At 66.8% G+C, this 56,752-nt stretch carries 51 protein-coding genes and 1 riboswitch (2 of these 52 only partly in view); of the genes, 22 read left to right on the top strand and 29 right to left on the bottom strand.

From position 1 onward, the window contains the following. From LC066_RS02385 to LC066_RS02375, 3 genes are all read right to left on the bottom strand, one after another. Positions 1 to 470, bottom strand: the 5' end (the start) of a protein-coding gene (locus LC066_RS02385; protein WP_224896381.1) for a fused MFS/spermidine synthase. It extends 940 nt beyond the left edge of the window; 470 of the gene's 1,410 nt are visible here — the first part of the coding sequence; it begins with the start codon at positions 468 to 470; its stop codon lies off the left edge, out of view. A gap of 199 nt (positions 471 to 669) precedes the next feature. Further along, positions 670 to 3,000 carry a beta strand repeat-containing protein gene (locus LC066_RS02380; RefSeq protein ID WP_224896380.1) on the bottom strand — a complete coding sequence of 777 codons (2,331 nt, stop codon included), beginning with the start codon at positions 2,998 to 3,000 and terminating at the stop codon, positions 670 to 672. 453 nt (positions 3,001 to 3,453) lie between these two features. Continuing rightward, positions 3,454 to 4,674 (bottom strand): NtaA/DmoA family FMN-dependent monooxygenase, encoded by a 1,221-nt coding sequence (locus LC066_RS02375; RefSeq protein ID WP_224896379.1) that lies wholly within the window; start codon positions 4,672 to 4,674, stop codon positions 3,454 to 3,456. Between the two features lie 141 nt (positions 4,675 to 4,815). After that, positions 4,816 to 4,925: riboswitch (TPP riboswitch) on the bottom strand. A 424-nt stretch (positions 4,926 to 5,349) separates the two neighbouring features. Here LC066_RS02375 and LC066_RS02370 point away from each other — a divergent pair. After that, positions 5,350 to 6,117, top strand: coding sequence for a glucose 1-dehydrogenase (locus tag LC066_RS02370; RefSeq protein WP_224896378.1), 768 nt, complete (start codon positions 5,350 to 5,352; stop codon positions 6,115 to 6,117). A 551-nt stretch (positions 6,118 to 6,668) separates the two neighbouring features. Here LC066_RS02370 and LC066_RS02365 read toward each other — a convergent pair. Continuing rightward, complete coding sequence (locus tag LC066_RS02365) at positions 6,669 to 7,631, bottom strand: helix-turn-helix domain-containing protein (protein WP_224896377.1); 963 nt, start codon at positions 7,629 to 7,631, stop codon at positions 6,669 to 6,671. Positions 7,632 to 7,780: 149 nt separating this feature from the next. Here LC066_RS02365 and LC066_RS02360 point away from each other — a divergent pair, with 149 nt between their 5' ends. From LC066_RS02360 to LC066_RS02350, 3 genes are read left to right on the top strand one after another with little or no spacing between them, the layout of a single operon-like run. Continuing rightward, the gene (locus tag LC066_RS02360; RefSeq protein ID WP_224896376.1) at positions 7,781 to 10,000 is read left to right on the top strand and encodes a TonB-dependent receptor; all 2,220 of its coding nucleotides are present in this window, start codon (positions 7,781 to 7,783) and stop codon (positions 9,998 to 10,000) included. Between the two features lie 2 nt (positions 10,001 to 10,002). Beyond that, entirely contained in the window at positions 10,003 to 10,401 is a 399-nt protein-coding gene (locus LC066_RS02355; protein ID WP_224896375.1) for a hypothetical protein, read from the top strand. Beyond that, a complete protein-coding gene (locus LC066_RS02350; RefSeq protein ID WP_224896374.1) occupies positions 10,398 to 11,627 on the top strand; it encodes an MFS transporter in 1,230 nt (409 codons plus the stop codon). Before LC066_RS02355 ends, LC066_RS02350 begins: the two co-directional genes overlap by 4 nt. 47 nt (positions 11,628 to 11,674) lie before the next feature. Here the strand turns inward: LC066_RS02350 and LC066_RS02345 are convergent, their stop codons facing one another. Both LC066_RS02345 and LC066_RS02340 read right to left on the bottom strand, forming a co-directional pair. Then, positions 11,675 to 13,378, bottom strand: coding sequence for an ABC transporter ATP-binding protein (locus LC066_RS02345; RefSeq protein WP_224896373.1), 1,704 nt, complete (start codon positions 13,376 to 13,378; stop codon positions 11,675 to 11,677). A gap of 96 nt (positions 13,379 to 13,474) precedes the next feature. Next, positions 13,475 to 14,374, bottom strand: a complete 900-nt coding sequence (locus LC066_RS02340) for a siderophore ABC transporter substrate-binding protein (RefSeq protein ID WP_224896372.1) — start codon at positions 14,372 to 14,374, stop codon at positions 13,475 to 13,477. 71 nt (positions 14,375 to 14,445) lie between these two features. Here LC066_RS02340 and LC066_RS02335 point away from each other — a divergent pair, with 71 nt between their 5' ends. Further along, positions 14,446 to 14,925, top strand: coding sequence for a MarR family winged helix-turn-helix transcriptional regulator (locus tag LC066_RS02335; protein WP_224896371.1), 480 nt, complete (start codon positions 14,446 to 14,448; stop codon positions 14,923 to 14,925). Between the two features lie 71 nt (positions 14,926 to 14,996). Here the strand turns inward: LC066_RS02335 and LC066_RS02330 are convergent, their stop codons facing one another. Both LC066_RS02330 and LC066_RS02325 read right to left on the bottom strand, forming a co-directional pair. Beyond that, on the bottom strand, positions 14,997 to 16,955 hold the full coding sequence (locus LC066_RS02330; protein ID WP_224896370.1) for a TonB-dependent receptor plug domain-containing protein: 1,959 nt from the start codon (positions 16,953 to 16,955) through the stop codon (positions 14,997 to 14,999). Between the two features lie 219 nt (positions 16,956 to 17,174). Then, complete coding sequence (locus LC066_RS02325) at positions 17,175 to 17,669, bottom strand: LysR substrate-binding domain-containing protein (protein ID WP_224896718.1); 495 nt, start codon at positions 17,667 to 17,669, stop codon at positions 17,175 to 17,177. Positions 17,670 to 17,811: 142 nt separating this feature from the next. Between LC066_RS02325 and LC066_RS02320 the strand changes: the two genes are divergently transcribed. Further along, entirely contained in the window at positions 17,812 to 18,336 is a 525-nt protein-coding gene (locus LC066_RS02320; RefSeq protein ID WP_224896369.1) for an NAD(P)-dependent oxidoreductase, read from the top strand. Positions 18,337 to 18,464: 128 nt separating this feature from the next. On the opposite strand, the gene LC066_RS02315 is transcribed toward LC066_RS02320, so the two are convergent. The 7 genes from LC066_RS02315 to LC066_RS02285 form a co-directional block, all read right to left on the bottom strand. Continuing rightward, positions 18,465 to 19,082: a M20/M25/M40 family metallo-hydrolase gene (locus LC066_RS02315; protein ID WP_224896368.1), complete on the bottom strand. Its 618-nt coding sequence runs from the start codon at positions 19,080 to 19,082 to the stop codon at positions 18,465 to 18,467. A gap of 9 nt (positions 19,083 to 19,091) precedes the next feature. Next, positions 19,092 to 19,487, bottom strand: a complete 396-nt coding sequence (locus LC066_RS02310) for a M20/M25/M40 family metallo-hydrolase (RefSeq protein WP_224896367.1) — start codon at positions 19,485 to 19,487, stop codon at positions 19,092 to 19,094. Between the two features lie 203 nt (positions 19,488 to 19,690). Further along, positions 19,691 to 20,506, bottom strand: a complete 816-nt coding sequence (gene allE, locus LC066_RS02305; protein WP_224896366.1) for a (S)-ureidoglycine aminohydrolase — start codon at positions 20,504 to 20,506, stop codon at positions 19,691 to 19,693. A gap of 43 nt (positions 20,507 to 20,549) precedes the next feature. Beyond that, positions 20,550 to 21,257, bottom strand: coding sequence for an amidohydrolase family protein (locus LC066_RS02300; protein WP_224896365.1), 708 nt, complete (start codon positions 21,255 to 21,257; stop codon positions 20,550 to 20,552). Between the two features lie 501 nt (positions 21,258 to 21,758). Further along, positions 21,759 to 22,034 (bottom strand): creatininase family protein, encoded by a 276-nt coding sequence (locus LC066_RS02295; protein WP_224896364.1) that lies wholly within the window; start codon positions 22,032 to 22,034, stop codon positions 21,759 to 21,761. 10 nt (positions 22,035 to 22,044) lie between these two features. Continuing rightward, entirely contained in the window at positions 22,045 to 22,206 is a 162-nt protein-coding gene (locus LC066_RS21555; protein ID WP_224896363.1) for an oligopeptide/dipeptide ABC transporter ATP-binding protein, read from the bottom strand. 6 nt (positions 22,207 to 22,212) lie between these two features. Further along, positions 22,213 to 22,803, bottom strand: a complete 591-nt coding sequence (locus LC066_RS02285) for an ATP-binding cassette domain-containing protein (RefSeq protein ID WP_224896362.1) — start codon at positions 22,801 to 22,803, stop codon at positions 22,213 to 22,215. Positions 22,804 to 23,160: 357 nt separating this feature from the next. Here LC066_RS02285 and LC066_RS02280 point away from each other — a divergent pair, with 357 nt between their 5' ends. Next, positions 23,161 to 23,628: a GNAT family N-acetyltransferase gene (locus tag LC066_RS02280; RefSeq protein ID WP_224896361.1), complete on the top strand. Its 468-nt coding sequence runs from the start codon at positions 23,161 to 23,163 to the stop codon at positions 23,626 to 23,628. Positions 23,629 to 23,638: 10 nt separating this feature from the next. Here LC066_RS02280 and LC066_RS02275 read toward each other — a convergent pair whose 3' ends face one another. From LC066_RS02275 to LC066_RS02240, 8 genes are all read right to left on the bottom strand, one after another. Further along, complete coding sequence (locus tag LC066_RS02275; protein ID WP_224896360.1) at positions 23,639 to 24,655, bottom strand: zinc-dependent alcohol dehydrogenase; 1,017 nt, start codon at positions 24,653 to 24,655, stop codon at positions 23,639 to 23,641. Between the two features lie 2 nt (positions 24,656 to 24,657). After that, positions 24,658 to 25,659, bottom strand: coding sequence for a branched-chain amino acid ABC transporter permease (locus tag LC066_RS02270; RefSeq protein ID WP_224896359.1), 1,002 nt, complete (start codon positions 25,657 to 25,659; stop codon positions 24,658 to 24,660). Between the two features lie 9 nt (positions 25,660 to 25,668). Beyond that, positions 25,669 to 26,529, bottom strand: a complete 861-nt coding sequence (locus LC066_RS02265; protein ID WP_222474472.1) for a branched-chain amino acid ABC transporter permease — start codon at positions 26,527 to 26,529, stop codon at positions 25,669 to 25,671. Continuing rightward, positions 26,516 to 27,247, bottom strand: a complete 732-nt coding sequence (locus LC066_RS02260; protein ID WP_224896358.1) for an ABC transporter ATP-binding protein — start codon at positions 27,245 to 27,247, stop codon at positions 26,516 to 26,518. The genes LC066_RS02265 and LC066_RS02260 overlap by 14 nt, the downstream gene beginning before the upstream one ends. After that, positions 27,244 to 27,972, bottom strand: a complete 729-nt coding sequence (locus LC066_RS02255; RefSeq protein ID WP_224896357.1) for an ABC transporter ATP-binding protein — start codon at positions 27,970 to 27,972, stop codon at positions 27,244 to 27,246. The genes LC066_RS02260 and LC066_RS02255 overlap by 4 nt, the downstream gene beginning before the upstream one ends. An 8-nt stretch (positions 27,973 to 27,980) precedes the next feature. Beyond that, positions 27,981 to 29,279, bottom strand: a complete 1,299-nt coding sequence (locus LC066_RS02250) for an ABC transporter substrate-binding protein (RefSeq protein ID WP_224896356.1) — start codon at positions 29,277 to 29,279, stop codon at positions 27,981 to 27,983. 93 nt (positions 29,280 to 29,372) lie between these two features. Further along, positions 29,373 to 30,209 (bottom strand): SDR family NAD(P)-dependent oxidoreductase, encoded by an 837-nt coding sequence (locus LC066_RS02245; protein ID WP_224896355.1) that lies wholly within the window; start codon positions 30,207 to 30,209, stop codon positions 29,373 to 29,375. Between the two features lie 30 nt (positions 30,210 to 30,239). Next, positions 30,240 to 30,755, bottom strand: a complete 516-nt coding sequence (locus LC066_RS02240) for a 2,4'-dihydroxyacetophenone dioxygenase family protein (RefSeq protein WP_222474468.1) — start codon at positions 30,753 to 30,755, stop codon at positions 30,240 to 30,242. 242 nt (positions 30,756 to 30,997) lie between these two features. Between LC066_RS02240 and LC066_RS02235 the strand changes: the two genes are divergently transcribed. Further along, a complete protein-coding gene (locus LC066_RS02235; RefSeq protein ID WP_224896354.1) occupies positions 30,998 to 32,620 on the top strand; it encodes a XylR N-terminal domain-containing protein in 1,623 nt (540 codons plus the stop codon). A 22-nt stretch (positions 32,621 to 32,642) separates the two neighbouring features. Here LC066_RS02235 and LC066_RS02230 read toward each other — a convergent pair whose 3' ends face one another. After that, positions 32,643 to 33,650, bottom strand: coding sequence for a GlxA family transcriptional regulator (locus LC066_RS02230; protein ID WP_224896353.1), 1,008 nt, complete (start codon positions 33,648 to 33,650; stop codon positions 32,643 to 32,645). A gap of 184 nt (positions 33,651 to 33,834) precedes the next feature. On the opposite strand from LC066_RS02230, the gene LC066_RS02225 reads away from it, so the two are divergent. Continuing rightward, the gene (locus LC066_RS02225) at positions 33,835 to 35,202 is read left to right on the top strand and encodes a class II 3-deoxy-7-phosphoheptulonate synthase (RefSeq protein ID WP_224896352.1); all 1,368 of its coding nucleotides are present in this window, start codon (positions 33,835 to 33,837) and stop codon (positions 35,200 to 35,202) included. Positions 35,203 to 35,319: 117 nt separating this feature from the next. Here LC066_RS02225 and LC066_RS02220 read toward each other — a convergent pair whose 3' ends face one another. Then, positions 35,320 to 36,084, bottom strand: coding sequence for a PAS domain-containing protein (locus LC066_RS02220; RefSeq protein WP_318246699.1), 765 nt, complete (start codon positions 36,082 to 36,084; stop codon positions 35,320 to 35,322). A 317-nt stretch (positions 36,085 to 36,401) separates the two neighbouring features. On the opposite strand from LC066_RS02220, the gene LC066_RS02215 reads away from it, so the two are divergent. The 10 genes from LC066_RS02215 to phoB all read left to right on the top strand — a co-directional run bounded on the left by LC066_RS02215 (position 36,402) and on the right by phoB (position 46,130). After that, positions 36,402 to 37,280 carry a YicC/YloC family endoribonuclease gene (locus tag LC066_RS02215; RefSeq protein WP_263624946.1) on the top strand — a complete coding sequence of 293 codons (879 nt, stop codon included), beginning with the start codon at positions 36,402 to 36,404 and terminating at the stop codon, positions 37,278 to 37,280. A gap of 107 nt (positions 37,281 to 37,387) precedes the next feature. Beyond that, a complete protein-coding gene (gene gmk, locus LC066_RS02210) occupies positions 37,388 to 38,035 on the top strand; it encodes a guanylate kinase (RefSeq protein ID WP_224896350.1) in 648 nt (215 codons plus the stop codon). After that, positions 38,032 to 38,553 (top strand): gamma carbonic anhydrase family protein, encoded by a 522-nt coding sequence (locus LC066_RS02205; protein WP_222474461.1) that lies wholly within the window; start codon positions 38,032 to 38,034, stop codon positions 38,551 to 38,553. Before gmk ends, LC066_RS02205 begins: the two co-directional genes overlap by 4 nt. A gap of 111 nt (positions 38,554 to 38,664) precedes the next feature. Next, positions 38,665 to 39,705 carry an ATP-binding protein gene (locus tag LC066_RS02200; RefSeq protein WP_224896349.1) on the top strand — a complete coding sequence of 347 codons (1,041 nt, stop codon included), beginning with the start codon at positions 38,665 to 38,667 and terminating at the stop codon, positions 39,703 to 39,705. A gap of 221 nt (positions 39,706 to 39,926) precedes the next feature. Further along, positions 39,927 to 40,961: a substrate-binding domain-containing protein gene (locus LC066_RS02195; protein ID WP_224896348.1), complete on the top strand. Its 1,035-nt coding sequence runs from the start codon at positions 39,927 to 39,929 to the stop codon at positions 40,959 to 40,961. Positions 40,962 to 41,057: 96 nt separating this feature from the next. After that, positions 41,058 to 42,518, top strand: a complete 1,461-nt coding sequence (gene pstC / locus LC066_RS02190; RefSeq protein WP_224896347.1) for a phosphate ABC transporter permease subunit PstC — start codon at positions 41,058 to 41,060, stop codon at positions 42,516 to 42,518. Then, positions 42,518 to 43,846: a phosphate ABC transporter permease PstA gene (gene pstA, locus LC066_RS02185; RefSeq protein WP_224896346.1), complete on the top strand. Its 1,329-nt coding sequence runs from the start codon at positions 42,518 to 42,520 to the stop codon at positions 43,844 to 43,846. The genes pstC and pstA overlap by 1 nt, the downstream gene beginning before the upstream one ends. Positions 43,847 to 43,869: 23 nt before the next feature. Further along, a complete protein-coding gene (gene pstB / locus LC066_RS02180) occupies positions 43,870 to 44,667 on the top strand; it encodes a phosphate ABC transporter ATP-binding protein PstB (RefSeq protein WP_222474456.1) in 798 nt (265 codons plus the stop codon). Positions 44,668 to 44,698: 31 nt separating this feature from the next. Next, positions 44,699 to 45,436, top strand: coding sequence for a phosphate signaling complex protein PhoU (gene phoU, locus LC066_RS02175; RefSeq protein WP_085887260.1), 738 nt, complete (start codon positions 44,699 to 44,701; stop codon positions 45,434 to 45,436). Position 45,437: 1 nt separating this feature from the next. Beyond that, a complete protein-coding gene (gene phoB, locus LC066_RS02170; RefSeq protein ID WP_085886770.1) occupies positions 45,438 to 46,130 on the top strand; it encodes a phosphate regulon transcriptional regulator PhoB in 693 nt (230 codons plus the stop codon). Between the two features lie 876 nt (positions 46,131 to 47,006). Here phoB and LC066_RS02165 read toward each other — a convergent pair. From LC066_RS02165 to LC066_RS02150, 4 genes are all read right to left on the bottom strand, one after another. Next, positions 47,007 to 47,462, bottom strand: coding sequence for a chemotaxis protein CheD (locus LC066_RS02165; protein WP_222474447.1), 456 nt, complete (start codon positions 47,460 to 47,462; stop codon positions 47,007 to 47,009). Between the two features lie 89 nt (positions 47,463 to 47,551). Beyond that, positions 47,552 to 48,637: a protein-glutamate methylesterase/protein-glutamine glutaminase gene (locus LC066_RS02160; RefSeq protein ID WP_224896345.1), complete on the bottom strand. Its 1,086-nt coding sequence runs from the start codon at positions 48,635 to 48,637 to the stop codon at positions 47,552 to 47,554. An 89-nt stretch (positions 48,638 to 48,726) separates the two neighbouring features. After that, entirely contained in the window at positions 48,727 to 51,771 is a 3,045-nt protein-coding gene (locus LC066_RS02155) for a methyl-accepting chemotaxis protein (protein WP_224896344.1), read from the bottom strand. Between the two features lie 207 nt (positions 51,772 to 51,978). Further along, the gene (locus tag LC066_RS02150) at positions 51,979 to 52,578 is read right to left on the bottom strand and encodes a response regulator transcription factor (protein WP_224896343.1); all 600 of its coding nucleotides are present in this window, start codon (positions 52,576 to 52,578) and stop codon (positions 51,979 to 51,981) included. A 175-nt stretch (positions 52,579 to 52,753) separates the two neighbouring features. Here LC066_RS02150 and LC066_RS02145 point away from each other — a divergent pair, with 175 nt between their 5' ends. The 3 genes from LC066_RS02145 to LC066_RS02135 all read left to right on the top strand — a co-directional run. Next, the gene (locus LC066_RS02145; RefSeq protein WP_224896342.1) at positions 52,754 to 53,284 is read left to right on the top strand and encodes a molybdopterin-dependent oxidoreductase; all 531 of its coding nucleotides are present in this window, start codon (positions 52,754 to 52,756) and stop codon (positions 53,282 to 53,284) included. Between the two features lie 52 nt (positions 53,285 to 53,336). Continuing rightward, a complete protein-coding gene (locus LC066_RS02140; protein ID WP_224896341.1) occupies positions 53,337 to 55,715 on the top strand; it encodes an ATP-binding protein in 2,379 nt (792 codons plus the stop codon). Between the two features lie 320 nt (positions 55,716 to 56,035). Further along, positions 56,036 to 56,752, top strand: the 5' portion of a protein-coding gene (locus LC066_RS02135) for a hypothetical protein (RefSeq protein WP_224896340.1). Its footprint extends 459 nt past the window's final position; the window shows 717 of its 1,176 coding nt (coding positions 1-717); it begins with the start codon at positions 56,036 to 56,038; the stop codon falls past the right edge of the window.

Below are 56,752 nucleotides of genomic sequence, written 5' to 3'. Positions count from 1 at the left end.
CCGATCAGCGGCAGCGCGACGAAGCCGGACAGGATCGAGCCGAAGATCGCCCCGATCGACCCGGCGGCCATGACGAACCCGAGGGACGATCCTTCGTGGCCCGGGCGTGCCTCGATCGCGAGCTTGGCCAGCAGCGGCGAGGGCAGGGTGATGAAGACCGAGGCGGGGAAGAAGACGACGATCACGCTGAGGACCATGCCGCCGGTGCCCCGCGCGCCCCAGGAATGCAGCATGCCCAGCACCGCCGGAGAGACGGTCATCAGGACCGCCGTCGTCACCAGCGCGCCGCGCACCCTGCGAAGCGCCTGGTCCCGGGGCCGTTCGGCCACCATACCGCCCAGGGCGCTGCCGAGGGAAAACCCGCCCAGCACGGTGGCGATCACCGTGGTCCAGGTCAGCAGCGACGTGCCGAAGAAGGGGGCGAGGACGCGCCCGGCGGCGATCTCGTAGGTCAGGCCGACGGCGGACATGACCAGCGTGAGGGCAATTGCGACGGAGAAGCGGATGGGAGGGTCCTACTCTGTTGAAGGGCTTTGGATCTGGTAGTGACGCAGAATGTGCCGGGGGACCAGCGGGGCCTCTTCACAAATCTGCGGAAAGGCGACCGGAATGCAAAAAAGGGCGGCCCTGTGCGGGCCGCCCTTTCCTGTGTCTTGTGGTCTTCTGACCTCAGAAGGCCATGCCGAAGCTGACGATGCCGGTGGTGTCGCCGTTGTCGTCGAACTGGCCTTCGACCTTGGCGGTCCAGCCGGCGGACCCGCCCAGTTCGGCGCCGAGGCGCAGCATGGTCAGATCGTCGCCGCTGGTGCTGAAGCTCGTCGAGCCGGGGGCATTCGAGTTGTTCGTCCCCTGTGCGGACATGGTCACGTCATCTCCGTTGGAGAACAGCGCCACGGCCCCCAGGAAGGGACGGATGGTGTTTCCGCCCGACAGGGAAAGGCTGTAGCCGGTTTCCAGCGACACGTAGGAGGCGGTCAGGTCGCGTTCCTCGATGGTCGCATCGGCCAGACCCGAGGGGTCGAAGCTGTCGAAGGTGATGCGGCTGGCGCCTGCTTCGGCGGAGAAGCCCAGACCTTCGCCGCTTGCAGGCTTCAGGTCATAGCGGGCCGCCATGCCGAAGGAGGTGTCATCGACGGCGGCCTGGCCGGTCACGTCCATGGCGCTCTTGATGTCACCATCGCCGCGGCCGATGTAGGCGATGCCGCTGACCACGCCTGCGCCCATCGGGGTGAAGCCCTTGACGCCCAGCAGGAAGTTGTGACGTTCGAAGTCGCTGTCGGAGATGTCCGCGTCGGCGTCTGCCTTCGAGAAGGACAGGAAGCCACCGAAGGTCTCGGCGTTGTAGCCGATCAGCACGTCGCCACCGTTGAACTCGGCATCGCCGCCGAAGATGGAGCCGCTGCCGTACCAGCCGGGGGTCGCCGAGGCGCTCATGATGCTGGTGCTCTGCTGGTAGGTCTGGCGCGTGGCCAGGGCGTCCTGGCCGGCAAAGACCGTCCGGTCCGCGACGATCAGGAAGTCGCCGGTGAAGAGCGCGGTGTCGGGCGCTTCGTCGTCATCATAGACCTCGACGTTGTCGGAGAAGGCGATGACGCCCGGCCCGATGTCGCCCAGCACCCGCAGGGTGTCGGTCGCGCCGCCGGAGCCCATGTCCACGGTGCCGGACACGTTGATCGAGTTGAGGATCAACGTATCGGTGGCCACGCCCATGTCGATGTCACCATCGACGGAGGACCCGAACTCGAGCTCCAGCGTGTCACTGCCCTGGGCCATGTCGATGTTGCCATCGACAGTCGACCCAGCCGCCAGCAGCAGGCTGTCGGAGCCCGAGCCCATGTTGACGTCGCCCGTGATCGTGCCGCGGTTCACCACTTCGTCGCTGCCGCTGCCGAGGTTGAGCGCGGTGCCACCGGTCCCGGTGATGCTGCCCCAGTTTTCGATGTCGGCGTTCGCGCCGGTGGTGGTGACCCCGGTGGTGCCCTCGATCTCGCCGTAGTTCGTCAGATCAAGGCCGGTGCCTGCGAAGATACCGTTCGCGCTGCCGGTGATGGACGCGGCCGGATCGGACGCATCGGAGCTGCCGTTGGTGACAACGGCGTTGTTGCCCAGGTGCAGGCCGTCGCCGTTGGCCCCTGTGATGCTGCCGAAGTTGTCGATCGTGGCGTCGTCGGTGGCCTGCACACCGCTTGCGTTTTCACCCTCGATTTCGTCGTGGTTGGTGAGGGTCAGGTCGGCGCCGGCAAGGATGCCGATCGAGGCGCCGGTGACGCTCGCGTCGGGATCGCTGTCGTCTGCGGTGCCGTTGGTGATGGTGACGAAATTGCCGACGGAAATGCCGTGGCTGATCGTGCCGTCGATGCTGCCGGTGTTGGTGATGGTGGCGCGATCGGCGTCGGTGCCGCTGCCGCCGAAGATGCCGTTGCCGCCTTCGATGCTGCCGTCGTTTTCCACGTCGAAGCCGTTGCCGAGGTGGAGGCCGTCGCCCATGCCGCCGGTGATGCTGCCGAAGTTGTCGATCGAGGCGTCGTCGGTGGCGAAGACACCACTGCCCATCGTGCCCTCGATGTCATCGTGGTTGGTCAGGGTCAGGTTGCTGCCGGCCAGGATACCATGCGCGCCGCCAGTGATGCTGGCCGCTGCGTCACCGTCGGCCGCGGTGCCATTGGTGATCGTGACGTAATCGTCGACGTCGATCGCATTGGCCGGCGTGCCGGTGATGCTGCCGGTGTTGTCGATGGTGGCCCGATCGGCGTCGGTGCCGCTGCCGCCCATGATCCCGGTGCCGCCGGTGATCGATCCGTCGTTGTCGATCTCGAAGCCGTCCCCGGCCGCGACGCCATTGGCGCCCGAGAATACGACGCCGTTCTCTTCGACGGTGAGTGAGGTGTTGTCGCCGAAGAGGATCGCGTCACCCGGCGGGGAGACGGTTGCCCCGTCCCGGACGATGATCGTACCGTCATTGAAACCGGCATCGCTGAATCCGCCCGTCCCGGGGGCCACACATTCAACGCTGGTAGGCGAAGTCGGCGTACAATCAGCGAGCGCCGGCGTGGTGAGAATGGCCAGCGTAGAAGCGCCTGCAAGTAGTTTTTTCATGAATTCCCCGCATGGATTATTATTTGGCGTCCACGCCCCGTCGCCGCCGCGCTTCCGGAAAAATGAAGCGACGATCTCAATCTTCGAAATCATGTGCCACAAGAGCGTGTATGCCTCAGGAAGACTTACACAAGGCTTAGTCCAAGATGCAATTGATTTCGAACCGAATTCGTCGTGCCTTCCGACTCTTTTTTCGCTTCACGGCGCCCTGGATTGCGCGCATCGGGTCGCTCGCCTGCGAAACGGGGAGGGCAGGCAGGGGCGAAGTGACTTGTCAGTAATGCAGCGCGGGGACAGGTCTTCTATGGCATGCTAAACCATCCGGCAGGCTGGGCCATTCTTCCTTCGCGTGCGGGATCAGATCCGGCCAACGGTGGGAACCAGCTGTCCAAACCTCTCGATCCCTTGGGGGAGAAGGGGCGGCATCACGTTGAAACCGTCGGCCGCGCCGGCCTCGACCCACTGTCGCATGACTCCGGCGACCTGCTCTCCCGTCCCGACGACAAGGAGGTGGCCGCGCCCGGCGGCGAACCGGGCCAGCAACTGGCGAAGCGTCAGGGCCTTTTGCCGTGCCTCGCCAAGCAGGACGTGGGCGCGGGAGTTGCTGAAGGCATTGGGCGCCAGGTCGCCCGGCCCGAAAGGCACCGGCGCGTCGAGGGTAAGACCGGCCAGGGACAGCCCCAGGAACCGCTCCAGCTTGGTCGTGGCGTGATCAAGGTTCAGGCGCTGCGTGAGCGTTGCCAATTCCGCCTCGGCGGCCTCCGCCGTTTCGGCCACGAAGGGAATGAGGCCGGGCAGCACCGCGATCTCGTCGGGGTCTCTTCCGGCGGCTGCGGCCAGGGCCCTTGCGCGATCCCGGAACGCCCTGGCTGCGGCCATGTCGGACTGCACGGTAAACACCTGGTCGGCGTGGCGCGCCGCGAAGGCCAGACCAGCGGGCGATGACCCGGCCTGCGCCAGCAGCGGCCGGTCCCAGGGGGCGGGGGAGAGGTTCAGCGCGCCATGGATGGCGCCGAACCTGCCCGTGGCGTCCACCCGCGGCGGCGTCGTGTCAAGCCAGCGCCCCGCCGCCTGATCGGCAAGCCGGGTGATCCCGTCCCAGCCGCCCCAGAGGGCGCGGACGGCCCCCACCACCTCCTCAGCGCGGGCGTAGCGGTCTTCGGTGCCAGGCATCTCGGACCAGCCGAAGTTCTCCGCCTCCTGCGGATAGGAGGATGTGACGATGTTCCAGCCCGCCCGACCTGCGCTCAGGTGATGCAGGGACAGGATGCGCCGGGCCAGGTGCCAGGGATGGTTGAAGCTGGTCGAGGCGGTGCCGGTCAACCTCAGCCGGCTGGTTGCGCCAGCGACTGCGGCCAGAACCATGAAGGGGTCGAGCGCTTCCGAGGGGTGATCCTCGGGCCGGTCCTGCAGGCAGAGGATGTCCCCGAGGAAGAGCCCGTCGAACCCGGCGGCCTCTGCCTGTTGGGCGCACTGGATCCAGTGAGGCAGGGTCAGAGGCGCTGTCGGCTCCATGTCAGGATGGCGCCAGGCGGCCTCATGGCTGCCGTAACCGAAGACCACGGCATTGAGGATCATTGCGCCACCTCGCCGCGAACGAGGACCTCTCCCGGCACCCATGGGGTTTGGCCCTTCGCCGGTTGCGGGGGCAGGGGCGCGGGGCCCCGCACCAGGGCGTCCAGCGCGCTCGACAGCATTAAGGGATGCGACATCAGAGTGTCGTGAAACATGGGACCTCGCTCCGCCGGCATTATCCGGATCAGCTTTGAAAGGGTTCGCGCCGCGCCGCGCATCTCAGCCCCCGTGTCGGAGCACCCCTGGTTGTGCTCGCACCGTGCAGGCGGCTGGTGGCGGTGTCAATGCGCAGACGCTTTCGAGCGGACCGGGGGCTTTCGAGAACTGTCCGGTTTCGGCCCGCACGGCACAGGTTCTCGGAATGAACGGGGTCGCCAACACCGGGCCGCGTGTTCCGAGAGGCGGATGCCTGAAACGCAATGGCTCGTCGGAGAGCGCAGATTGATCGCGCAGCGCATTTTCCCCCTCGACCGTGCAATCTCGGGCTGGGTGGGCAGAAAACCGGGGGGAGGCCCGCAGGGAATTCGCGACCGGCCACAAATCAGATCAACCCGCTGATCCCCTTTCACCTTTCGGAGAGGCCACGGTCATCCGCGCCGCGCACGCTTGTTCCTTCGCACCTTTGTGGTACGCATCAACTCATATTAGTCGCAACACGTAGATCAAGGAGCCTGTCCTATGCAACGTTTTGAAAACAAGGTCGTCATTATCACGGGTGCGGCCTCGGGCCTTGGCGCGGCCACGGCCGAGCGTCTGTCGCAGGAGGGGGCGAAACTGGTCCTCGTCGATCTGAACGAGGACGCCCTGGCCGAGGTCGCCGGCAAGCTGGGCGGCGAGGTCCTGACGGTGAAGGCCAATGTCGCCTCGCTGGATGACGTGAAGGCCTATGTCGCCAAAACGGTGGAGAAATTCGGTCGCATCGACGGCTTCTTCAACAATGCCGGGATCGAGGGGAAGCAGAACCTGACCGAGGATTTCGGCGCGGAGGAATTCCACAAGGTCGTGTCGATCAACCTCGACGGTGTGTTCTTCGGCATGGCCGAGGTGCTGAAGGTCATGCGCGCGCAGGGCTCCGGCTCGATCGTGAACACGGCCTCCGTCGGGGGGATCCGTGGCGTCGGCAACCAGTCGGGCTATGCGGCCAGCAAGCACGGCGTCGTCGGGCTGACCCGCAACAGCGCGGTGGAGTACGGCCAGTACGGGATCCAGATCAACGCCATTGCCCCCGGTGCGATCATGACCGCGATGGTCGAAGGGTCGCTGCGCCAGATGGGCGGCGACGACTGGGAAAAGGTCGGGGAAGAGTTCGTTTCCGTCAACCCGATGAAGCGTTTCGGCAAGGTCGAAGAAGTGGCCGCCCTGACCGCCTTCCTGCTGTCCGGCGAGTCCGTCTTCGTCAACGGCGCGGTGATCAACATCGACGGTGGGCAGTCCTACAAGTACTGACCCGAGTTACCCCCGCCGCACAGCGCGGCGGGGGCCGTTCGGGACCCGGCAGCTCGCGCGTTCCGAGCCGGAGATGCGACCTCCGACACAAATCGCTCCCTCGAAACTCCGGCAGAGACGTCGTGGACCTCCTGCGCGGGGGGGCAACGCTGCTCAGAACCTGCGGTCTGCCCCGAGGTGCCAGGCGGTCAGGGTTGTTCCGACGGCTGGGCTGCGGACCGGCTGGCCTCGCGTCTTTGGCGGTCTTCCCGTTCCCCCTCCCGCTGCGATCTGACGCAGAGCACGAAGGTGGCAGCGACGATGCTGACCTTGAAAACACCGAAGAGAATGGGGACCCAGGTCATTTGCGGAGTTCCTTGAATTCGCTTGATCTTTCGGGGCGCACTGATGCCGAGCTGGCGGGCGTACAGTGGGCTCCCCGACGTCCAGGCGATACCGGGCGCCGTGCCGGACATCAAGGATGACAGCCGGCCTCAGGGGCCTCGCGAAGTCCTTCGCGACGATCTGCCGCTGTGTGCGGGCGCGGGCCTGTCGCGCGGTCGGGCCCGGGTTCAGGCCTCGCCGTTCCGGCTCTTCGCGTCCTCTGCCGGGTTCGCCTGCGCAAGGGCCGCCCGACGGCAGGCGGTCGGGCTGATCCCGAACCGGGCGCGGAAGCACTTGCTGAAATAGGACGCATCCTTGAACCCGCTGTCGAACCCGACCTGGGCCACCTTGAGGTCGGCGCCCCCGTCACACAGCGCGCGGCGGGCCCGGTCCAGCCGCTTGTCCCGCAGCACGTCGGAGAAGGTCAGTCCACTGGCCGCGAAGACCGCCTGCACCTTCCGGCTGCTCATGCCGACCTGGCGGGCGAAACTGGTCAGGGTCAGGTCCCGGTCGCCAAGCGCGGCCTCCATGCTGAAGCTGAGGCGCTCGATCTCTGTGGGGAAGGCCCAGTCACGGGAGAGGTGATCCATCGCCATCTGAAGGGTCTCGATGAACTGGCGTTGCAGCATCTGCGCATCGGAGCGTCGGTGCGGCGCGGCGCGCAGGAGGTAGCCGCCGAAGTAAATCAGCATCTTAACCGAGGCCAGCGACAGGGGCAGGACGGCCAGAGGCGCCTCGGCCCGTGGGCCGGGCCCTTTCAGCAGGACAACGTCCAGCCGTCCGCCGGTCTCCAGCAGGACCGTGGTCGTCGCGCGCGGAGAGATCATGGCGATGTCACCGCCGGTGAAGCTCTGCGGGGCGATCTTCTGCGCTGACAGCGCCATGCCGTTGGCGGGCGCGCGCAGCAGCAGGGCGGAAGCCGTGGACGGCTCGACAGTCAGGCGCACCGGGTGGCTGCGGAACCGCAGCGACAGCAGCTGCAGCCGCCCCAGGTCAAGGGTCGTGGCATCAACCTCGCCCGCGCCCTCGACACACAGCGGAAGATCCTGCGCGCGCAACACCTCGGCCAGCCGCGCGGGTTTGAGGCGCCGCAGAAGCGTCGCGTGCAGCAGGTCTTCGCTAGGGTCGAACGGGGGCGCGTCCTGGCGCATGCGCGGTCCTTCCGGTCTTATGCGCGAGATTTACAGTCGCGTGAATTGCAGCTCCGGCATAAAGGCGACAATTTTACTTAGCAATTGATTTCCGCACGCCGTCGCCAGCGGATTCTTTCCTCCTGCCGCCATCAAGAGAGAGACCGACCGTGCCCTTGCCCCTGCGTCCCCGCCGCCCCGTTCTTGCTGCCCTGCTGCTGACGGCTGCCGCCTTGCCTCACCGGACCGAGGCGCAGGCCTTCGAGCTGGAGCCGATCACGATCTTCTCTGCCACCCGCAGCGAGCGCGAGATCGGCAGCATCCCCGGCGCCGTACAGGTGATCGAGGGCGACCGGATCCGCGAGCAACTGACGCGTGGTAATGACCCCACGGCGCTGCTGGCGCGGCTGGTGCCGGGGTTCTCGGCCCCGAACCAGTCGCTGTCCGGCGCCTCCGAAACCTTCCGCGGACGCGGCCTTCTGGTGATGGTCGACGGGGTGCCGCGCAACACGCCGCTGCGGGACGTCTCGCGCATCCTGTCGGTGATCGACCTGAACAGTGTCGACCGGATCGAAGTGGTGTCCGGGGCCTCCAGCCTCTACGGCCCCGGGGCTACGGGCGGCACGATCAACATCATCACCGAAAGCGGCCACAACGCGGGCACCGCCCCTGTCGTCACGCTGAACAGCCGCCTGAAGGCCTATACCGAGGATCCGGGCGGCTCGCTGCGCAGCGAACTGTCGCTGGGGATCTCGCAGGACCTGGGCGCCTTCGATTATGCGGCCACGCTCAGCGGATCGCGGTCGAACCGGACCTATGGCGGGGACGGGGCCGAGCTGCCGTCGGACCCGATGCTGGGACAGGGCGGGCTCGATCGGGCGGACAACCTATCGGGCAGCCTCGTGCTGGGCTGGGACCTGGCCGAGGGGCGGCGCCTGGAATACGGGTTTGAGGCGGTCCGCTACACCCAGTCGCCGGACTACTTCAGCCGCTATTCGGCCGATGCGGTGACCCAGGATCCTTCCGCACCCTACACGGGCGAGGACATCACCGAGACCTCGGACTACCACCGGCTGAGCTATTTCGACGACACGCTGGCGATCGGCGCGCTCAGCGCAACGCTCAGCTTTGCGGATATCGAGAAGGGCTTCGGCTTCACGCCCTACAGCAGCTACAACAGCCAAGTCTACTATTCGGGCGATCCTGCCGATCCCATCGCCGATTTCAACCAGACCACGTTGACCAGCAAGCGCACCGCGCTGACGGTGGCCATCGACACGCCGCTGAACTTCGGCGCGCGGGATGGCGCCTCGCTGAGCTGGGGCATCGACTGGAGCCATGACGAAACCGGCCAGACCCTGGTCAATGGCGCCGATGCCATCGCGCCGATGGAACAGACCACCCGCGCCGCCTTCGCGCAGCTGACCCTGCCGGTTGGCGAGCGGCTGACCCTGTCGGGCGGCGCGCGCTACGAGCGGTTCGATCTGACGGTGCGCGACTTCATCCGGCCCGACGCCTATGTGGCCGGCAGCGTCTTCCCGGCAATCTCGGTCACCGGGGGCGACTTTGACTATGACCAGTGGACGTTCAACGCCGGGGCGACCTTTGATCTGACCGAGGAAACCCAGCTGTTCGGCGGGTTCAGTCAGGGCTATTCGCTGACCGACATCGGCAGCTTCACCCGGCGCGCGGGGCTGAACTCCGTGGCCGAGGCCTGTGCGGCCTACGGCACGCTCTACAGCCCGGCCTGCGGCACGCCGCCGACCTTCGCGCTGGCCTATGGCGACATCGCGCCGGAACCGCAGCTGGTGGACACCTACCAGCTTGGCCTGCGCCACCGCGGTGCCAGCTGGAGCGGGCAGGCCACGGCCTTCTACTCGGTGTCGGAAAATGGCGTGACCTATGATTTCGCGAGCAACCGCGTGCAGCAGCAGCGCGAGGAGATCTGGGGCGTCGAACTGTCGGGCTCCGTCGATCTGGGCGCCGCGACGACCTTCGACGGTCTTCTGGCCTGGCGCGAGGGCAAGTTCGACAGCGACGACAGCGGCTCGGTCGACGAATGGCTGCCCAACAACCGCATCGCCACGCCGCTGCGCGCGGTGCTGGGGCTGGCCCACCAGTTCGACAACGGGCTGAGCCTGCGTGGCGAGGCCGTCTACCTCGGCGGGCGCGACAGGCAGGCAGAGCGCGCAGGGGCCACCACCGAGCTGGAGGACGTCACGCTGGTGAACCTGCAGGCGTCGATGCCCCTGGGGCGCGGCGATCTTTCGGTGGCCGTCGAGAACCTCTTCGACGAGGATTACCTCAACCCCACGGCCACCGCGACGCGCAACCTGCCGGTGCGCGGCGACGGGCGCACGGTCAGCGTCGGCTACGCGATGACCTTCTGAGGATGATCACCCTGGAGATCCGACCCGACGCCCGGCCGGGCCTCGCGCTGATGCACCTGGCCTTTCGCCCGCCACGGGTCGACGAAGACGCCGCGCGCTACCTTGCCGCGCTGGAACGGATCGGCGCCCAGGAGGCGCCCTTCCTGCTTCTGCTCGACCTGGCCGGCGCCGGCATGGCCCCACCGGAGCTGCGGCGGCAGGAGGCGCGCTGGCTGAAGAAGAACCGCGACGGATTGCGCGCCAGGCTCTGCGCCGCGGCGGTGGTGATGTCCCGCCCGACGCCGCGGGCCGAGCAGTCCTTCGCGCGCCTGTTCGATGCGCCCGTCCTGCTGAGCGACAGCCGCGCGGCGGCGCTGTCCTTCCTGCTGTCCCCGACCGTCGAAACGGAGGCTCGCCCATGACCGCTGCCCGCGCTGCGCATCCCTGGCGCCTCTATGGCGTTCTGGCCGCCCTCTACCTGGCGCAGGGCGTGCCGACCTATCTCTTTGCCGCCGCCATCCCGCCGATCCTGCGCGAGCAGGGTGTGTCGCGCGCGTCCATCGGCATGCTGTCGCTGCTGGCCCTGCCGCTGGTGTTCAAGTTCCTCTGGGCGCCGCTGGTCGACCGCATCGCGCCGCTGGCGCGTCTCGGTCAACGCAGCGGCTGGATCCTGCTGTGCCAGGGCATCTCGGTGCTGGCGGTGGCATCGCTGGCCTTCTTCCCTCCGGAGAACCTGCTGGCGATCTTTCTGACCGGGCTTGCCGTCGCCCTGGCCCTGGCGACGCAGGATGTCGCCACCGACGGCTATGCCACGCTGCGTCTGGCGCCGCGCCAGCGCGAGATCGGCAATGCGATCCAGGCCGGCAGCGTCGCGCTTGGGGTTCTGGCGGGTGGTTCGGCCTCGCTGCTTCTGTACTCCGTGGCCGGCTGGCAGGTGATGATGCTGGCTGCTGCCGGGGTGATGTGCCTGCCCCTGCTGGCGCTGCCCTTCATGGGCGAGGCGCCGGTGGCACGCGACGCCGCACCCCGCCGCCGGCCGTCGCTGCGCGCTTTCTTCGCCCGGCCCGGCATGTTCGGCATTCTCGCGCTCGCGCTGATCTATCGCGCCTCCGAAGGGCTGGTGAAGGCGATGGAAGGGCCCTACCTGGTGGACATCGGCCTGGACCTGGACACCATCGGCCTGCTGTCCGGCGGCTCTGCCGCCACGGCGGGGCTGATCGGGGCCGCCGTCGCTGCCCTGGCCCAGCGTCGCCTGGGGGCCGGGGGGCTGCTGATCACCCTGGGCTGCGCCCGGACGCTGGTCTTCGCGCTCTTTGCCGCCCATGCGACCGGGCTCTTGGGGACGGCGGCTGCACCGGCCATGGCGGCGGCGGTGGCGCAGACCCTGATCCGCTACATGGAGATCGTGGCGCTCTACAGCCTGTTCATGGCGGCCTGCAGTTCCGATCAGCCGGGGACGGATTTCACCATCCTCGCCAGCGCGCAGCTGCTGGTCTATCAGCTGGGCGCGGTGCTGGCCGGGCAGATCGCCGATGCGGCGGGTTACGCAGTGCTGTTCTGGCTGGCGGTGGCGATCTCCGGCCTTGCGGTGAGCTGGGTCATTCTTCACCTGCGCCGCCGTCCGCAGGCCGCAGCCCCCGCCGCCTGACCGTGATCCCGGAGCGACGGCGCCAACGCGCCCTCGCCCCCGGCGCCTCAGACGCCGTTCAGGCTGGCGTAGCGCCCGGCGCGGGCGCGCAGTTCGGCATCGGTGCCCATCTCGACGATCCGGCCGTGGTCCATCACGACGATGCGGTCGGCCTCGCGGATCGTGTCCAGGCGGTGCGCAATGACCAGGGTCGTGCGATGTCGCGCCAGCTCGGTCAGGGCGGCCTGGATCTGGCGTTCCGTCTCGGTGTCCAGCGCCGAGGTCGCCTCGTCCAGCACCAGGATCGGCGGGTTCTTCAGGAAGGCGCGGGCAATCGCCACCCGTTGCTTCTGCCCGCCCGACAGCATCACGCCGCGTTCCCCGACCACCGTGTGCAGCCCCTCGGGCATGGCGTCGATCATCGCCCCCAACTGGGCGCGCTCCGCGGCCTCGCGGATCTCCGCCTCGCTCGCGTCCAGGCGGCCATAGGCGATGTTTTCCATCAGGGTGCCGCCGAAAAGGAAGACATCCTGGCTGACCAGCCCGATCTGGCGGCGCAGCGAGGACAGGGTGACGTCGCGGATGTCGGTGCCGTCGATCAGGATCCGCCCCTCGGTCGCGTCGTAGAACCGCGGCAGCAGGGACAGAAGCGTGGTCTTGCCCGCGCCGGAGGGGCCGACGAAGGCCACCGTCTGGCCGGCGGGCACCGTCAGGGAGATGTCGCGGACCACCGGCCGCTCGTCGCCGTAGTCGAAGTGGACCCGCTCGAAGCTGACCTCGCCCCGGAATGGCGCGGCGGGCCGCGCGTCAGGGGCATTGGCCACCTCGGGCTGCGTGCCCATCAGGTCGAGGTAACGGCGGAACCCGGCGATGCCGCGCGGATAGACCTCGATCACCGCCGCGATCTTGTCCAGCGGGCGGAAGAACACCCCGACCAGCAGCAGGAAGGCGACGAAACCCCCGGTGGAAAGCGATCCGTTCAGCACGAAGATCGCCCCGGCCACCATCACGATCACCTGGATCAGGCGCATGCCCATGTAGTTGAGAGAGCTGGAGGCGGCCATCACCTTGTAGGCCGACAGCTTGGTATCGCGGTAGGCGGCGTTGTCGCGGGCGAAGAGCGCGCTTTCATGCTCTTCGTTGGCGAAGGCCTGAACGACACGCATGCCGCCGACGTTCTCTTCCAGCCGCACATTGAAGGCCGCGACGCGGGCATAGATATCGCGCCAGGTCCGGGTCATGCGCCCGCCGTAGATCGCGACGATGGCCACGCAGGCGGGCACCACGGCGGCGGTGATCAGCGCCAGTTCCAGGTTGATCGTCAGCATCAGCAGGAAGGCCCCGACGAAGGTCATCACGGCGATGAACAGATCCTCGGGCCCGTGGTGGGCGACCTCGCCGATCTCCTCCAGGTCGCGGGTCACCCGCGCCACCAGCTTGCCCGTGCGGACCCGGTCGAAATAGGAGAACGACAGTTTCTGCAGGTGATCGAAAGCGCGGCGCCGCATCTCCGTCTCGATGTTGATGCCCAGCATGTGACCCCAGTAGATCACCACCGCCATCAGCCCGGCGTTCAGCAGGTAGATCGCCATCAGCCCCAGGGCCGCAAGCACCGTCAGGGACATGTTGCCCGAAGGCAGCAGCCGGTCGATGAAGGCCTGCACGGCCAGCGGAAAGGCCAGTTCCAGCAGACCGGAGAGCACGGCACAGCCGAAGTCGAGGAAGAACAGACGCTTCCACGGGCGATAGTAGTCGAAGAATTGGCGGAGCATCTGGCCTCGGGCGCTGGTGTCGGTCTGGCAATAGCAGGGCAGGGCGAGGGGCGACAGTCCGGCGCACGACGTGGCGCCGGCCGCCCCTCAGTCCCCTCAGTCTCCGCCGGCGGCGAGGGCGCTGCGCAGGGTTTCCAGGGTCTGCAGGGTTGACTGGATGCCACCCCCGGCGATGTAGAGCGGCCCGGCGTCGAGGTAGATCACCTGGTCCGACTGCCAGGCCTTGGTTTCGTGCATCAACGCGTTGTCCAGCGTGGCGCGGGCGTTCGGGCCTTCACCGCCGATCGCCGCCATCCGGTCGATGACCAGCAGCCAGTCCGGGTCGATCTCGCGCAGGTACTCGAAAGACACGGCCTCGCCGTGGGTCTCGGCGGTCAGATCGCCGGCGGCCTCCTCCAGCCCGGTCAGGTCATGTAGCCAGCCAAAGCGCGACCCGCGCCCGTAGACCGAGACCTTGGGGCCGTTGGTCAACACGATGAGCGCGTCGCCCTTGCCCTCCGCGGCCCGTGTCGCGGCGGCAATGGCATCTTCCACCTGCTGGTGCAGGGCGGCGGCCTCGTCTTCCAGGCCCCAGATCCGGCCATAGGCCTGCAGCCGTTCCAGACCCTGGCCAATGATGTCATCGCCCCAGATGGTCATGTCGATGGCCGGAACGATGCGCTGCACGTCCTCCAGGTGCGGCTGCGACCGGCCCCCGAGGATCACTAGCTCCGGCTGGGCGGCGTTGATCGCTTCGAAGTCGGGCTCGAAGAGGGTGCCGATGTCTCCCGCGTAGTCCGAAAGGTACGGCAAGTAGGTGTCGCTGATCGCGGTCAGGCCGGGCACGCCGAGTGCGTCCAGCGTGTCCAGCGCCGCCATGTCGTAGACGAAGGTCGTCTCGGGCATGGTTTCCACCTCGACGGGACCGGGAAAGGTCCGCACGGAGATGGTTTCGGCCTGTGCGGCGGTAGCAAGGCCGAGGCAGGTGGAAAGGGCAAGCATGGCGACGCGTGTCATGTGGTCCTCCTATGGTGTTGGGGCAGTGGTCGGGGTAGGTAAGGTGCGGAACTAGGAACGGGCGACCCGACATGGCAGCTGACAGTCAGGACACGGAGCTGGATCCCTTTGCGGGGGATGACGATCCGCGCATGGGGGCGAACCGTGTCTGGTTCAACCTGCTGCGGGTGCAGCGCAGTGTCGGGGCCCGGATCGCCAGTCGGCTGCGCGCCGAGGGGATCGGCGACCCGATCTGGTACGAGATCCTGCTGGAACTGGAACGCGCCGGGCCGCAGGGCATGGTGATGGCGGACCTGGAGCGCAAGCTGTTCACCCGGCAATATGCCCTGTCGCGCCACGCGTCGCGGATCGAGGCCCAGGGCTGGATCCGCAGCGAGGCCTCGCCGGGGCCGGGGCGCAGCAAGCGGCTGGTGCTGACCGATGCGGGCCTGGGCATGCACGACCGTATCTGGGAGGTCTACAGCGAGGTCATCGCGGAGGAGCTGGGCGCACGGATGAGCACGGAAGAGGCCTATGCGCTGGCCCGTCATCTGATCCGTCTCTATCCCTGACGCACCGGTGACGCCGCCGACCCCGGGGGACCGGCGACGTCGGTTGGGGCCATGGGCTGGCCCGGCCCGCATCAGAAGCGCGAGACCGCCACGAGGGATACGGTGCGCCCCGGCTCCTTCAGCGTGGTGATCGAGCCGTATTCGGCGCCGTAGGTCGCGCGGTCGGCGTATTCCTCATCGAAGAGGTTGTTGACCCCGAGGCGCAGCGTCAGGTTCGGCAGGCGCGGGGGGACATACTCCGCCCAGGCATTGACCACGGTGTAGCCCTCGTAGTCGTTCAGGCTGTCATCCGGCGCGTCCTCGTCCAGGGCGATGTCCAGCCCGCCGCCGACGGTCAGCCCCTCGACGCCGGTCTGCTGTTCGAACTCGACGGCCATGATGGTGCCCAGGGGCGCGCCGAAGTCCTGTGCCTCGTAGCTGCCGGCGGTTTCCCCGTCGACCTCGACCGTGCTGTGCGACAGGGTGGCCCGGGCAAAGCCGCTGGACCAGCCGTAGGTGGCACCCAGGTTGAAGCCGCGGCTTTCGAAATCGAAGGTGGAGGTGCCGGACCGGGCGTTGGACATCTCGGTGACGAAGACCTCGCCCGACAGGGTCAGATCGCCCCGGGTCCAGTCGAAGCCCAGGGTGGCGTTGTCGGCCCGCACGGCCTTCAGGTCGTCATAGGCGGTGGCGCCGCGCAGCCCCTCGAACAGGTAGTTGTCCTCGATCACCAGCCCGCCGAAGACGGAGGAAACGCCGCCGCGCAGAGCCAGCTCCTCGGTCAGCTGGTAGGTCAGCGAGGCATTGCCCGAGACCCCGTCGAAGGTTTCCTTGGCGCCGTTGACCCCGGTGAACCGCTGACGGTCGTAGCGCGCGCCGAAGGACACCTTCAGCCGGTCCGTGGGCTGCAGGCGCGCCTGGGCGAAGAGGCCGAAGTTGCGAGAGGTCTCCCTGTCATCGCCCGGGTAGGTGGCATCCTCGCTGTAGTAGTGGCCCGACTTGCGCTGGAAGTCGATCCCGGCGGTCACCCTCTCCTCGGCGTTGAGGTTGAACGTATTCTCGATGGTCGCGGAGGTCGTATCGGAGGTGCCGTTGCTGTCCCAGGGTTCGGGCTTGTCGATCTGGCTTTCCGAATAGCCCAGGTGCACCCGCGGATCCCAGAGGCCGGTGGCTTCGGGGGTTTCATAGGTGAAGGCGTAGCTTTCGCGCGTGGTGTCGTACGGCAGCAGCGCATCGGTGACACCGCCGCGGCCGCCGAAGTTTGCCCGTTCCTGGCGCAGCGTGCTGTCTTCCAGGCGCTGTGCCGAAAACTCGAACCGGTGGTCGCCGGCCTGGTAGGCGGCCTTGGCGAGGTAGCTTTGCAGGTCGGCGCGCGTGCCGTAAATGCGCTCGCCCGCGCCGGAGTCGTAGTCCGACCCATCCGCGATCTTGCCGTAGAGCAGCCATTCGAACCCGCCGCCCTGGCCCGCCAGCGTCAGCCCCGATTGCAGGGTCTCGCCGTTGTCCGAAAAGGACAGCCGCAGGTTGCCGCCGAAGGCGTCGCCGGGATCGAGGATGTCGGAGGCATCGACCGTCTCGAAGACGACGGAGCCGGCCAGCGCGCCCGGGCCCGCATCGGCCGGCGAGACGGTGGCGTCGGCACGCACCTGTTTCAGCAGGCCGGGGTCGATGGCATTGGCCGAGACATGGTGAAAGGCGCGGTTGTTCTGCGGCGTGCCGTCCATGGTCACGCCGAGGTTCAGCATGTCGACACCGTTGACGAAGATCTTCTGCGTCAGCGGCAGGGCGCCCCCGACCGAGACCGAGGCGATGCCGGAGAAGACATCCTTCAGGTCCCCGGACCGCGCCTGCTCCAGTTCCCGTTCGGAGACATACATCGAGGTGGCGCGATCCGCGGCCGCGCCGAGGTCATCCTGGCTCTGGATCACGATCGGATCCAGGGCGAATGCGGTGGTCGTGTCCTGGGCAAGCAGCGGCTGGCCCGAGAGGGTCAGCAGCGCGATGATGCTGCAGGAGGCGCGGTGACGCGGGCGAAGCGCGGAAAGTGTCATGGATGTCCCCGGATGCTGTCTGAGTATGGTTGGCTGCGCCCATCCGGGGCGTGGCTTGCAAGTCGACGACTAATTTGGTCGGATTTAATATGCAAGTGCATGTATCGAGCCCGCGCAAAACTGTGGCCTCGGCGCCAGACCTGACTGGATCGAGCCAGACCGGGACGGGCCGGGGCAACGTCGGACCGGGCGCTTCGGCACCGCCGGAGTGTCGGCGCGCTAGTGCAGTTGGATGCTGACGACGTCGTCGAAGTCTCGCGCCCAGGTCTCCGCCGCCTGGCGGGCCAGATCGAGAAGCTGGAAGCAATACTTCCGCCGTGCACGGTTCAGGTGGGTCGCTGTGATGTCGAGCGATGGCACAGGGGTATGGGTCGGCACACGGATCAACTCGCCACTGTGCAGGCTGTTCTGCACCCGCGCCAGGATCAGGGCGGAGACACCGAAGCCGGCCAGCAGCATCTGCTCGATGGTGATCTGGGAATCGCAGAAATGGCGCGGTCTGGCTTCATCCCCGTCGTCTTCCGAGGCGATAAGTGGCGCGAAGCTGCGATAGATCGGGGAGTGCCGGGGGTAGAGCTCGAGGGGTAGGCGGCGCAGCTCGTGATCGCTGAGCGAAGCCTCGGTGCCCGGTTCGTTGGCCCGGAAGGCCAGATCGAGGCCGCCGGCGTCAGCCTGCCGTTGCAGCACCGTGTTGGAGCCGGTGATGCGGACCATCGGCACCGATCTGCGTCAGCGGATGATGAAATACGTGCTGCTGCATGTGCTGCGCCTGCACCGCCGCATACCCGAACTGATCGCCTCGCAGGCGCGCGGCAAGTGGTAACAGGTTTCAACCCCGCTGGCGCGCGATTGCACCGTGGCGGTTCTTGGCCTGGGCAACCTCGGTGCCGAGGTGGCCCGACACTTGTCGCGCACGGGGTTCCGCACCCTGGGCTGGGCGCGTTCGCCCAAGCAGATCGAGGGGGTCGAGTGTTTCGACGGGCCGCACAGCCTGGACGAGGTGCTGGCCCAGGCCGATATCGTGGTCAACATGCTGCCCCTGACCCCGGCGACAGAGGACATGGTCGACGCCGCCTTCCTCGGCAAGATGAAGCGCGGCGCGGCCTTCATCAACACCGCACGTGGGCGCCACGTGGTCGAGGAGGATCTGCTGGCGGCCCTCGACGCAGGCCAGCTGAGCCATGCGACGCTGGACGTCTTCCGCCAGGAACCGCTGCCCGAAGACAGCCCCTTCTGGTCGCATCCCGGTGTCACCATCACGCCGCATATCTCCTCCATTGCCGATCCGGAGACCGGGGCGGTGATCGTGGCCGAGAACGTGCGCCGCTTCGAGGAAACCGGCGAGTGGTCGCACCTGGTGGATGTCGCCGCAGGCTACTGAGGCCGCAATGCGGTGCGGGGCGCGCCTGTCAGGGCGCGCCGGCACGGTCATGGGAAAAGGCGCGACCCCGGAGGGCCGCGCCTTTGTCGTTTTCGGGGGGATGGCCGGGGCCGTCCCGGCGACAGGGATCAGCCGGCCGGGGCCTCGGCCGCCAGCGAGCGGATCAGACCGCGCAGCAGAAACTCGCGCCGGGCCAGGGCTGAGATCACCAGGTACTCGTTGGGCGAATGCCAGGCGTTGCCGATCACCCCCAGCCCGTCCAGCGTCGGCACGCCCGCCGCGGCGGTGAAGTTGCCGTCGCTGCCACCGCCCGAGTGCATTTCCTCCAGCGGGGTGTCGATCTGGGCGTTGATCGCGCGGGCGCGTTCGAACATCTCGACGATCTGCGGCGTGCGCTGCATGCAGGGCTTCTCCATCTCGCCCGACAGGGCGAAGCGCACGCCGGGGTCTTCCGGTTGCAGCGCCTTCAGCATCGTCTCGACCTCTCCGGCCACCGGGTTCTCGGCAAAGCGCAGGTCGATGTCGCAGGCAGCATGGCCCGCGACCACGTTGGGTTCGGTGCCACCGCGCACGCGCCCGACGTTCAGCGTGGTGCCCCGGTCGCGGTCGGTCACCTGTTCCAGCTTGCCGATCACTCGGGCCAGTTCGAGGATCGCCGAATGCCCCTCGTGGAAGGCGGATCCGGCGTGGGATTCCTGACCGTGGATGTCCAGCCTGTACTTGGACCGGCCCTTGCGGAAAGTCACCACCTGGTCCTAGCGCGACGGTTCGGTCACCAGCACGCTGCCGTGACGGCGCGCCTCGGCCTGGATCATCTGGTGCGATGTGGGGGAGCCGATTTCCTCGTCGCTGCTGAAGATTATGGTGACCGGGTCGGGCAGGCCGCCGCCGTCGTGCAGCAGATTGCGGATGGCGCAAAGCGCCAGGTAGGCGCCGCCCTTCATGTCCGCGATGCCCGGGCCGTGCATGTGATCGCCGTCGCGGCGCAGGGCCACGCTGCCCGGCGGGCAGACGGTGTCGATGTGGCTGGAGACCAGCACGCCCGGACCGTCGCCCCCGGCAAAACGCGCGATCAGGTGGTCACCCATGCCGTCGCGCCCGGGGATCCGTTCCAGCGTCGCGCCCATGGGCATCAGTTCTTCGGCGATCATGTCCTGCAACTGTCCCAGCGGCTCGATCGCGCCCGAGGGCGTGTCGACCTCGACTCAGCGGAGCAGGCCGCGCAGGATGTCCTCGGTGTTCATCAGGCTCTGTGTCATGTCTTTTCCTTGTCCTGTGCGGGAAGCGCGGGCCCCGGCGCGGGTGGACTGCCCCGGACGGCCTTAGCAGGCCGCCCGGCTCTGACGCGCTGCCGTCAGTCGAACCGCACGTCGCGGTTCACGTCCTTGTAGAGAAGGTAGGCGCTTTCCTCCCAGCCGCCGGCGTAGAACTGCTGCGGCACCCAGGGCCCCATCCAGATGAAGTCCTCGGTCCAGACCTCGTGCCAATCCCAGTCCAGCATGTACATGCCGCCGCCGCGCAGCATGAACAGCGCATGTTCCATGATATGCGTTTCGACCGAGGGGAAATGGGTGCCGGGGGCCAGGGCCAGCACGTTCATCTCCATGTCGAAGGCCATGTCGCCGCGCGGCAGCAGACATTGCCAGCCGCGGCCCTCCTGGCCGGAGAAGTTCTCCACCGGGGTAGCGTCGAGCGACGAGATGATCGGGGCTGGGGTGTCGACGCCCGGCAGGGCCTCGTAAGGTTTGTAGAACTCCAGCAGGCGGGCGGTTTCGCCAGTGTCGTTGGTCACCTCGAAGCCGAGACCGGCAGGCACATAGGCAAAGCCGCCGTCCTCCAGCACGATCTCGTCCAGGCCGTCGATCTTCAGGCGCAGCTGGCCCTCCCGCAGCAACAGGAAGTGCTGATTGCCGTCGTTGCGCGGCGCCATGGTGCCCCCGCCCGGTTCGATCAGCAGCATCGTCTGGGCGAAACGTGCCCCCATCTGCGGAGCGGCGAGGAAGTTCACCGTGGTATCGCGGTAGTCGGGCAGCCGGCTGGGCAGCACACCATCGGGGGGCACCAGCGCATAGTTGCGTTTCACGACACCGCGGGAATAGGCGGTGGCGCCGGGGGCGACGGTGGGGGCGCTGTCGGGCAGGATGCGGCGGTGGTATTCAAGCTTGGGCATGGGGCCTCTCGGGGTCTCTCGTCTGGAATGGCGGGGCGGGCGGTCAGCCGGGGGGGACCGGCGCCGCCGTCGGGTCGAAATCATTGGCGTGCCGGCCTCGCGGGCGGGCAAGCTCGTAGGGATCACGCGCCAGGAACCGGCCCTGGCCGGGCTCGGCCAGGACCTGCCCATCCCGCATGGCCAGCTGGCCGCGCAGGTAGGTGGCCACGGGCGCGCCGGTCACCTCTATCCTCTCGTAGGGTGTGTAGTCGACGGCATGTTGCTGGGTCGCCTGTGTGATCCGGTCGCGGGCCTCGGGGTCCCATAGCACCAGATCGGCATCCGCGCCCGGCGCGATGGCGCCTTTCCGGGGGTAGAGCCCGAAGATCTTCGCCGGGTTGGTCGCGCTCAGCCGGGCGAAGGTCTCCAGGTCGATCCGCCCCTTCGCCACCCCTTCGGAAAACAACAGCTGCATGCGGGCGCCGATCCCCGGGATGCCGTTCGGTATGGCCGGGAAGGGCGCATCGGCCCCGTTCATGTCCTTCGAATTCTCCGGGCCGCTGGCGAAATAGGCGCTGTGATCCGACGAGATCACGTCGATCACCCCGCGGCGGATGTCGTCCCAGAAGGCGTCCAGCGCGTGTCCGTCGCGGGGCGGCGGGCTGCAGATGAATTTCGCCCCCTCGACCCCGGGGCGATCCATGTCGCTGTCCCGCAGCACGAGGTATTGCGGGCAGGTCTCGCCCCAGACCTTCAGGCCGCGTCGTTGCACGCGCCCGGCCACCGCCCCGCAGGCTTGCGTCGAAGACCTCGGTGACGGAGGCGTCGCGCAGGTCCGACAGGAAGCTGATGATGGAGGTGGTGCCGCCCGCCAGCGTGGCGCGGTGCCTGTGTCGAAGCATTCGGCCTGTTGGCCATTGCCGGGGCGCAGCTGGTCGACGTCGCAGCGGCGCATGCCGCCCTCGGTGACGACGGTGCCGCCCCTGATCACCCGTTCATCGGTCTGTGCATGGTCATGGTTCCTTGGTTTGAGACTTTGGGCCGGCTCAGCCGGCATAGGCGGGATCGCGCATGTGATCGCGCCTGAACCCTACAGCCACACGGGTCAGCCGCTCGGCCAGCAGGCGCCCCGTTTCAGGCGAACAGAGCGCGCGATCCTCGGTCCAGATGCCGTCGGGCGTGGTCTCGGCCGCTTCGATGGGGCACTGGATGTCGATGTCGTCATAGGTGACGTGGTTGAAGGGGCCGGGATCATCACGCCGTCGCTCTGTCGTCAGCGCATTGTCACCTCGTTGATCGGGGCGACGTTGTTGCCATGGCCATTGACGATGAAGATCCGGTCCAGCCCGTGGCGCAGGAAGCCCGCGATCATGTCGTCCAGCGTGGCATAGGACAGCGCCAGGGCCTCGGCGAAGAGGTAGTCCCCCATGGGCGCATGGGTGCCCTGGTCCTCCAGGGATCCCATGGGCAGGATCAGGAAGCTGTCGGCGGTCAGCGCGCGCCGGGCCTCCTCCGAGGTCTGCTCGGCCAGTGTAAGTTTGTCGGTCATGTGCGGGCTTTCAGATGTCGTCGCGGATGCAGGCGACGTGACGATTGTCGGGGCGTCGGCGAAGTTCTGGCACGGCCTCGCCGCAGGCGGGCAGGGCGAAGGGGCAGCGGGTCCGGAACGGACACCCCGAGGGCGGATTGCGCAGCGACGGCATCTCGCCCGTCAGGCGCACCGTTTCCTACCGCGCCTTGCCCAGGGTGGGTTCGGCGGCGACCAGCGACCGGCTGTAGGGATGGGCGGGGTCGAAGAAGACGTCATCGGCCACCCCGACCTCCATCACCCGGCCCATGTAGAGCACGATGATCCGGTCGGAGATGAAGCGCACGACCGACAGGTCGTGGCTGATGAACAGCATCGAGATGACGACCTTGTCGCGGATGCGGCTGATCAGGTTCAGGATCTGCGCCTGGATGGACACATCCAGCGCGGTGGTGGGGTCATCCGCGATCAGCAGCCTGGGCGACAGCACGAGGGCCTTGGCGATCATCACCCGCTGTTTCATGCCGCCCGAGTTCTCATGCGGGAAGGCATCGACGCGCTGTTCGGGATCGGTGATTCCGACACGGCGCAGCCCGTCGATGGACAGGGCGTAGGCCTGAAGACTGTCCTCGTCCTGGTCTGCCACGTCGATCACCTCGCCCGAGCGGTGGCGCAGTTGCAGCGCGCCGTCGCAAGAGTTCTGGGAAGTCTGGAAGGACACCTGGCGCAGCAGGTCGCTCGGCGCACGGTCCGCCAGCGCCACGTCGATGGACAGGTCACTGACGCGCACGACCTCGTCCTCCCGCGGCGGCGCGGCTCTGGTCGACCCGCCGAGGCTCGGCAGCAGCGGAACCCTGGGGGCCGGGGCCCGCGGGTCCTGGTGATCGCACCGCCTGCCACTGCCCTAGGGTCAACCTATGGCGTGTCTCGGGGAGCCATATCGCCCTCGCTGCCCCGGCTTCGCCAGAACGCGGCGCGGGGATACGGCCCGGACTGCCCAGAGAATGTGCGCCCCGTGGGCGGGAACGGGACCTGCCGGACCGAACGCCGGCGTCCGGTTGACGCGCGGGGGGCGGCTATGGCACGGGCGCGGGTTGAATGATGCACGCCGGCGCGCGGGCGCCGGGACCAGCCGAAGGAAGGACCCATGTCCCTAACACTCCGCCGCAATTACGACGTCGATCTGGTGCCCCTGGCAGGGATGCTGCCGGACGCCGAGATCCCCCTGCTCAACCCCAATGCCAAGGTGCCCTTCGACGAACGGGAATGGCGCCTGAAATGGCTGGGAGAGCAGGACGACGTGTCCTTCTACCTGCAGGATGCGGCGGGGCGCGACGTGGGGTTCTTCGCCCTGCGCGTCGGTGTCGGGCCGGAGGTGCGGCACCTTACCTATGTCTACCTCGTCGAAGAGGCGCGTGGCGGGGCCGCAGCGGAACTGACCGAGCGGGTGGAGCAGGCGGCCCGGGACCTGGGCGCGCTGACCCTGACCCTGAAGGTCGAGGTCGACAATGCACCGGCGCATAACGCCTATCTGTCCGCCGGCTACGAGGAGCTGTCGCGGCGCCAGGGCATGGCGACGATGCTGCTGGATCTGGAGACGCGTCAGGCCGCCTGATCCGCGCTGGTCAGGCCAGCGCCCCGGGATCGACCAGGACCTTGCACTGGGTGGTCCGGCGGCGCAGCGCCTCGAAGGCCTCGGGCATCCCTTGCAGGGACACCTGAGAGGAGATCAGGTGCTGCGGCGCATAGGTCCCGCCGTCGAGGGCCCGGATGGCGGTTTCAAACTCCGGCATGGTGAAGAAGACCGACATGACGATGTCCACCTCCTTCGAGATGGCGCGGAAACTGTCCAGATGATCCGGCGCGGTGCACAGGCCCAGCACCACGACCTTGCCGCGCGGGGCCACCAGGTCGATGCAATGGTCGATCAGCCCCGGCTTGCCCACGCATTCAAAGACGATCTCGGGCGGCGTGCCGCCACAGGCGTCGGCCACGCGGGGGGCCATGTCCTCACCCGACAGGACAAATCCGGTGGCGCCCAGATCCATGGCCCGGTCGCGTTGGTGGTCGTGCAGGTCCGCGACGACCACATGGGCCGCGCCCATGCGCCGGGCCCAGAAGGCGACGGCCAGCCCGATGGCGCCGGCGCCCATGATCAGCACCCGGGCGCCGGGCCGCAGCCCCGCGCGCAGGATGCCATGCAAGGCCACCGCCAGCGGCTCGGCCAGGGCGCCGTCGGTCGTTGTGATCCCCCAGGGCAGTTTGCGGCACTGGATCTCGTCCAGCGCGGCGTATTCGGCGTAGCCGCCGCCGATCAGCTCGAACCGGCTGCACCAGGCGGGCTCGCCCCGCTGACAGGCCGGGCAGCTGCCGCAGCCTCGCAACGGCGCCGCCGAGACGTGATCGCCGGGTTTGAGGTGCTGCACGCCACGGCCCACGTCGATCACCTCGCCCGAGAACTCATGCCCGATCACCTCTCCGCCCTGCAGACCGAAGGTGGCATCCTCGGTCATGTGCAGGTCTGACCCGCAGATGCCGCAGCGGCAGACCTTCAGCAGGACCTGGCCCGGCCCGGCCTCGGGCGTGTCCACATCGGCCACGCGCAGGGGCTGGCCCAAACGGTCGAAAACGGCGGCTTTCATGCTTACTCCTCCACGATCAGCTTGCGGCGCACCGGGAACCAGGGATGGTCGCCCAGTTTCTGCAACAGGCCCCAGACGCCGCCGCGGGCGTAAAGGGCGATGACGAGGGTCAGAAGGCCCAGGACGATCAGGTAGGCGGAGCCGAACTCGCCAAAGAGCCGGTCGGCGAAGAAGTAGATCAGCGCGCCCAGGATCGCCCCTTCGATGGAGCCGATGCCGCCCACCATGACGATGAAGATCGACATGGAGGCCCAGAAGGGATCGAAGCCCGCGCCGGGGGTGATCCGCAGCTGCGCCATGTAGTAGATCGCCCCGGCCAGACCGGTGCCCACGGCCGCCGCCACGAAGATGCAGAACCGCAAGCGGCCCACGTTGACCCCCTGGCTGGCCGCGGCCACCGGGTTGTCGCGCATCGCTGTCAGCGCCAGACCGTGACGCGAACGCAGAAGCCAGTAGCTGCCGCCGATGGTGGCCAGCAGCAGCACGGCGCAGAGGAGGACGAAGGCCACCTCGCGTTCATGCTGGCTGTACTGGGTCATCACCCTCAGGGTCATCCCGGCGCCCGCGTTCACGTAATCTATGTTGGAGGTCGCCAGGCGCACCGCCTCGGCCACCACCCAGGTGCCGATGGCGAAATAGGGCCCGTCGAGGCGGCGCAGTAGCAGGTAGGTCGGCACCGCCAGCACGGCGGGCGCGATCAGCGACAGGAAGACGGCGACGAAGGGGTTCACGCCGAAGTTCTGTGCCAACACGAACAGAAGGTAACCCGCCACCCCGATGAAGGCTTGTTGCCCGACCGAGACCAGCCCGGCGTAGCCCGCCAGCAGGTTCCACATCTGTGCGATGGCGATGTAGCAGCACAGCTCGATGGCCCAGCGGATGTTGCCCGAGGTGGCCCACCAGGGCATGGCGACAAGGGCGACGAGCACCACGATCCCCAAGGTCATCGCGATCCGGCTGGAGGTCGTGGCGCGGGCCACGCGCATGTGTTTGATCGTTTCCATGTCCAGACTCTATTTCTTGCGTGCCATGATGCCTTCGGGTCGCGTCGCCAGGACCAGAAGGAAGACGAGGTGCCCGAAGAGGATGCCCAGCCCGGGATCGACCCGCAGCCCGATGGCCTGGGCCACGCCCAGCACCATCGAGCCCAGGAAGGCGCCCCAGATGGATCCCATGCCGCCGATGATCACCGCCTCGAAGGCGTAGATCAGCTGGGCTGAGCCGTCCGAGGGCGACACGGTGGCGCGCAGCGCGGCGAAGACGGCGGCGAGGCCGAGGATGCCGACCGCGATGGCGGTGGCCGTGGCATAGATCCGTTTGGGATCGACGCCGGTCATGGCCGCGGCCTCGGTGTCGGCGGCGGCGGCGCGCAGCCCCCGCCCGAAGCGGGTGTAGCGCATCACCGCGTCCAGCCCGCCGGTCAGCACGAAGGCGCAGATCAGCACGATCACCGGCAGCAGGCCGACATAGATCGGCCCGATCTGGAAGGACTCGCTGGCGATGCCGGAATTGGGCAGGCTGCGGGTGTCGGCGGACCAGACCTCCAGCATCAGGTTCTGCAACGCGATGGACAGCCCGAAGGTGGCGATCAGCGAGGGCAGGGGGTCGGCCCCCACGACGCGGTTCAGGATGAAGGTCTGAAGGGCCCAGCCGATACCCACGGCAATCGGCACGATGACCACGATCAGTCCGATATTGCCCACGGGCAGCACGCCGGCCAGCGAGACGGCGATCAGCGACAGCAGGATCATCACGTCGCCATGGGCGATGTTCACGATCCGCATCACGCCGAACATCAGCGCCATGCCAAGCGCGTATTGTGCGTACATGCCGCCCAGCAGGACGCCCTGGATGATTGCATCAAGCCACTGCATCTGTCGCTCCGAAATAGGCCGCGGCGATATCGTCGCGGGAAATGTCACTGGAGGCGCCGGTCAGCGTGATCCGCCCTTCGAGCATGCAGTAGAGCCGGTTCGACGCCTCGCGGGCGAGGGTCACGTCCTGCTCCACCAGGACGATGGAGGTGCCGGCGGCGGTGATCTCGGGCAGGATCGCGTAGATCTCTCGGATCACCTTCGGCGCGAGGCCCAGGCTGATCTCGTCGCACAGAAGGACCCGCGGCTGGCAGAGCAGCGCGCGGGAGATGGCGACCATCTGCTGTTGCCCGCCCGACAGGTCCTCGATGGGCTGGCGGCGTTTCTCGCCCAGGATCGGGAACAGCTCGAACAGCCGCTCGCGGGTCCATTGGCCCTCGCCCTCGGGCAGGCGGGCGTTGTCGATGGCCACGCGCATGTTTTCCTCGACTGTCATGCCGACGAACAAGCGCCGCCCCTCGGGCACCATGGCCAGGCCGCGCCGCACCATGCGATGCGCCGGGGTGCCGCCGACGGCCGCGCCGTCATAGCGCACCATCTCGGGCGCCACTGGCAGCAGGCCGAAGACGGATTTCAGGAAGGTCGACTTGCCCGCGCCATTGGCCCCGATCAGCGAGATCACCTCGCCCTCGTGCAGCTCCAGGTCGATCCCGAAAAGGGCCTGGAAATCGCCGTAACCGCCGGTCAGGGCGTGGGTCGACAGAATGGGTGTGCTCATGCCTCGATCCCCATGTAGACGCGCTGCACTTCGGGGTCCTGCATGACGGTGTCGGGGGTGCCTTCGGCGATCTTCACGCCGAAGTTCAGCACCATAACCCGGTCGGCCACCGCCATGAGGGCGTGCAGAACGTGTTCAATCCAGATGATGGTCACGCCGCGGTCGCGGACCCGGCGGATCAGCGCCACCAGTTCGGCGCCCTCGGCGTCGGTCAGACCGCCCGCGATCTCGTCCAGCAGCAGCAGCTTGGGCCGCCCGGCCAGCGCGCGGGCCAGTTCCAGCCGCTTGCGATCCAGCAGGGTCAGGCCGCCCGCCAGGGTGTTGGCCCGCGCCAGAAGCCCGCAATCGGTCAGGATCTCGGCGCAGTGATCGGAGGCCTCGGCCTCCTTCATCTTCGCGCTGAGCATCGCCGGGACCATCAGGTTTTCAAAGGCCGTCATCTCGCCGAAGGGCTGGGGCACCTGGTAGGTGCGCCCGATACCCCGCTGGCACCGCCGGAACGGCGGTTCGGCCCGCAGGGGGGAGCCGTCCAGTGACAGCTCCCCGCCGTTGGCGGCGTGATCGCCGCTGATCAGGTTGAATAGCGTGGTCTTGCCGGCGCCGTTCGGCCCCAGGATCCCCAGGACCTCGCCCCGGGCCACGCCGAAGGTCACGTCGTCCACCACGGTGACGGCGCCGAAACGCTTGGTCAGGCCGCGGGCCGACAAAAGCACCTGTTCAGACATGCCGCCCCTCACGACCAGTCAAGCGGCTTCATCTGCGCATCCGGCTCCAGCACGTCCGGATAGAGCGAGTTGTCGACGATCTTCAGATCGAAGGGCCAGGTCTCGCCCTCGACCCACTGGCCGCCGAAGATCGGCGTCTTGCAGACGTTGGGGTGTGGCCCGTCGGCAAAGCTGATCGGCCCAACCAGCGTGTCCAGGTTGGTGGCCGCCAGCGCGTCGCGGTTGGCCTCGCGGTCCAGCGGATCGGAAGAGCGTTGCAGCGTGTCCAGGATCACCTCCCACAGGGCATGGGAATAGCCCAGGGGTTGCGTCCACTGCTTGCCGGTCTCGGCCTCCCAGGCGTCAGCAATCTCCTGACTGGTCTGGCCGGTGAGGGAGGAGGTGTAGGGGAAGGCGGGGGTCCACCAGACCTCGGACGACATGCCCTCGCCCAACTCGCCCATGGCCTCGATGCCCGAGGGGAAGAGCAGCGCGGCGGCCACAGTCACCACCTTCGGCTTGTAGTTCTGCTGTTTGCACTGGGTGATGAAGGTCTTCAGGTCGGCGACGTAGGTGATGCCGCCGACTATCTCGCAGTCATTGGCCTTGAAGGTCGAGATCTGGGCCGAGAAGTCGTTGGTGCGCGGCTCGAACATCGAGGGCGCGAAGGCCTCAAAGCCTGCCTCGCGCACCGCCGGGGGCAGGCCGTAATCCTCGTTGCCCCAGGTCTCGCCATCGGCGTTGCGGGGAAACAGCATTCCGACCTTGCCGTTGGTCTCGATCGACTTCCACATGCCGGTGAAAGTGCCCAGCACGTCCTCCAGCCCCCAGAAGAAATGGTAGGTCCAGTTGAACGGCGCCTCGCCGCCGCCGCGCGGCATGACGAAGGCCTGCCAGGGGGAATTGGACGAGATGCAGGGCACGCCGTAGAGCTCGCACTGGTCCGCCGTGGGGTTGTTGATGTCGGTGGTCGAGGCCGGCAGCATCAGCGCCACCTCGTCGTTCAGGATCAGGTCGCCCGCCAGTTCGGCCGCCCGGTTGGGGTTCGACTGGGCGTCGCGCAGCAGGATCTCGATGTTGTAGGTCTCGCCGTTGATCTCCAGCCCGTCGGCCACCAGCTCCATGATCTTCGAGGTGGTGTATTCGTCGGTCTCGCCGAACAGCGAAAGCGGGCCGGTCATCGGGCTGATGACGCCGATCTTGATGGTCTTGGCCCCCTGGGCCCGGGCCGCATGGGGCAGGGCGATGGTGGCGGCGGTGACCGCGCCCAGGCCCTTCAGCAGGCTCCGGCGGTCAAGATGGTCCTTCGGATTGATGGTCAGTGTCATGGTCTTCTCCTCCCTGATGGCGTCACGGCGGGCCTCCTCCTGCCCGGGGCGTGACGGGTCGCGGCTGGCGGCGGCGTGCCGCCAGGCCCGTTGTCAGTCGATTTCCTGGGCGGGTCGCAGGATCAGGCCGCCGTCGATCACCATCTGCGATCCGGTGACATAGCCCGAGGCCTGCGAGGCCAGGTAAAGCGCCAGCGGCTTGATCTCGTCGGTCTCGGCCACGCGGCCCAGGCAAGACCAGCGGATGAAGGCCTGCCGGTCCTCGACATTGGCCATGCGACCGCCGGCGATATTGGTGATGAAGGGGCCGGGGCAGATCGCGTTGACGCGGATCTGGAAGCGGCCCAGCTCCATCGCCAGCTGCTTGACCAGGTGGCTGACGCCGGCCTTGGCGGGCATGTAGGGGGTACCGACGATGCCATCGACGTAGAAGGCCGCAATGGACGAGGTGGCGATGATCGACCCGCCGCGCCCCTGCGCCTTCATGTGCCGCGCGGCCAGCTTCATGGTGTTGTAGATCGAGGTCAGGTTGACCCCGATCACCTTGTCCCAATGGGCATCGTCCAACGCGTCGATCTGTCCTTCCGGGTTCCGCTGCCCCTCTGGGGTCAGGAACCCGGGGCCCGCGTCGACGCCGGCGTTGGCAAAGACCACGTCGATGCCCCCCTGGCGCGCCGCCACCGCGTCGAAGGCGTCGGCCAGCGCGGTGCGGTCGGTCACGTCGACCACGGCGCCCGCTACCTGGCCCGCGATGCCACTCTCGCGGATCTCACCGACGGTCCGGTCCAGCTGATCGCCGTTGATGTCCAGCAGGGTGACATCGGCCCCCCGGCTGGCCATGATCTCCGCATAGGCGCGGCCCAGGCCATAGGCGGCGCCGGTGACGATGACGGACTTTCCCGTCACGTCGAACATCCTGTCTAGCGACATGCTCTCCTCCCTCATGTGCCCCGGTCCGGCTCACATGAACATGTCGTTGTTGATCGGGATGTTGTTGGCTTCGCAGTAGCTGACGTAGTGGTCGATGAACCAGAAGACGTCGGCGGTGAAGTCATAGTTGGCGTCGTCGTCGTAGAACTCGATCGCGCCATTGAGCCAGAACAGCGCCTTCATGCCGTTGGGATCGTCGGAATAGAGGGTGTGGGCCGTGCCCGGCAGCTCGTAGACGAAATCGCCGGGGCGGGCGACCCAGTCGTATTCGTAATAGCCCCAGGACCCTTCCAGCGTCACGGCGGAGACGACGCCGCGGTGCTTGTGGGTGCCGATGCGCCCGCCGCCCTTCACCCACAGGATGTTGGCGGCCGAGTTCTGGCGGATGTCGAAGGCCAGGTGCTTAATCGCTGCGGCCTCGCCGAAGGGCACCCAGGGGTTGTTCTTGTCGTCGCCGGGGATGAAGGCGCCCTCCTTGCCGAAGCGGTTGATCATCGCTTCGTGGGGCTCATCGGGCAGCTTGGTAATCAGGTCTTGCTTGGTCATGTGATCCTCCCTTTGCCCCGGTTTCAGGGGCGGCACCAAGGAGGCCGCCGATAGCTGTATCCCGTCAAAATCTTTTTTTCATGCTGCGTGGCAGCGTACCTGGTCAGGGCCTTTATTTCCGCGACGTAACAGGGCGAAATTTCCTTGAGAAGTCTCCTGTCTGTCCGGTCATGGGGTCGGTTTCTCTGCATCGCGGCTCAATCATTTGCTGAAATGGCTGCATCATATGATTAACTACGGGCATGAGAATCTCACGCGATGAACTGAGCCTGCTGGACCGGGGCGGGCGACCGACCCTGGCGGACATGCTGGACAAGATGACCTTCAGTCCGACGCGCGGCAGCATCGAACTGAACGGCGCGCGGATGGTTCTGTCGCGGGCGACCTTCGGGGCGGATCTTCAGGACGAGTTGATCCGTCGCTTCGGCGAGCGGGAGGCGATGGTGCTGCTGCTGCGCCTGGGTTACCGCAGCGGGCGGGAGGATGCGGAGTTCGTTCGCCGCGCCTGGCCGAACCTGGACATCGGTGATGCCTTCACCGCCGGGACGCGGCTGCACATGGTCACCGGCACCGTGCGGGTGGAGACGCTGCACAACGACTTCGACTTCCGCAACGACCGGTTTTCCGGGGATTTCCTGTGGCATGACTCGGTGGAGGCGACCGAGTATTCGCGTCGCCACGGGCGAGCGACGAAGCCCGTGTGCTGGGCCCAGACGGGCTATGCCGCCGGCTATGCCAGCGTCTTCTTCCGCAAGCTGATCCTCTACAAGGAGGTCAGCTGTGCGGCCATGGGCGACAAGTCCTGTCGGGTGGTGGGCAAGACGGTCGACGACTGGGGGCGCGACGATCCCTTCGTGCGGATGTTCCTGGAGGAGGTGCTGGTCACCCGGGCGGAGAGCCTGCCCCGGATCGAGGCCGACGATGCCCCCGGGCCCGCCGCGCGCGCCGAGGACCTGATCGTCGCCCCCCTGCGCCCGACGTTGGAGCGGATCGCGGAACAGGGACTGAACGCGCTGATCACCGGGCCGGACGGATCGGGCCGGTTCGCGGTGGCCAACTGGCTGACGGCAAAGCGATTTCGCACGGCGGAGGTCCATCGGGTCCATGGCGCGTCGTCAACGCTGCCCCGGGTGCTGGAGGCGATCACCCAGGCGCTCGCCAAGGGTACGGCGGGGGGGCAAGTCCTGATCATCGACGCGCTGGAGACGTTGCCCGAGCCGGTGCAGGTCGATCTTCTGGCCCTGCTGAAAACCGCCCGGGCGCGACCGGAGAAGGTCCTGCTGGTCGGCCTGTCCACCCTGCCGCTGTCGCGTTTGCAGGGGCAGGGCGGGCTGCGCGCGGAATTGCTGTTTGCCCTGTCGGTGGCCCATGTGGCCCTGCGCCCGCTGGCCAACCGGCCCGAAGATGTGGTGCCCCTGGCCGACGCTTTCCTGGCGCGGACGGCGCAGCGCCGCTCGGCCGCCGCCCCGGTCATCGAGGAAGAAGCCCGCGCGACCCTGAAGGCGCGGCCCTGGCCCGGCAACCTGCCGCAGCTGGAGAGCACGGTGCTGCGCGCCGCCATGCTGGCGCAGACGCCGGGCCGGATCACGGCGGCAGACCTGCGGGCGGCCACGGATGACGCGGCGCCGAGCGTCACGGAACAGGCGGGAGCGGCAGGTGAACAGGGCGCGGCCCGGGTCGCGCCGCTCTGGGAGGAGCTGCGCCCGCTTTTGCAGGACGGCCTGACGCTGGATCAGGTTGTCTCGGCCCTTGAGCGGCATGCGCTGGAGGAGGCCGGGGGCAATACCTCCGCCGCCGCCCGGCTGCTTGGCCTCACGCGGGCCAAGCTGGACTATCGTTTGAACCGGAAGGGCGCTGTAGACTGAGGCCTGCGCGGCCCCACCGGTGTCAGATCGACAGCCGCGTGCCCTGGGTGCCGCGTTCGCGGTAGGGGGTCGTCTGGTACTGCGCCCGGTAGCATTTGGAGAAATGCGACGGCGAGGCGAAGCCGCAGGACAGCGCCACATTGATCACCGACATATCCGTCTGCATCAACAGGTTGCGCGCCTTCGACAGGCGCAGCTCCATGTAGTAGCGCTTGGGCGAGCGGTTCAGGTAACGGCGAAACAGGCGTTCCAGCTGGCGGGTCGACATGCCCACCTCCTTGGCCAGGATCGCGGGGCTGATCGGCTCCTCGATATTGGCCTCCATCATCTGGATCACCTGGCTGAGCTTGGGATGGCGCACCCCGATCCGCGTCGGCACCGACAAGCGCTGCGTGTCCTGGTCGGTGCGGATCGAGGAGTAGATCAGCTGGTCGGCCACGGCATTGGCCAGATCCTCGCCCTGCTGGTCCGCGATCAGTTTCAGCATCAGGTCGATTGACGAGGTGCCGCCGGCCGTCGTCATCCGGTTCCCGTCGATCACGAAGACCGACTTGGTCAGCGTCACCTCGTGGAACTCTTCGGCGAAGCCGTCGTGGTTTTCCCAGTGCGTCGTGGCGCGCTTGCCATCGAGCAGCCCGGCCTTGGCCAGGACATGGGCGGCGGTGCAGAGGCCGCCGATCGCTGCCCCCTTGCGGGATTCGCGGCGCAGCCAGTTCATCAACTTCTTGGTGGTCTTCTCCTTCACGCCGATGCCGCCGCAGATCATCACGAAATCCTCGCGACCGACCTCGCCCAGGGGGCCGTCGACATTGAAGGAGACGCCGCCCGAACAGGTCACCGCCTCACCATCCTCGCTTTGCAGCGTCCAGGCATAAAGCGACTGGCCCGACATGCGGTTGGCGATCCGCAGGCATTCCAGGGCCGAGGAGAAGGACAACAGGGTGAACTGGTCCAGCAGGACAAAGATGAAGCGACGTTGGCGCGGGGCGGCTGTGGGGGCCGAAGAGAGCGGGGGGCGGGGCTCCGGCATGGGCGAACCTGACTTGGCTGACGTGGTCTTTTGCGATCCGGGCGGTGAGGGGCCGCACCGAAGTGGGGATAATGAAGCGCAGAGCCGGGGCGCGACGTCAAGCGTCGCAAAAGAATTGTGGCTCTTTGGGGTCCAAGCCGCTATAGGCTTGACCCCTCAAGAAGCTGTAAACCCGGAGGATAAGATGGGGACCTGGCAGAAGTCCGATTGGCGCAACAAGCCGCGGGTGCAGATGCCTGACTATCAGGATCAGGAAGCGCTGCATGCCGTCGAAGGCCAGCTTTCGAAGTATCCGCCCCTCGTCTTTGCGGGCGAAGCGCGCCGTCTTCGCGAAGAGCTGGGCGCCGCAGGGCGCGGCGAGGCCTTCCTGTTGCAGGGCGGCGACTGCGCCGAGAGCTTCGACCAGTTCAGCGCGGACAGCATTCGCGACACCTTCAAGGTGATGCTGCAGATGGCCATGGTGCTGACCTACGGCGCCAAGGTGCCGGTGGTGAAGGTCGGCCGGATGGCGGGCCAGTTCGCCAAGCCGCGTTCCGCCCCGACCGAGACGGTGGACGGCGTCGAACTGCCCAGCTACCGCGGTGACATCATCAACGATCTGCCCTTCACGGCCGAGGCCCGCGTGCCGAACCCGCAGAAGATGCTGCAGGCCTACACCCAGGCGGCCGCCACGCTGAACCTGCTGCGCGCCTTCTCGACCGGGGGCTATGCCGACGTGAACTCGGTCCACCAGTGGACCTTGGGCTTCACCGCCTCCGACAAGGCGGAGAAATTCCGCGACATGGCGAACCGGATCGGCGACACGCTCGACTTCATCAAGGCGGCCGGGGTCACCCCCGAAAGCGCGCACACGCTGAGCCAGGTGGAATTCTACACCAGCCACGAGGCGCTGCTGCTGGAGTATGAGGAGGCGCTGTGCCGGATGGATTCGACCTCCGGAAAATGGCTGGCAGGTTCGGGCCACATGATCTGGATCGGTGACCGCACCCGCCAGGTGGATGGCGCCCACGTCGAATTCTGCCGCGGCGTGCTGAACCCGATCGGGCTGAAGTGCGGTCCATCGACCACCTCCGAGGACCTGAAGGAGCTGATGCGCAAGCTGAACCCGAACAACGAGATGGGACGCCTGACCTTGATCGCGCGCTTCGGGGCCGGCAAGGTGGCGGAACATCTGCCGCGCCTGATCGAGACGGTGAAGGCCGAAGGCGCCAACGTGGTCTGGGTCTGCGACCCGATGCATGGCAACACGATCAAGTCGAACACCGGCTACAAGACCCGCCAGGTGCACACCGTTCTGGCCGAGGTGCAGGAGTTCTTCGCAGTCCATCGCGATCACGGCACCATCCCCGCCGGCGTGCATTTCGAGATGACGGGCAACGACGTGACCGAATGCACCGGTGGCGTCTATGCCGTGTCGGAAGAGAACCTGAGCGACCGCTACCACACCGCCTGCGATCCGCGCCTGAACGCGACCCAGGCCCTGGAACTGGCCTTCATGGTGGCCGAAGAGCTGGTCAGCCTGCGCGAAACCCGCATGGCGGCCAGCGGCTGAACCGCCACTGCGGCGCATCTGTGAACACGAAAGCCGCCGGGGGACCCCTCGGCGGCTTTTCTCATGGAGCGCCGCATCCATCGGAGGATGTCACGGGATCCGTCTCTTTGTGCGCGGTCAGTCGTCCTGAACGACGCGCAGGTAGGGGCGTGGACCGGGCTTCATCTTCGGCGCCCGTCGCGGCCGATCGCCCTGTCCCGACGGACCGGCCGGAGCCGGGATGTAGCGCGCGGAAGGCTCCTGCAGGCCGGGGTATGTCGTCGTCGGTTCGGGGCGGGTGCCGGTCGTCTCGGGCGCCTGCTCCTCGCGCGGATCTTCTTCGGGCGGGCGCATGAAGTCGCCCAGAAGCGGCGTCACCTGGCTGGCGGTAATGTCGAAGCGGCGCGGGGCGCGCCCAATCTCGCCATTGGTGGCCAGGCAGCCCAGCACGCGGGAAATGTCCCCGAGATCGCTTTTCATCGGCAACAGGACCAGCCGCGCGGCGATCTCCGGCTTGCCGATGCCGCGTTCCGCATGCAGGTCGACCACCGCCCGCGCCGGGCTGTCGAAGACCTCTTCCAGGATCTCGCCCAGCTGGTTGCGCCCCTGGGGCGTCATGAAGGCCGAAAGCGGCATGCCGCGCACCTCCATGCCCATCAGATCGGACAGGTGCGACCCGGCGATGCGCATCCGCGCGATGCCCGGGGCCACCCGTTCCAGGATGAAGGCGTATTCCAGGGCCCGTTCGATGCCGCGCGGGTCGATGTCGGACCGGCGCGGGACCAGGCGCCCGGCGCGAATGGCCTCCCAGTAGGCCTCGACCTCCTGCACGGCGTTGAAGCGGGCCGCGTCTACGTAGCCCGCCATGGTGATGACGGTGCTGCCGTCCCCGTCCTGTGGCATTTCGAAACTCCAGCTTGTGTCATCGCAGCCTCCGCCATCAGAGTTTGAGCGCCAAAGCCGGTGCACCGCGCGGCACAGGAGGGCCCGGAGGCCGCCTGTGCGGGGCGATGATCCCGGGCGGACCCGGGAATGAACTGGCTTGGTTAAAGCATTCTTCACAGAGGTTACGTATCCATTAATATGCCACAATTGATTGCAATTTTCCCTGTTTTCTGAGGCAATGGTTAACCGCTGCCGAGCGCAGCGTGCGCCCAGGGGCCGGTTGGCCGGGGCATGGGGACAGACGACACCGAAGGGGCGGGGCGATGATATATTCGATGACGGGGTTTGCGGCCCGGCGGGGCCAGGGGCTCGGCCATGGCTGGAGCTGGGAGCTGCGGTCGGTCAATGCCAAGGGGCTGGATCTGCGGCTGCGCCTGCCGGACTGGGTGCCGGGGCTGGAGGCGGCGCTGCGCGCGCGCCTTGGCGCGGCGCTGGCGCGCGGGTCGGTGACGCTGAATCTGCGGCTGACGCGCGAAGAGACGGGTGGGGCCATGCAGGTCAACCGTGGCCAGCTCGACGCGATGCTCGTGGCCCTGAATGAGGTCGAGACGGCGGCCGAGGCCCGCGGCATCACCCTGGCCGTGCCGAGCGCGGCCGATGTGCTGGCGATGCGCGGTGTGCTGGAGGCCGCGCAGCCCGAGGAGGCCGGCGAGGCGCTGCGCGATGCCCTGCTGGCGGATTTCGAGCCGCTGCTGGCGGACTTCCTGGCGATGCGCGGCAGCGAAGGCGCCGCGGTCTCCGAGGTCCTGAACGGGCAGCTGGACGCCATCGCGGGGCTGGTCAACCGCGCCGAAGCCGCCGCCGAGGCCCGCAGCCCGCGTCAGGCCGAGGCGCTGCGCAGCGCGATGGCCCGGGTTCTGGAGGGCGCGCCGGGGCAGGACGCGGACCGGATCGCGCAGGAACTGGCGTTGATCGCCATTAAATCCGACGTCACCGAGGAGCTGGACCGCCTGCGCGCCCATGTCGACGCGGCGCGCGACCTGCTGGATGAGCCCGGCGCGGTCGGCCGGAAGCTTGATTTCCTGGCGCAGGAATTCAACCGCGAGGCCAATACCCTGTGTTCCAAGGCGCAGGACAAGGGTCTGACCGCCGTCGGGCTGGAGCTGAAGACGCTGATCGACCAGATGCGCGAGCAGGTACAGAACATCGAGTAAGGGGCAGGGGGGCTGGCCGACCCTGACGGGGCCGCGCGGGTTGCCCGGCGCCGCGAAACCTGCTTAACGCTTGAACGACCCGACCTGCGACCTGGAAAGATCCCGACATGACACAGCGGCGTGGCCTTCTGATCATCATCTCCTCGCCCTCGGGGGCCGGCAAGTCGACCCTGTCGCGCCGCCTGCTGGACTGGGACGGCAACATCCGGTTCTCCGTCTCCGCCACCACGCGCGCGCCGCGTCCCGGTGAGGAACACGGGCTGCATTACTTCTTCCACAGCCACGAGGATTTCCAGCGGCTGGTGGACGAGGGGCAGATGCTGGAACATGCCACCGTCTTCGGCAACAGCTACGGCAGCCCCCGCGGCCCGGTGGAAGAGGCGATCAATGCCGGGCGCGACCTGCTGTTCGACATCGACTGGCAGGGCGGCCAGCAGATCCGCGCCTCCGCCCTCGGCAAGCATGTGCTGTCGATCTTCATCCTGCCGCCCTCGATGAAGGAACTGGAACGGCGCCTGGTCAGCCGCGCCCAGGACGCGCCGGATGTGATCGAGAAACGCATGGCGCAAAGCCGTGACGAGATCAGCCACTGGCCCGAATACGATTACGTTCTGGTCAACGACAACCTGGACGAGACCGAGGACCGGCTGCGCACGATCATCAGCGCCGAACGGCTGCGGCTGAGCCAGCAGCCCGGCGTCGTGGAGGTGGTGCGCCAGCTGAACGCCGAATACGAGGAGGAGAGCAAGGCATGACGATCTATTCCCTGGATGGCGTGGCGCCGCTGATCGCCGAAAGTGCCTGGGTGGCGCCGGACGCCAATGTCATCGGCAAATGCGTGCTGGAGGTCGACAGCTCCGTCTGGTTCGGTGTCACCCTGCGCGGTGACAACGAGGAAATTCGCGTCTGCGAAGGGGCCAACGTGCAGGAAAACGTGGTCTGCCACACCGACATGGGTTTCCCGCTGGTGATCGGCGCCAACGTGACGGTGGGCCACAAGGCCATGCTGCACGGCTGCACCATCGGCGAGAACAGCCTGATCGGCATGGGCGCCACGGTGCTCAACGGCGCCAGGATCGGCAAGAACTGCCTGATCGGGGCAGGGGCCCTGGTGACCGAAGGCAAGGAGATCCCCGACAACTCCATGGTGCTGGGCGCGCCCGGCAAGGTGGTGAAGGAGTTGGGCCCGGAGTGGGAACAGCGGCTCGCGGCCTCGGCGCTGCACTACCAGGAAAACGCGCGGCGCTACCGCGACGGGCTGCGCGCCCTGTAACCTGTCGGCCGCCCGCGGGCGGCTCGGAGAACCGCGCGCCCGCGGACCGTCGCGGACGCGCTTCCTGTCCCAGCCAGAGACCGTGGGCCCGAACGGGACGCGGACACCTCCATGACCGAACATTCGATCACCGCGCTGCTGAGCGCCATTCCCCTGCCGGCCCTTCTGGTGGGGCGGGGCGAACGCATCATCGCCGCCAACCCGATGACGACGGCGCTGTTCGGGCCCGCGGTCTCGGGGCGGCATTTCATCACCGTGATCCGCCAGCCCAACGTGCTGGACGCGGTGGAGCATTGCCTGGCCGACCGGCAGGTCCACAAGACGCAATACCTGTCGACCCGGCGCGGAACGGAGAGCACCTTCGAGGTGACCTGTTCCTATGTCGACACCCCCCTTGGGCAGGGCGCGGTGGTGGTGTTCCAGGATGTCACCATGCTGACCCAGGCCGAACAGATGCGGCGCGATTTCGTCGCCAATGTCAGCCATGAATTGCGCACGCCGCTGACCGCGCTGATCGGCTTCATCGAGACGCTGCGCGGCCCGGCAAAGGACGACGCCAATGCCCGGGAACGGTTCCTGGAGATCATGGCGCGCGAGGCGGGCCGGATGGAACGGCTGGTGAAGGACCTGCTGTCGCTGAGCCAGGTCGAGGGCGAGGCCCGGATGCGGCCCACGGAACGGGTCGAGCTGGCCGGATTGATGCGATCGGTCGCCGGGGCTCTGGCGCCGCTGGCACGGGATGCCGAGGTCGAGATAGAGATCGAGACTGCCGTGCCGGAGATCCATGTGCAGGGGGACCCGGACCAGCTGCGCCAGGTGCTGACCAACCTGGTCGAGAACGCCATCAAGTACGGCCGGTCGGGCAAACGGGTCAGCTTGGGCCTGAGCGCCCCGGGGGAGATGCCCGAACTGCAGGGGCAGGGCGTTGCGCTGGTCGTGCGGGACTACGGCCCCGGCATCGACGAGATCCACATCCCGCGACTCACCGAGCGATTCTACCGTGTGGACAGCCACCGATCGCGTGAAATGGGCGGTACCGGGCTGGGCCTGGCCATCGTGAAGCACATTGTGACACGGCACCGGGGCCGCATGCGGATTTCCTCGACCCTGGGCGAGGGGACCTCGATCCGCATCCTGCTGCCGGTCGACTGACCCGCACTGTTACGTTTTCCTAACGATTTCCCAACAACCGCAGGCAGTTGTCTACTTTCCGTGGGCATCGCCGCGCGCCGTGGCGCTAAGGTCCCTCCGCACAAGGACAATGACTGTCATTAAACTGTTACGTGATTGTCGCAAAAGCATCGTGCCCGGTCTCTAGCAGGGGGGCCAAGGCCGCCGGGGGATGGCGGTCTCTCAGATAACAGGAGCATTCCATGTCCTTCATGAAACTGACCGCTTCGGCCCTGGCCGTCGCAGCCGTTTCCGCCGCCGGCGCCGCCGCCCAGTCGCGTGACACCGTGCAGGTTGCCGGTTCGTCCACCGTCCTGCCCTACGCGTCGATCGTTGCCGAGCTGTTCGGCGAGAACACCGACTTCCCGACCCCCGTCGTCGAATCCGGCGGCTCCTCGACCGGCCTGGCCCGCTTCTGCGAAGGCGTCGGCGAAGGCACCATCGACGTCGCCAACGCCTCGCGCGCCATCCGCGACAGCGAGATCGAAACCTGTGCCGCCAACGGCGTGGACGAGATCATGCAGGTCCGCATCGGCTATGACGGCATCGTCTTCGCCAGCCAGATCGACGGTCCCGAGTTCACCGCCTTCGAGCCGGCCGACTGGTTCAAGGCCATTGCCGCCCAGGTCGTCGTCGACGGCGAAGTGGTCGACAACCCCTACACCACCTGGAACGAAGTGAACCCGGACCTGCCCGAAGCAGAGATCCTGACCTTCATCCCGGGCACCCGTCACGGCACCCGTGAAGTCTTCGAAGAGAACGTCCTGGCCGCCGGCTGCGAAGCCACCGGCGCGATGGAAGCCTTCGTCGAGCACGGCATGTCCGAAGATGACGCGGAAGACGCCTGCATGGCCGTCCGCACCGACGGCGTCTCCGTCGACATCGACGGCGACTACACCGAGACCCTGGCGCGCATCAGCTCCAACCCGAACGGTGTCGGCGTCTTCGGCCTGGCCTTCTACGAGAACAACACCGACACCCTGAAGGTCGCGACCATGGGCGGCGTTGCTCCCTCGACCGAGACCATCGCCTCGGGCGAATACCCGGTGTCGCGTCCGCTGTACTTCTACGTCAAGAAGGCCCACATCGGCGTGATCCCCGGCGTGAAGGAATACGCCCAGTTCTTCATGGCTGACGAGATCGCTGGCCCCGGCGGCCCGCTGGCCAACTACGGCCTGGTGCCCGACCCCGAGCTGGCCGGCACCCAGTCGATGATCGAGAACGAAGAAACCATGTAAACCCCCGGGTTTCATGACAGCGCGGGTGGCGCCACGGCGCCACCCGTTTTCCTTCCCGAGACGTTTCTTTTCCGCCCTACAGTCGCGAAAGCTTCCATGCCAAATCTCTGGATCCTCATCATTATCGGCGTCGTCGCCGTCATGGGCTTCGTCGGAGCTCGCCAGCGTGCGCTCTCGTCCGGACAGGGCGACATCCGAAACCTTCATTCCCTTCCCAGTTTCTACGGCACGAACGCGATGCTGGCCGGTCTGATCCCCTCGCTGGTGGTCCTGGCCCTGTGGACCGCGTTCCAGCCGCTGGTGATCCAGTCCTCGGTCACCCATATCATCGAGGCCGATCAGGAGCTGAGCGACGGCCAGTTGAGCCTGGCCATGACCGATGTGCGCCGGATCGCGACGGGTCTGGAACTGGCCATCGAAAGCGGCCGGCTGGACCTGGACGAGGTGATGGACATGCGCGCCGATGTCACCGACGTGCGGCCGCTTCTGGGCGAGATGGGCGTCGCCGTCGGCTCGGACGTGACGCCACGCGACCTGGATGCGGCGCAGCGTTTCGTCGCCATGGCGCAGACGGGCAACCTGCTGAAGACGGTGCTGGTCATCGCGCTTTCGGTGCTGGGCACGGCCTTTGCCTTCGTGCGCACCTCCGCCGTATTCCGGGCGCGCATTGCGGTCGAGCGCGTCACGATGGCGCTGCTGATCGCCGCGGCCTCGATCGCCATCCTGACCACCGTGGGCATCGTCCTGTCGATGATCGTCAACACGGTCGAATTCTTCCGTCTCTACCCGGCGACCGATTTCTTCTTCGGCACCCGCTGGAACGGCACCAGCCAGCTCGGCGTGTTGCCGCTGCTGTGGGGCACGCTCTACATCTCGGTGATCGCGCTGATCGTCGCTGTGCCGATCGGCCTCTTCGCGGCCATCTACCTCAGTGAATACGCCAGCCCGGCCGTGCGCAGCTTCGCCAAGCCCGCGCTGGAGGTCCTGGCCGGGATCCCGACCATCGTCTACGGCCTCTTCGCGCTGCTGACCGTCGGGCCCTTCCTGCTGCGGGTCTTCGGCTCGGGCGGAACTTTCGGGGTCGACTGGATGTCGGGCGCCACCGCCGTCATCACCGCGGGCGTCGTCATGGGCATCATGTTGATCCCCTTCGTCAGCTCGCTGTCGGACGACATCATCAACGCGGTGCCGCAGGCGATGCGCGACGGCTCCCTCGGCCTGGGCGCCACGCCGTCGGAAACCATCAAGCAGGTGGTCATGCCCGCCGCACTGCCCGGCATCGTCGGCGCCATCCTTCTGGCGGCCTCGCGGGCCATCGGCGAGACGATGATCGTGGTGCTGGGGGCAGGGGCCGCAGCCCGGCTGTCGATGAACCCCTTCGAGGCGATGACCACCGTCACCACCCGCATCGTCAGCCAGCTGACCGGCGACGCGGACTTCACCTCGGCTCAGGCGCTGGTCGCCTTCGCGCTCGGCATGACGCTCTTCGTCATCACCCTCGCGCTTAACGTCTTCGCGCTCTACATCGTGCGCAAATACCGGGAGCAGTACGACTAATGACCGACGCAACCGCATCCCATACGCCGCAGCCGGGGCAGGGCAGCGAGACGGCGAAATCTTCGCTCTTTACCGTCAGCCCGCGCACCCGCCGCCGCAATGCCTCCGAACGCCGGTTCAAGGCCTATGGCATCACCGCGATCCTGCTGGGTCTGCTGTTCCTGTGCTTCCTGGTTTATTCGATCCTGTCGAAGGGCCTGCCGGCCTTCACCCGCACGGTGGCCGAGGTCGAGCTGACCCTGACACAGGCACAGATCGACGAGGCCGAAAGCACCCTGCTGAAGACCGGTGCCTACCGCGACCTGATGATCGCGGAACTCGGCGAGGTCCTGGGCGACGTGGAACCCGAGGCCATCCAACGGATCGTCGGCAACCCGGGCGCGATGCTGCGCAATTTCTACACCGCCAACCCCGACGCCATCGGCACCACCGTGGCGTTCGAGCTGCCGACGGCCAGCCGTGTCGACGGCTACTTCAAGGGACGCATCACCCGCGAAGGCCAGGCCAATTCGACCTTCCTGACACCCTCTGACCTGGATCTGGCCGACCGGATGCAGGAAGAGGGCATCATCAAGCGCGAGTTCAACTGGCAATTCCTGACCGGTGCCGAAGCCTCTGACGACAACCCCGTGGCGGCCGGGATCGGCGTTTCGGTGGTGGGCTCGTTCTACATGATGTTCGTGGTGCTGGCCCTGTCGCTGCCCATCGGTGTCGCCGCCTCGATCTACCTGGAGGAGTTCGCGCCGAAGAACCGTTTCACCGACCTGATCGAGGTGAACATCTCGAACCTGGCGGCAGTGCCCTCGATCGTCTTCGGTATCCTGGGCCTGGCCTTCTTCATCCAGTTCGCCGGCCTGCCGCGCTCCGCGCCTCTGGTGGGTGGTCTGGTGCTGACGCTGATGACCCTGCCGACGATCATCATCTCGACCCGCGCCTCGCTGCGCGCCGTGCCGCCGTCGATCCGTGATGCGGCGCTTGGGGTAGGGGCCTCGAAGATGCAGTCGGTCTTCCACCACGTGCTGCCGCTTGCCCTGCCGGGCATCCTGACCGGCACGATCATCGGCCTGGCGCAGGCCTTGGGCGAAACCGCGCCGCTGCTGCTGATCGGCATGGTCGGCTTCGTCGCCCTGCGCTACCCGGACACGATCGCCAGCGGCTTCCTCGACAGCAACTCGGCCATGCCGGCGCAGATCTACACCTGGGCGGCCCGCGCCGACCAGATCTTCTATGAAAAGGCCTGGGGGGGCATCATCGTGCTGCTGGTCTTCCTTCTGACCATGAACATCATCGCCGTCATTCTGCGCCGCCGTTTCGAGCGCCGCTGGTAAGAGATAGGATAGGGGACAGATCCATGTACGACGAGCCCGCCCTGGAGAGCAAAGTGACCAACAAAGACATCAAGATCGCGGCCCGGAACGTCCAGGTCTTCTACGGCGACACCCACGCCATCAAGGACGTGAACGTCGAGATCCAGGACAAGACCGTGACCGCCTTCATCGGCCCCTCGGGCTGTGGCAAATCCACCTTCCTGCGCTGCCTGAACCGGATGAACGACACCATCGACATCTGCCGCGTCGAAGGGGACATCCTGCTGGACAGCGAAGACATCTACGACAAGCGCGTCGATCCGGTGCAGCTGCGTGCCAAGGTCGGCATGGTGTTCCAGAAACCGAACCCCTTCCCGAAGTCGATCTACGACAACGTGGCCTACGGGCCGCGCATCCACGGCCTGGCCAAGAACAAGGCGGACCTGGACGAGATCGTCGAGAAGTCCCTGCGCCGCGGCGCCATCTGGGATGAGGTCAAGGACCGCCTGCACGCGCCCGGTACCGGTCTGTCCGGCGGTCAGCAACAGCGTCTGTGCATCGCCCGCGCCGTGGCCACCGAACCCGAGGTCCTGCTGATGGACGAGCCCTGCTCGGCGCTCGACCCGATCGCCACCGGCCAGGTCGAGGAGCTGATCGACGAGCTGCGCGACAGCTACAGCGTCGTCATCGTGACCCACTCGATGCAGCAGGCCGCCCGCGTCAGCCAGAAGACGGCGTTCTTCCACCTAGGCAACCTGGTGGAATACGGCGAGACCAGCCAGATCTTCACGAACCCGGTCGACAGCCGCACCGAAAGCTACATCACGGGCCGGATCGGTTGATCCGGAGCAAGGGTGAGGAGCCCAGAAAATGATGGAAGAACAGCATATTGCAAGCGTATTCGACCGCGATCTCGAAGCGGTGCAGGCGCGGATCATGAAAATGGGAGGCCTGGTCGAACAGGCGATCCTGGAGGCCTCCGAGGCGCTGGAGGCGCGCGACGAGGAACTGGCCGAAAAGGTGCGCCGCGACGACCTGGCCATCGATGACCTGGAGGCGCTGATTCAGGAAGAATGCGCGCGGATCATTGCGCTGCGGGCGCCGACGGCGGGCGATTTGCGGATCGTCCTGTCGATCATGAAGATCGCCGGCAACCTGGAACGCATCGGTGACTATGCCAAGAACATGGCGAAGCGCACCTCGGTCCTGGTGCAGATGCAGCCGATTTCCGGTGCCCACACCGCGCTGCGCCGCATGGCGCGCGAGGTGGAGGGCATGCTGCGCGACTCGCTGGACGCCTACATTCAGCGAGATGCGACCCTGGCCAAGGATGTCATCGCCCGCGACCGTGATGTCGACCAGATGTACAACGCTCTGTTCCGCGAATTCCTGACCTTCATGATGGAAGACCCGCGCAACATCACCGCCTGCATGCACCTGCATTTCATCGCCAAGAACACCGAGCGGATGGGCGATCACGTGACCTCGATTGCCGAGCAGGTGGTCTACCTGGTGACCGGTGAGACCCCGGACGAGATGCGGGTGAAGGGCGACAAAACCTCGACCGACCCCTCGGTGGCGCCCGATGTGCCCCGCAGCGGAGATGCGTGACATGGCCGCAGATCAGCAACCGACGGTCCTGGTTGTCGAAGACGAGCCGGCCCAGCGGGAGGTTCTGGCCTACAACCTGGAGGCCGAGGGTTTCCGGGTGAGCCGGGCCGAGAATGGCGAGGAAGCCATCCTCCTGGTGGATGAGGTGGCCCCCGACATCATCGTGCTCGACTGGATGCTGCCGAACCTGTCGGGGATCGAAGTGTGCCGCCAGCTGAAGATGCGCAGCGAAACGCGGGGCGTGCCGATCATCATGCTCTCGGCGCGGTCCGAGGAAGTGGACCGGGTTCGCGGGCTGGAAACCGGCGCCGACGACTACGTGGTGAAACCCTATTCGGTGATCGAGCTGATGGCCCGGGTGCGCGCGCAGCTGCGCCGGACGCGCCCGGCGTCGATGGGTGAACGGCTGGAATACGAAGACATCGTGCTGGATGCGGAAACCCACCGGGTGACCCGGACGGGCAAGGAGCTGAAGCTGGGCCCGACGGAGTTCCGGTTGCTCTCGACCTTCATGGAAAAGCCGGGCCGTGTCTGGTCGCGCGAACAGCTTCTGGATCGGGTCTGGGGGCGTGACATCTATGTCGACACCCGCACGGTGGACGTCCATATCGGCCGGCTGCGCAAGGCGCTCTGTGCTCATGGTGGCGACGACCCGCTGCGCACCGTCCGCGGGGCCGGCTACGCGCTTGGCTGAACTGGCCGACGGCTTGCGGTCGACAACAGAACCGCGCCACGGACCTCGTGGCGCGGTTCGCGTTTGGGTCGGCTGGGGATAGCGGGGACAGGGCGCGGGCATCCGCTCTAGCGCTGTTTGTGGGGCGGCTGGACGGCGCATTTCGCGACGCGCCCTTGGTCACACAGGTGTGCGACACAGTGTGATCCGGGTTGTCGGTGCGTGATCCGACGTGACCGCACTTTGCCGATGGCTGCGTAAGAGCGGTGTTGGTGCGGTAGTTTCGTTTGCCGCTGACCGCCACGCGATCTTAGATGAAGGCCGGTGAGCTGGCGGCGATCAGCAGCATTGCTCTCGAGGGGAGTCGTTTTACTAGTGGGCAGGCTTACATCTTGGGTTCAGATTTGTCGCCTCTATAAATGCTATAATCAGTATTATGTAAATATATTGCTAATCGCGTGTCCGTGAGCTGATGGAGCCAAACCGTTGTCATATCAGAGTCTTGGGCGGTCATGTTTTATGAAAGCGTGAGCCGACTTCGTCAAACGCGCCCTAATCGCCCCACCGCGTCCAGGGCTTATCCAGCACCTCTTTTGTGTGGACCCGCTGCCGACAGGTCCATTCATCACCAGACGAGCGACGCTCGGACGCGCTCTTCTTCGGCCGCGGCGAGTGCTGTTCTCAGACGTCACGTCGCCATCTGCGTGATCTTCGACAGGATCCCGACCACCTACCACTCGAGTGTCATGGGCCGGCTTTCCCTCAGACCTGTCGTCAGCGAAATCAGTTGGCACATGCCGTCCAGTGGCCGATCTTGCGCCAGAAGAGCGATCAGATCCGGCCGTGTTCGTCGTAACCAAGTGTTGGCCGGCGCCAAGTTGACGCCTGAGCAAGCGCTCAAAACAGTTCCACTCCGTTGCGCTCGACCGGCTCGGGTTTCGGCGCCGGCTGGACCACGTCCGGTGCCGCGGCGACAGTGCGTTGCATCACGCGACCCTCGGCCACCATGAAGCGGATCTGTCGGGCCGATGTTCCCCCCAGGCTCTTGCCCAGAAGCGGAATGCCCTCACGTTCCAGGAACTCGACCACGAATGCCCCATTGGTGTGGCCGATGTCTGAGAGCCCGTTGATCATGTTGGCGCCGCCGAACACCTTGGCCTGCAGCCTCGACCGGACCGCGCCGAGCCGCACCAGTCCGTTGATCAACAGCTCCATCGCGTTGACCCCGGCAAAATCGTTGACGCCGAGGGCGGTATGAGATCGCGCCACAAGGATGTGGTTCATGCCGCCGCAGCCACGCACCGGATCCCAGATGCAGGTGGCAACGCAGGACCCAAGGATGGTGGTGATCATGCCTCCGGCGGTATCCGAAACGGCAAACTCGCCCTGCGTTATGTTGATATGTGGGCCCCTGCCCCTGGCTTCTCTCACCTCAGGCTCCCTCAGTTTCGGCGTGCGGCGTCACAGGCCGTACAGATGGCCTGGGCGATCTGAGGCAACGGTAGCTGCGCGTCGAGGATGCCCAGTTCCGCAGCCGAACGCGGCATGCCATAGACCACGCTGGTGTCTTCATCCTGGCCAATGCATACGGCTCCATTGCTCTTCAGTTGTGCCATGCCCTCAGCGCCATCCTTGCCGATTCCCGTCAGGATGACCGCCACGACGGTTTCCGCAGTTTCCACCCCGGACATGAACAGCTCGTCAACCGACGGGATGTGACCGTTGCGTTTCGGCGCGGCGATCGAAGCAATCTGAATTTTTCGTCCCGCGCGTCGGATCCCCGTATGTTCCGCGCCGCCGGGCGCCAGGTAGATCTGGCCCGCTTCGACCTCTGTCCCGTCGCGCGCCAACTGCACATGCTGCGGCAACAGGTCATCGAGCCGGCGGGCAAAGCTGACCAAAAAGCTCTCTGGCATATGCTGCGAAATGACGATTGGCGGGCAGGTTTTCGGCATCCTGCGCAGCACGGCCTCGACCGCGGCCACACCTCCGGTCGAGGCGCCGATCAACACGACCTTTCCGTTCCAACGTCCGAACTGGGCCGTCTCCGGCGGCGGCTCATCCTCTTGAAAAGGGGTCGGGCTAGCATCGCGTCGGACACGGCTAGCGGTGCGGACGCGGGAGACGAGCTTCTCCAGCGCGTCCTGGGTCATGCCCGCAATCGGTTTGGGCAGGACATCGACCGCGCCGAGCGCCAAGGCCCTCACCGCATTCTCGCTGCCCTGCTGCGTGACGGAGGAGAACATGACCACCGGCATTGGCCGCAGGCGCATCAGCCTTTCGAGAAATTCCAACCCGGTCATCCGGGGCATTTCGACATCAAGGGTCAGTACATCCGGGTTCAGTTTCTTGATCATCTCTCGCGCCATGTAGGCGTCGCTCGCCACTCCCACGACCTCGATCATGGGATCCCGGCTCAGCGCGTGACGGATCAGGGTTTGAACCGAAGGCTGATCATCAACGATCAGAACCCGTGTGATCGGGGAGCCAGCACCAGAGTGGGATTGAGAGGACGGCGACGTCGGCATTTCGGATCCGTTTTCAAGCTGTGTTGGTGGCCTGATGCAGCGTGGTGATCAGGGCGCGGTGGTTCTGTCGGAAGCCGTGAGTCTTGCGCCTAGAAGTCCTCCCAATCGCTGGCGCTCGGTGCGGGGCGCGGGGCAACGGCGAGATTGCCCTGCCTAGCCGCTGCGGCTGTGGTGCCGCCTCGACTTGCCGGACGGACGGTCGTGCCACGTCGTGTGTCGTGCTCCTTCCCCGCAGCACCGGCCACGCGGAAATGCCCGATGGTCTCCGTAAGGTTCGTTGCCCGCTGCGCCAGCTGATGACTGGCCGAGGTCGTCTCCTCGAACATGGCGGCATTCTGCTGGGTCACATGATCAATCTGGTTCACCGCGGAATTGACCTGGTTCAAGCCGATGCTCTGTTCCTTTCCAGCCTGGGCGATCTCGGCAATGTAGTCGGATATCTCCGAGATCGAGCTGACGATCTTCTTCAAGGTCTCACCGGTCACGCCGACCAGTTCGACCCCTCGGGAGACATGTTGACCGGAAACCGTTATCAGCTGGTTGATCTCCGCCGCGGCATTGGCGCATCGCTGTGCCAGGGCGCGAACCTCGGTGGCAACGACCGCGAACCCCCGACCAGCCTCCCCTGCCCGCGCGGCCTCGACCCCGGCGTTGAGGGCCAGAAGGTTGGTCTGGAACGAGATGTCGTCGATCACCGAGATGACCTTCATAATTTCCTTCGAGGAACTGGAAATTTCGGCCATTGCCGTCTCCGCCTCATCCACGACCGACCCGCTCTGCTCGGCACGGGCGCGCGCCTCGGTTACCACCTGGTTGGCACGGGCCGCGCCATCCGCGGTCTGGGCGATGTTGGTCGTCAGTTCGTCCAGGCTGGCCGCGGTGTCCTGCAGGGTCATGGCCTGTCGCTCGGTGCGCTGCGACATGTCGTCGGCCGCTTTCACGATTTCCGCGGTCTCGCTGTGCATCTCACTGGTTTGCTGGGCGATGTTGCGCATGGCGCGGGTCAGGTTTTCCAGGGCGTCGTTGAAGTCGGTGCGCAGCTGTTCGTACTCGGGCGCGAAGGCATCGTTCAACCGGCCGGTCAAATCCCCGTTGGAGATGTCCCGCATGCCGATGCGCAGCGCATCCACGACCTTCTCCTGGGCGGCCTGCATGGCTTGCTGACGCGCCTCCGCTTCGCGCAGCTGCTGTTGCGCCGCGGTCACATCCGACCCGATCAGGGTCATCCCCGTGGCCTCTCCGCGCCTGTCGATGATGGGATAGAGCCCGCCTTCGACGAGAGCATCGTCGCGGCCCGGACGGGCGATGAGGAAGCGACCCTGGACCGCTTCGGCCTGTTGGAGCCGTGCCAGAAGCGGGGTGTCAGCCTCGGCGCCGTCCAGTCGGATCCTATCTGCCATATCGCGCCCCTGAAGCTCCGCGGCCGTACAGCCAGCGAGCGTCAGGAAGTTGTCGTTCAGGCGCTGGAACCGGCCCGCGCCATCGCATTCGGCAAAGATCTGCCCGCTGTCGATGGCGTTCAGGACGGACGTGCGCCGACGTTCCTCGGTGACATCGACCCATTCGACGACCAGCCCGGCAAAGCTCTGATCGGGTGCGAAAACGGCGTTCAGCTCGATCTGGATGCGCGCATCTCCCACGCGGATGTCAGTGCGGAACGGCAGCTTGTCCGGCTGGGTGATCAGCGCGCGGATCTGCCCGGGATGGGCATGGAAGATGTCCATGTTCACCCCGATCAGGTTGTCCGGATCGAAGGTGGCCAGGATCTTTCGGAATTCGCTCACCTGGGCGTGCATCATGTCGCGCACCGCCTGGTTCATGTAGGTGATGTTGAAATCCTCGTCCGTGATCATCAGCGCCGCCGAGGTGGAGGCCAATGCCGCGCTCTTGAAGGCGGATTCCACCTGGATCGCGTGGGATTTCGACAAGGTCTCCCGCAGCTCTTCGAGCGAGCGCGATATGGTGCCCAATTCGTCGCGTCGTGAGACATGGGGCACCGGCGTATCGTAGTCCTCCTGGCTGACAGCCGAGATGCTATGGGTCAGGTCCCGCAGGGGGCGTGTCACGCTCAGCGCGAGAAGGGTGCCGACAACGGCGGCGAAGACCAGGATGATCCCGCCGTAAAGCAAAGTGTTCGAGAGGAAGTCCGATACCGGCAGGAGCATTTCAGCCTCGGCCTTGCTGACCAGGGACAGCCAGGAGGCGCCTATGACCTCGGCCGGGGCGGCGGCCGTGATCATGCCCGGCCGGTCCATCTGCGGCAGCGACTCCTCGACCAGAACCGTTTCTCCCTCCAGGGCACGGGCCAGATGGCTCGTGGGATCCAGCGCAGCGTCGGTCCAGCCTGGCGCGGACGTGCGGGCAGCTCCGTCGCTGCCGATGATGAAGGCCTGGCCGCTTTCGCCCAATCCGCCGGCCGCGCCGAGACTGGTGGTGATGGTCGCAGCGTTGAGACGCAAGACGATCGCCCCGAGCGTCACGTTGCTGCCATGGGCCACCGGCGCCATGACAAAGGCCGAGGCTTCGCCGGACAGGTCATGCGGCGTGAAGTCGACAAAGGCCGTCGTGCCACTATCATGTTCGGCCAGCAGGTCGAGAGCCTGGGCGAACATCGGGTCGCCGGCAAAGTCGGTCCCGTCGACCCCGAAGTCTGCCCCCTTGTTGACCGAGTAGATCACGGTGCCCGCCGGGTTTAGCAGAAGGACGTCCGCATAGCCTCCGCGCCGCGCAACGGATCGAAAATGCTCGTGAAAACGGCTGTGGATGCGCGAATAGACCGATCCGTCACCGGCATCGATCAGCTCTGCGCCCTGCCCCGTGGCATAAAGCGCCTGCATGTCTTCACTGGCGGACGGCCCGAGGGTTTGCCAGGCGGCATGGAAACTTCGCAGGGCATTGTAGACCAGGGGATTGTTCGCCTGCAGCGCCAGGTCGGTCTGCAATTCCGCGGCCCAGTTTTCCAGCTCATCGGCGCGGGTACGCGCGATCTGCCGGATTTCCTCCTCGCCCGAGGCGATCAACGTTCGCTTGGCAGAGGAGTAGGAGAAGACCACCAGCACCGCCAGAGACAGCGCGACGATCAGAAAGAAGGCCGCCGGCAGGCGAAAGGCGATGCGTATACTCGAAAGACCCATGTCATTCCCCTGGTTGTCTTGGTCGCGGCCCGTGCGGCTTGTCGCTCGAACCCACGGCAACCGCCCCCGGGGAACGGTTCGCCGGGGGCAGGTTTGGCGCCCAGCCGTGAAAATTGCTTTAATCCGGGTCCGCCAGCGGCTGGCCGTCCGCGGCGAAGTAGTGACAATTGCAGGAAGTGAGGCGCCATGTGGCGGCGGGTTCGCGGGTTAGACCAGTCCGCGGTCACGCGCCAGAAGCGCGGCATGGGTGCGGTTGCGGGCGCCCAGCTTGCGGCTCAGCCGCTGCATGTGAAGCTTCACCGTGACCTCCCTCAGGTCCAGCGCGCGGGCAATCTCCTTGTTCGATTGCCCGCGCGCGAGACCGGCCAGAACCTCCCTCTCGCGTGGGCTCAGCGCGACGTCACCGGCCGGGCGGCCAGGGGCATGGCGCAGGATCTCGTCCAGCACCGCCGCGGGCGGCAGCGCCTTGCCAAGGATCGCCGTCACACCGGCGTCGCGCGCCCTTTTGGCCGTCTCGGCGTCATGCGCACCTGCGGTCAGCAGGACGGGAACCGGCCCGAAGGCCGATCGCAGCCTGAAGATACCCTCTGGCAAGGTCAGATCCCGCAGCCGCAGATCAATCATCACGAGATCCGGTCTGCAGGACAAGCCTGTCGCCCTCGCCAGACTGTCGGCGCAGGTCACATCCAGGCCGCGTGCGGCCAGCCAGGCAGCCAGGGTGTCTCGCAGCAGGGCGTGGTCATCGATGAACAGCAGACGCAGCGGTGTACCGCCCTGCCCCGCGCCTGCTGCGTTTTCCTTCGTCACGGGCCGATCCCTTGCCAGTGGCCGCCGACAATCCGGCCGGCACTACAGGGAACATTAAGGTATTGGGGTTAGCCATTCCCTTAACGGCGCTCAGCGGGCGTCAGGCCCATGCCGTCGTCCCGTTCCGCCCTGCGCCGGTTCATGCCGGTCCATCATTCCTACGAGGAGATCGCTGATGCCCCTGTCGCCCGCCCTGTGCCCGCTGCCACGCCTGCGTCGCGCCCTGCGCCCCGTCCTCGCCACGCTGTTGCTGGGCCTGTCGGTTTTGCTCTCGGCCTTGCCCCCGAACGACGCCAAAGCCGAGGACGCGCCCCTGCTGCGCCTGACCCTGGGCGACGAGGTCATCACCTACGATCTGGCGACCCTGCAGGAGATGCCGACGACCGGTTTCGAGACCACGACGATCTGGACCGAAGGTGTGCAGGCGTTCCGCGGGATCCGGATGACCGATTTCCTGGCGCGTCACGGCATTGAGGGAGGCGTGCTTCAGCTGATCGCGGCCAATGACTACGCCATCGAGATCCCCGTGGACAGCTTCCGACCTGACGGGGCGATCCTGGCCTATGAACGCAACGGCACGCCGATGACCCTGCGCAGCAAGGGGCCGCTGTGGCTCGTCTATCCCTATGATTCATCGTCCGACTTCCGGTCCGAGGTGATCTATTCCAACTCGATCTGGCAGCTTGACCGGATCATCGTGAAATAGGCCCGTGACGCGCCGCAGGCCGGTGCGGACGGCGGCTCTGTCGGAGGTGGCAATGGCCCCCAGGAGCGCACCGAAAGAGACCCAGTCCGGCACCGCAGCAGAGGCGCCGCGGGCTAGCCTGGATGCCGGGGTGATCCGGTTGGCGGTCCTGGCGGCGATCACCGCGCTTTGCCTCGTCGTCATCGTCTATCTGCTGACCGAGGTGCGCCAGAAACTGGATGAGCTTGCCTCCTCGCCCGCCGACAACATGCAATGGAGCCTGGCGCAGCTTGAGGTCGAGTACCTGAAGTTGCAGGACGCTACCTCCCGGGCCCGTCTGGCAGAACTGACACGCGATCCGGGGACACCGATAGCGCGGGAGACGGAGGGGGACGTCTCGGGCTCTGCGGGCCAGATCCAGTCCTTGCCATCGGCGCTGCGCGAATTGCGGCGACGCTATGACATCCTCTACGCCCGGTTTGAAACCCTGGGGACGGCGCCTCTCTACAACCGTGCCCTGCGCCACCCGGCCCTGGGGGGCACTTTCGACCGCATCCGCACCGAAGTCTACGCGCTTGCGCCGCTGATCGACGGCAACGACCCGGCGCTGACCGAGGCGCTTGCGGTCCTTGATGCCCGGCTGGAGGACATGCGCCCGGACCTGCGCCGCATGCTCTCCATGGCGAACCTGCGGCTGGTGGCGCAATCGGATACAGCACGGTTGGACGTTCTCTCGGTCCTGAAGGGGCTGGCGGCGGCCAGCCTTGTCCTGTTGGCTGCGCTGACGGCGATGGTGGTGCTCTTCCGTTCCCTCGCGCGTGTCTCGCAGAAGAGATTGGAGCAGAAGCGCGTGGCCTCGGCGCGCCTCGAAACCATCTTTTCGACCTCGCGGGATGCCATCCTGATGCTCGACTCCCGCGGGCGGATCATCGACACCAACCGGGCCGCGGCAGAGATGTTCGCGATCTCCACCGAACGGGTGATCGGTCAGCCGGTCGGCCGGCTGTTGCGACGCGATGGTACAGACGGCAGCACGGCGATCTCCGGTCGTGCCCTCTTCGACGCCTGCGCCGTTGGCCCGCGCACCGGCTATCGGTTGATCGCCCGACGCTGCGACGGGCAACGCATTCCGGTCGAACTTTCGATGGACAGTTCCGACAGCCAGGGCGCTCCGATCCTGGTCTGCGTGATCCGTGACATTTCACACCAGGTCGCGGCAGAGGCAGAGCTGAAAGCCTCCCGCGACAAGGCCCTGGCGGCCGAACGGGCCAAGGCCAGGTTCCTCGGGGTCATCAGCCATGAGATGCGCACGCCGCTGAACGGCATCCTGGGGGCGATCGACCTGATGGCCGAAAACGACGATCCGGCAGAGGGGCGTCGGTTCCTGGAGGTCGTGCGCGGCTCCGCCCAGACCCTATTGCAACTGGTCAACGACGTGCTGGACATCACCCAGATCGAAGGCGGCGACGTGGCGATCCGGCGCGCGCCTTTCGACCTGGACGCTTTGATCGACGACATTCTGGCCAGCGAGATGCCGCGGGCGCGCGCGCAGGACAACCGGCTGGTCCGCATCGGCGCAGGGCCTTCCGGCTGGGTCTCGGGCGATGCGACACGCCTGCGCCAGGTCCTGCTGAACCTGGTCTCCAACGCGGTGAAGTTCACCCGCTTCGGCTCTATCAGCGTCGAGCCGCGCCGACAGGCGGACCAGGTGGAGATCCTGGTGCGCGACACCGGCATCGGCATGACGATGGAAGAAGCCGCGAGGGTCTTCGACGACTTCGTCCGGCTCGATGGGGCGATCCGTCATCAAATCCAGGGCACCGGCCTGGGCCTGGGGATCGCGCGCCAACTTGCCCGCGCCATGGGCGGTGACATCGAGGTGGCCTCGGCCCCCGGCAAGGGCAGCGTCTTCACTCTGTCCCTGCCGCTTCCGGCGGCCACTCCCCCCGCCGGGCCAACCACCTCCGATACCGAGCCCGCGCCGCGCCAGGCGCCACCGCAGCAGATCCTGCTGGTGGAGGACAATGCCACCAACCGCTTCGTCGCCCGGCGGCTTCTGGAACGCGACGGGCACCGCGTGACCGAGGCCGCGAATGGGCGCGAAGGCGTGGCGGCGGCAGCAGAGGCGGCTTTCGACATCATCCTGATGGATGTCTCGATGCCGGTTATGGACGGGTTCGAGGCCGCCGCTGCGATCCGTGCCGCCCCCGGACCGAACCGGTCGACCCGCATCGTCGCGCTGACCGCCCATGTCGGAGAGGAGGTGACCGAGCGCCTGCGCGCCGCGGGTCTCGACGACGTGGTGGCCAAACCGATCCGCGCCCAGGTCATCCGGCGCCTGCTGGCCGACCACCAGGGCGCACGAGGTCCGTCGCGCCGTCTGACCTTGCCGCAGGAGGCACCACGCCCCGGCCGACCGACAGCGCCACCGGACAACGCGACCGAAGGTTAGGCGGAGCAACATGGGGCTGCGCCGAGGCGCGCACCGGCAGGAGCGGTCTTCGACCTAAGTCACGGTCACACCGCGAGGCCTGCGCCGTTATCAGAGAACCCGGCGAGGAACGCCCGGCCTACTGCATGACAGACTGCGTCGCCCGGAAGCTCTCCCAGCTTCGACACCACTGCGCCAAGGCCTGCTCTGACACAGCTGACGCACGCCGCTGGCGAGGCACGAGCGCCGAAAAAGGGACTTGCCGGATAGGCTCGTGTGACGCACCTAGGGGCGCGCCCCGCCTGGCCGAGCCAGCGCTGCAGACAAAGGAACGACCCAGAATGCCCACCATGCCGCTTGGCCTGAAACGTCTTTACAACAAACGCCTACGCGATCACGCTAGGACGGCAACCCCACGGGAAACCCTGAGCGCCAGCGCCGAAGTCAGAGGGGCCGAGCTTACCGTAGGTTTCGGCAACCGGAGCTTCTTCATCCGCAGGGCGGATCCCTTCGTGCCAGGGGACACGATGCCCGATGCCGCGGTGCTGGGGCTGGCGATCTTGTCGATGTCGCACAATATCGAATTCACGCTGGAGCAGCCGATATCCCCGGCTGCGGCGGGTGTGATCGAACGCCTGGAATACGCGACATACCTGTGGATGATGCCGGGCAACGCCCCGTTGCGGCTGCGCTACGAGGTCGGACAGACGCCGCCCCCGGCTCCGGGCCGACGTGACAAGATCCTGTGCCTAAGCGGGGGCGTCGACAGCACCCAGGCGGCGATCGAAGCAGTGACCGGCCATGGATACACCCACGGTCTGCTGGTGGCTGGAGCGGATTACGCAGGGGCGGCAGAACCTGGCTTCATCGACCTGAAAGACCGGGTGGCCCGCATCGCGGACCGGCTGGGGCTGGAGCTGCTGGTGGTCGAGACCAATATCCGGCAGCTGAAGATGAACTGGAACATGCTCCATACGGTGAACCTGGCCATGTGCCTGAACGCGCTGCAGGACCGCGTGGCGGAAGGCGCCGTCGCCATGGACAACAGCCTGACGCAG

The organism is Pseudooceanicola marinus (assembly GCF_020177265.1).
In the GTDB taxonomy this organism is placed as follows: domain Bacteria; phylum Pseudomonadota; class Alphaproteobacteria; order Rhodobacterales; family Rhodobacteraceae; genus Pseudooceanicola; species Pseudooceanicola marinus_A.
The sequence above is the reverse complement of the archived record's forward strand: the minus strand, read 5'-3'. Positions and strand labels throughout refer to the sequence as shown.

What these genes read in the sequence shown, in the direction of transcription:
- LC066_RS02375 (WP_224896379.1), bottom strand. Translation starts at nt 4,674, where the DNA reads ATGATCCTCAATGCCGTGGTCTTCGGTTACGGCAGCCATGAGGCCGCC.
- LC066_RS02370 (WP_224896378.1), top strand. Translation starts at nt 5,350, where the DNA reads ATGCAACGTTTTGAAAACAAGGTCGTCATTATCACGGGTGCGGCCTCG.
- LC066_RS02365 (WP_224896377.1), bottom strand. Translation starts at nt 7,631, where the DNA reads ATGCGCCAGGACGCGCCCCCGTTCGACCCTAGCGAAGACCTGCTGCAC.
- LC066_RS02355 (WP_224896375.1), top strand. Translation starts at nt 10,003, where the DNA reads ATGATCACCCTGGAGATCCGACCCGACGCCCGGCCGGGCCTCGCGCTG.
- LC066_RS02350 (WP_224896374.1), top strand. Translation starts at nt 10,398, where the DNA reads ATGACCGCTGCCCGCGCTGCGCATCCCTGGCGCCTCTATGGCGTTCTG.
- LC066_RS02345 (WP_224896373.1), bottom strand. Translation starts at nt 13,378, where the DNA reads ATGCTCCGCCAATTCTTCGACTACTATCGCCCGTGGAAGCGTCTGTTC.
- LC066_RS02340 (WP_224896372.1), bottom strand. Translation starts at nt 14,374, where the DNA reads ATGACACGCGTCGCCATGCTTGCCCTTTCCACCTGCCTCGGCCTTGCT.
- LC066_RS02335 (WP_224896371.1), top strand. Translation starts at nt 14,446, where the DNA reads ATGGCAGCTGACAGTCAGGACACGGAGCTGGATCCCTTTGCGGGGGAT.
- LC066_RS02330 (WP_224896370.1), bottom strand. Translation starts at nt 16,955, where the DNA reads ATGACACTTTCCGCGCTTCGCCCGCGTCACCGCGCCTCCTGCAGCATC.
- LC066_RS02325 (WP_224896718.1), bottom strand. Translation starts at nt 17,669, where the DNA reads ATGGTCCGCATCACCGGCTCCAACACGGTGCTGCAACGGCAGGCTGAC.
- LC066_RS02310 (WP_224896367.1), bottom strand. Translation starts at nt 19,487, where the DNA reads ATGATCGCCGAAGAACTGATGCCCATGGGCGCGACGCTGGAACGGATC.
- allE (WP_224896366.1), bottom strand. Translation starts at nt 20,506, where the DNA reads ATGCCCAAGCTTGAATACCACCGCCGCATCCTGCCCGACAGCGCCCCC.
- LC066_RS02295 (WP_224896364.1), bottom strand. Translation starts at nt 22,034, where the DNA reads ATGACCGACAAACTTACACTGGCCGAGCAGACCTCGGAGGAGGCCCGG.
- LC066_RS02280 (WP_224896361.1), top strand. Translation starts at nt 23,161, where the DNA reads ATGTCCCTAACACTCCGCCGCAATTACGACGTCGATCTGGTGCCCCTG.
- LC066_RS02275 (WP_224896360.1), bottom strand. Translation starts at nt 24,655, where the DNA reads ATGAAAGCCGCCGTTTTCGACCGTTTGGGCCAGCCCCTGCGCGTGGCC.
- LC066_RS02270 (WP_224896359.1), bottom strand. Translation starts at nt 25,659, where the DNA reads ATGGAAACGATCAAACACATGCGCGTGGCCCGCGCCACGACCTCCAGC.
- LC066_RS02265 (WP_222474472.1), bottom strand. Translation starts at nt 26,529, where the DNA reads ATGCAGTGGCTTGATGCAATCATCCAGGGCGTCCTGCTGGGCGGCATG.
- LC066_RS02260 (WP_224896358.1), bottom strand. Translation starts at nt 27,247, where the DNA reads ATGAGCACACCCATTCTGTCGACCCACGCCCTGACCGGCGGTTACGGC.
- LC066_RS02255 (WP_224896357.1), bottom strand. Translation starts at nt 27,972, where the DNA reads ATGTCTGAACAGGTGCTTTTGTCGGCCCGCGGCCTGACCAAGCGTTTC.
- LC066_RS02250 (WP_224896356.1), bottom strand. Translation starts at nt 29,279, where the DNA reads ATGACACTGACCATCAATCCGAAGGACCATCTTGACCGCCGGAGCCTG.
- LC066_RS02245 (WP_224896355.1), bottom strand. Translation starts at nt 30,209, where the DNA reads ATGTCGCTAGACAGGATGTTCGACGTGACGGGAAAGTCCGTCATCGTC.
- LC066_RS02240 (WP_222474468.1), bottom strand. Translation starts at nt 30,755, where the DNA reads ATGACCAAGCAAGACCTGATTACCAAGCTGCCCGATGAGCCCCACGAA.
- LC066_RS02235 (WP_224896354.1), top strand. Translation starts at nt 30,998, where the DNA reads ATGAGAATCTCACGCGATGAACTGAGCCTGCTGGACCGGGGCGGGCGA.
- LC066_RS02230 (WP_224896353.1), bottom strand. Translation starts at nt 33,650, where the DNA reads ATGCCGGAGCCCCGCCCCCCGCTCTCTTCGGCCCCCACAGCCGCCCCG.
- LC066_RS02225 (WP_224896352.1), top strand. Translation starts at nt 33,835, where the DNA reads ATGGGGACCTGGCAGAAGTCCGATTGGCGCAACAAGCCGCGGGTGCAG.
- LC066_RS02220 (WP_318246699.1), bottom strand. Translation starts at nt 36,084, where the DNA reads ATGCCACAGGACGGGGACGGCAGCACCGTCATCACCATGGCGGGCTAC.
- LC066_RS02215 (WP_263624946.1), top strand. Translation starts at nt 36,402, where the DNA reads ATGACGGGGTTTGCGGCCCGGCGGGGCCAGGGGCTCGGCCATGGCTGG.
- gmk (WP_224896350.1), top strand. Translation starts at nt 37,388, where the DNA reads ATGACACAGCGGCGTGGCCTTCTGATCATCATCTCCTCGCCCTCGGGG.
- LC066_RS02205 (WP_222474461.1), top strand. Translation starts at nt 38,032, where the DNA reads ATGACGATCTATTCCCTGGATGGCGTGGCGCCGCTGATCGCCGAAAGT.
- LC066_RS02200 (WP_224896349.1), top strand. Translation starts at nt 38,665, where the DNA reads ATGACCGAACATTCGATCACCGCGCTGCTGAGCGCCATTCCCCTGCCG.
- LC066_RS02195 (WP_224896348.1), top strand. Translation starts at nt 39,927, where the DNA reads ATGTCCTTCATGAAACTGACCGCTTCGGCCCTGGCCGTCGCAGCCGTT.
- pstC (WP_224896347.1), top strand. Translation starts at nt 41,058, where the DNA reads ATGCCAAATCTCTGGATCCTCATCATTATCGGCGTCGTCGCCGTCATG.
- pstA (WP_224896346.1), top strand. Translation starts at nt 42,518, where the DNA reads ATGACCGACGCAACCGCATCCCATACGCCGCAGCCGGGGCAGGGCAGC.
- pstB (WP_222474456.1), top strand. Translation starts at nt 43,870, where the DNA reads ATGTACGACGAGCCCGCCCTGGAGAGCAAAGTGACCAACAAAGACATC.
- phoU (WP_085887260.1), top strand. Translation starts at nt 44,699, where the DNA reads ATGGAAGAACAGCATATTGCAAGCGTATTCGACCGCGATCTCGAAGCG.
- phoB (WP_085886770.1), top strand. Translation starts at nt 45,438, where the DNA reads ATGGCCGCAGATCAGCAACCGACGGTCCTGGTTGTCGAAGACGAGCCG.
- LC066_RS02165 (WP_222474447.1), bottom strand. Translation starts at nt 47,462, where the DNA reads ATGATCACCACCATCCTTGGGTCCTGCGTTGCCACCTGCATCTGGGAT.
- LC066_RS02160 (WP_224896345.1), bottom strand. Translation starts at nt 48,637, where the DNA reads ATGCCGACGTCGCCGTCCTCTCAATCCCACTCTGGTGCTGGCTCCCCG.
- LC066_RS02155 (WP_224896344.1), bottom strand. Translation starts at nt 51,771, where the DNA reads ATGGGTCTTTCGAGTATACGCATCGCCTTTCGCCTGCCGGCGGCCTTC.
- LC066_RS02145 (WP_224896342.1), top strand. Translation starts at nt 52,754, where the DNA reads ATGCCCCTGTCGCCCGCCCTGTGCCCGCTGCCACGCCTGCGTCGCGCC.
- LC066_RS02140 (WP_224896341.1), top strand. Translation starts at nt 53,337, where the DNA reads ATGGCCCCCAGGAGCGCACCGAAAGAGACCCAGTCCGGCACCGCAGCA.